General features: G+C 57.2%; 43 protein-coding genes and 2 pseudogenes. 18 read left to right on the forward strand and 27 right to left on the reverse strand.

Going from position 1 to position 43,055, the window contains the following annotated elements:
• Nucleotides 1–544 (forward strand): annotated as a pseudogene (locus ABLQ08_RS32125) (calcium-binding protein); the annotation flags it as partial.
• Between the two features lie 81 nt (nucleotides 545–625).
• On the opposite strand, the gene ABLQ08_RS32130 reads toward ABLQ08_RS32125, so the two are convergent.
• The gene (locus ABLQ08_RS32130; RefSeq protein ID WP_352950861.1) at nucleotides 626–973 is read right to left on the reverse strand and encodes a helix-turn-helix domain-containing protein; all 348 of its coding nucleotides are present in this window, start codon (nucleotides 971–973) and stop codon (nucleotides 626–628) included.
• Between the two features lie 247 nt (nucleotides 974–1,220).
• Here ABLQ08_RS32130 and ABLQ08_RS32135 point away from each other — a divergent pair, with 247 nt between their 5' ends.
• Complete coding sequence (locus tag ABLQ08_RS32135; RefSeq protein ID WP_352950862.1) at nucleotides 1,221–1,706, forward strand: hypothetical protein; 486 nt, start codon at nucleotides 1,221–1,223, stop codon at nucleotides 1,704–1,706.
• 20 nt (nucleotides 1,707–1,726) lie between these two features.
• Here the strand turns inward: ABLQ08_RS32135 and ABLQ08_RS32140 are convergent.
• Nucleotides 1,727–2,639 (reverse strand): annotated as a pseudogene (locus ABLQ08_RS32140) (IS30 family transposase).
• Between the two features lie 350 nt (nucleotides 2,640–2,989).
• Here ABLQ08_RS32140 and ABLQ08_RS32145 point away from each other — a divergent pair.
• From ABLQ08_RS32145 to ABLQ08_RS32165, 5 genes are all read left to right on the forward strand, one after another.
• A complete protein-coding gene (locus ABLQ08_RS32145; RefSeq protein WP_352950863.1) occupies nucleotides 2,990–3,586 on the forward strand; it encodes a HupE/UreJ family protein in 597 nt (198 codons plus the stop codon).
• Nucleotides 3,587–3,588: 2 nt separating this feature from the next.
• A complete protein-coding gene (locus tag ABLQ08_RS32150) occupies nucleotides 3,589–4,197 on the forward strand; it encodes a HupE/UreJ family protein (RefSeq protein WP_352950864.1) in 609 nt (202 codons plus the stop codon).
• Nucleotides 4,198–4,245: 48 nt separating this feature from the next.
• Nucleotides 4,246–4,650: an OsmC family protein gene (locus tag ABLQ08_RS32155; RefSeq protein WP_352950865.1), complete on the forward strand. Its 405-nt coding sequence runs from the start codon at nucleotides 4,246–4,248 to the stop codon at nucleotides 4,648–4,650.
• A 69-nt stretch (nucleotides 4,651–4,719) separates the two neighbouring features.
• Nucleotides 4,720–5,205, forward strand: coding sequence for a flavodoxin family protein (locus tag ABLQ08_RS32160; protein WP_352950866.1), 486 nt, complete (start codon nucleotides 4,720–4,722; stop codon nucleotides 5,203–5,205).
• Nucleotides 5,206–5,809: 604 nt separating this feature from the next.
• Nucleotides 5,810–6,739 (forward strand): hypothetical protein, encoded by a 930-nt coding sequence (locus ABLQ08_RS32165; protein WP_352950867.1) that lies wholly within the window; start codon nucleotides 5,810–5,812, stop codon nucleotides 6,737–6,739.
• 126 nt (nucleotides 6,740–6,865) lie between these two features.
• Here the strand turns inward: ABLQ08_RS32165 and ABLQ08_RS32170 are convergent, their stop codons facing one another.
• The gene (locus tag ABLQ08_RS32170) at nucleotides 6,866–7,876 is read right to left on the reverse strand and encodes a GlxA family transcriptional regulator (protein WP_352950868.1); all 1,011 of its coding nucleotides are present in this window, start codon (nucleotides 7,874–7,876) and stop codon (nucleotides 6,866–6,868) included.
• Nucleotides 7,877–7,967: 91 nt separating this feature from the next.
• On the opposite strand from ABLQ08_RS32170, the gene ABLQ08_RS32175 reads away from it, so the two are divergent.
• The 7 genes from ABLQ08_RS32175 to ABLQ08_RS32205 all read left to right on the forward strand — a co-directional run bounded on the left by ABLQ08_RS32175 (nucleotide 7,968) and on the right by ABLQ08_RS32205 (nucleotide 14,526).
• Complete coding sequence (locus ABLQ08_RS32175; RefSeq protein WP_352950869.1) at nucleotides 7,968–9,014, forward strand: proline racemase family protein; 1,047 nt, start codon at nucleotides 7,968–7,970, stop codon at nucleotides 9,012–9,014.
• Nucleotides 9,015–9,200: 186 nt separating this feature from the next.
• Nucleotides 9,201–10,220: a TRAP transporter substrate-binding protein DctP gene (dctP, locus tag ABLQ08_RS32180; protein WP_352950870.1), complete on the forward strand. Its 1,020-nt coding sequence runs from the start codon at nucleotides 9,201–9,203 to the stop codon at nucleotides 10,218–10,220.
• Nucleotides 10,221–10,274: 54 nt separating this feature from the next.
• A complete protein-coding gene (locus ABLQ08_RS32185) occupies nucleotides 10,275–10,808 on the forward strand; it encodes a TRAP transporter small permease (RefSeq protein ID WP_352950871.1) in 534 nt (177 codons plus the stop codon).
• Nucleotides 10,805–12,109 (forward strand): TRAP transporter large permease, encoded by a 1,305-nt coding sequence (locus ABLQ08_RS32190; protein WP_352950872.1) that lies wholly within the window; start codon nucleotides 10,805–10,807, stop codon nucleotides 12,107–12,109. Before ABLQ08_RS32185 ends, ABLQ08_RS32190 begins: the two co-directional genes overlap by 4 nt.
• A gap of 14 nt (nucleotides 12,110–12,123) precedes the next feature.
• A complete protein-coding gene (locus ABLQ08_RS32195; protein ID WP_352950873.1) occupies nucleotides 12,124–12,573 on the forward strand; it encodes a universal stress protein in 450 nt (149 codons plus the stop codon).
• Between the two features lie 12 nt (nucleotides 12,574–12,585).
• Nucleotides 12,586–13,131: an asparaginase gene (locus ABLQ08_RS32200; protein ID WP_352950874.1), complete on the forward strand. Its 546-nt coding sequence runs from the start codon at nucleotides 12,586–12,588 to the stop codon at nucleotides 13,129–13,131.
• 3 nt (nucleotides 13,132–13,134) lie between these two features.
• Nucleotides 13,135–14,526, forward strand: coding sequence for an aspartate ammonia-lyase (locus tag ABLQ08_RS32205; RefSeq protein ID WP_352950875.1), 1,392 nt, complete (start codon nucleotides 13,135–13,137; stop codon nucleotides 14,524–14,526).
• 98 nt (nucleotides 14,527–14,624) lie between these two features.
• Here ABLQ08_RS32205 and ABLQ08_RS32210 read toward each other — a convergent pair whose 3' ends face one another.
• The 9 genes from ABLQ08_RS32210 to ABLQ08_RS32250 form a co-directional block, all read right to left on the reverse strand.
• Nucleotides 14,625–15,371, reverse strand: coding sequence for an amino acid ABC transporter ATP-binding protein (locus ABLQ08_RS32210; protein WP_352950876.1), 747 nt, complete (start codon nucleotides 15,369–15,371; stop codon nucleotides 14,625–14,627).
• Nucleotides 15,372–15,398: 27 nt separating this feature from the next.
• Nucleotides 15,399–16,289 (reverse strand): amino acid ABC transporter permease, encoded by an 891-nt coding sequence (locus tag ABLQ08_RS32215; protein ID WP_352950877.1) that lies wholly within the window; start codon nucleotides 16,287–16,289, stop codon nucleotides 15,399–15,401.
• Between the two features lie 3 nt (nucleotides 16,290–16,292).
• Nucleotides 16,293–17,048: an amino acid ABC transporter permease gene (locus tag ABLQ08_RS32220; RefSeq protein WP_352950878.1), complete on the reverse strand. Its 756-nt coding sequence runs from the start codon at nucleotides 17,046–17,048 to the stop codon at nucleotides 16,293–16,295.
• Nucleotides 17,049–17,126: 78 nt separating this feature from the next.
• On the reverse strand, nucleotides 17,127–17,960 hold the full coding sequence (locus tag ABLQ08_RS32225; RefSeq protein ID WP_352950879.1) for a transporter substrate-binding domain-containing protein: 834 nt from the start codon (nucleotides 17,958–17,960) through the stop codon (nucleotides 17,127–17,129).
• 29 nt (nucleotides 17,961–17,989) lie between these two features.
• Nucleotides 17,990–19,321: an MmgE/PrpD family protein gene (locus tag ABLQ08_RS32230; protein WP_352950880.1), complete on the reverse strand. Its 1,332-nt coding sequence runs from the start codon at nucleotides 19,319–19,321 to the stop codon at nucleotides 17,990–17,992.
• The gene (locus ABLQ08_RS32235; protein ID WP_352950881.1) at nucleotides 19,318–19,890 is read right to left on the reverse strand and encodes a sarcosine oxidase subunit gamma; all 573 of its coding nucleotides are present in this window, start codon (nucleotides 19,888–19,890) and stop codon (nucleotides 19,318–19,320) included. Before ABLQ08_RS32235 ends, ABLQ08_RS32230 begins: the two co-directional genes overlap by 4 nt.
• Nucleotides 19,883–22,876, reverse strand: coding sequence for a sarcosine oxidase subunit alpha family protein (locus ABLQ08_RS32240; protein ID WP_352950882.1), 2,994 nt, complete (start codon nucleotides 22,874–22,876; stop codon nucleotides 19,883–19,885). Before ABLQ08_RS32240 ends, ABLQ08_RS32235 begins: the two co-directional genes overlap by 8 nt.
• Nucleotides 22,873–23,175, reverse strand: a complete 303-nt coding sequence (locus tag ABLQ08_RS32245) for a sarcosine oxidase subunit delta (protein ID WP_417714976.1) — start codon at nucleotides 23,173–23,175, stop codon at nucleotides 22,873–22,875. Before ABLQ08_RS32245 ends, ABLQ08_RS32240 begins: the two co-directional genes overlap by 4 nt.
• A gap of 9 nt (nucleotides 23,176–23,184) precedes the next feature.
• Nucleotides 23,185–24,441: a sarcosine oxidase subunit beta family protein gene (locus tag ABLQ08_RS32250; RefSeq protein ID WP_352950903.1), complete on the reverse strand. Its 1,257-nt coding sequence runs from the start codon at nucleotides 24,439–24,441 to the stop codon at nucleotides 23,185–23,187.
• A 153-nt stretch (nucleotides 24,442–24,594) separates the two neighbouring features.
• Here ABLQ08_RS32250 and ABLQ08_RS32255 point away from each other — a divergent pair, with 153 nt between their 5' ends.
• On the forward strand, nucleotides 24,595–25,449 hold the full coding sequence (locus ABLQ08_RS32255) for a MurR/RpiR family transcriptional regulator (protein ID WP_352950883.1): 855 nt from the start codon (nucleotides 24,595–24,597) through the stop codon (nucleotides 25,447–25,449).
• A gap of 54 nt (nucleotides 25,450–25,503) precedes the next feature.
• Here ABLQ08_RS32255 and ABLQ08_RS32260 read toward each other — a convergent pair whose 3' ends face one another.
• The 14 genes from ABLQ08_RS32260 to ABLQ08_RS32325 form a co-directional block, all read right to left on the reverse strand.
• Complete coding sequence (locus ABLQ08_RS32260; RefSeq protein ID WP_352950884.1) at nucleotides 25,504–26,199, reverse strand: RraA family protein; 696 nt, start codon at nucleotides 26,197–26,199, stop codon at nucleotides 25,504–25,506.
• Nucleotides 26,196–26,891 (reverse strand): alpha/beta fold hydrolase, encoded by a 696-nt coding sequence (locus ABLQ08_RS32265; RefSeq protein WP_352950885.1) that lies wholly within the window; start codon nucleotides 26,889–26,891, stop codon nucleotides 26,196–26,198. The genes ABLQ08_RS32260 and ABLQ08_RS32265 overlap by 4 nt, the downstream gene beginning before the upstream one ends.
• Nucleotides 26,888–28,021, reverse strand: a complete 1,134-nt coding sequence (locus ABLQ08_RS32270; protein ID WP_352950886.1) for a cobalamin-independent methionine synthase II family protein — start codon at nucleotides 28,019–28,021, stop codon at nucleotides 26,888–26,890. The genes ABLQ08_RS32265 and ABLQ08_RS32270 overlap by 4 nt, the downstream gene beginning before the upstream one ends.
• A 49-nt stretch (nucleotides 28,022–28,070) precedes the next feature.
• On the reverse strand, nucleotides 28,071–29,036 hold the full coding sequence (locus ABLQ08_RS32275; RefSeq protein ID WP_352950887.1) for a cupin domain-containing protein: 966 nt from the start codon (nucleotides 29,034–29,036) through the stop codon (nucleotides 28,071–28,073).
• A 26-nt stretch (nucleotides 29,037–29,062) separates the two neighbouring features.
• Entirely contained in the window at nucleotides 29,063–30,031 is a 969-nt protein-coding gene (locus tag ABLQ08_RS32280; RefSeq protein WP_352950888.1) for an ester cyclase, read from the reverse strand.
• Nucleotides 30,018–31,049, reverse strand: a complete 1,032-nt coding sequence (locus ABLQ08_RS32285; RefSeq protein WP_352950889.1) for a LacI family DNA-binding transcriptional regulator — start codon at nucleotides 31,047–31,049, stop codon at nucleotides 30,018–30,020. The genes ABLQ08_RS32280 and ABLQ08_RS32285 overlap by 14 nt, the downstream gene beginning before the upstream one ends.
• Nucleotides 31,049–31,816, reverse strand: a complete 768-nt coding sequence (locus ABLQ08_RS32290; RefSeq protein ID WP_352950890.1) for an SDR family NAD(P)-dependent oxidoreductase — start codon at nucleotides 31,814–31,816, stop codon at nucleotides 31,049–31,051. The genes ABLQ08_RS32285 and ABLQ08_RS32290 overlap by 1 nt, the downstream gene beginning before the upstream one ends.
• The gene (locus ABLQ08_RS32295; RefSeq protein WP_352950891.1) at nucleotides 31,813–32,862 is read right to left on the reverse strand and encodes an ester cyclase; all 1,050 of its coding nucleotides are present in this window, start codon (nucleotides 32,860–32,862) and stop codon (nucleotides 31,813–31,815) included. Before ABLQ08_RS32295 ends, ABLQ08_RS32290 begins: the two co-directional genes overlap by 4 nt.
• A 2-nt stretch (nucleotides 32,863–32,864) precedes the next feature.
• The gene (gene hisD / locus ABLQ08_RS32300; RefSeq protein WP_352950892.1) at nucleotides 32,865–34,175 is read right to left on the reverse strand and encodes a histidinol dehydrogenase; all 1,311 of its coding nucleotides are present in this window, start codon (nucleotides 34,173–34,175) and stop codon (nucleotides 32,865–32,867) included.
• Nucleotides 34,176–34,320: 145 nt separating this feature from the next.
• Complete coding sequence (locus ABLQ08_RS32305; protein WP_352950893.1) at nucleotides 34,321–34,857, reverse strand: ester cyclase; 537 nt, start codon at nucleotides 34,855–34,857, stop codon at nucleotides 34,321–34,323.
• A 38-nt stretch (nucleotides 34,858–34,895) separates the two neighbouring features.
• A complete protein-coding gene (locus tag ABLQ08_RS32310; RefSeq protein ID WP_352950894.1) occupies nucleotides 34,896–36,053 on the reverse strand; it encodes a carbohydrate ABC transporter permease in 1,158 nt (385 codons plus the stop codon).
• Nucleotides 36,050–37,075 carry a carbohydrate ABC transporter permease gene (locus ABLQ08_RS32315; protein WP_352950895.1) on the reverse strand — a complete coding sequence of 342 codons (1,026 nt, stop codon included), beginning with the start codon at nucleotides 37,073–37,075 and terminating at the stop codon, nucleotides 36,050–36,052. The genes ABLQ08_RS32310 and ABLQ08_RS32315 overlap by 4 nt, the downstream gene beginning before the upstream one ends.
• A 75-nt stretch (nucleotides 37,076–37,150) precedes the next feature.
• On the reverse strand, nucleotides 37,151–38,356 hold the full coding sequence (locus tag ABLQ08_RS32320; protein ID WP_352950896.1) for an ABC transporter substrate-binding protein: 1,206 nt from the start codon (nucleotides 38,354–38,356) through the stop codon (nucleotides 37,151–37,153).
• Nucleotides 38,357–38,435: 79 nt separating this feature from the next.
• Nucleotides 38,436–39,500: an ABC transporter ATP-binding protein gene (locus ABLQ08_RS32325; RefSeq protein ID WP_352950897.1), complete on the reverse strand. Its 1,065-nt coding sequence runs from the start codon at nucleotides 39,498–39,500 to the stop codon at nucleotides 38,436–38,438.
• 149 nt (nucleotides 39,501–39,649) lie between these two features.
• On the opposite strand from ABLQ08_RS32325, the gene ABLQ08_RS32330 reads away from it, so the two are divergent.
• The gene (locus tag ABLQ08_RS32330) at nucleotides 39,650–40,636 is read left to right on the forward strand and encodes an ester cyclase (RefSeq protein WP_352950898.1); all 987 of its coding nucleotides are present in this window, start codon (nucleotides 39,650–39,652) and stop codon (nucleotides 40,634–40,636) included.
• Between the two features lie 35 nt (nucleotides 40,637–40,671).
• Here ABLQ08_RS32330 and ABLQ08_RS32335 read toward each other — a convergent pair whose 3' ends face one another.
• Nucleotides 40,672–41,625 (reverse strand): GlxA family transcriptional regulator, encoded by a 954-nt coding sequence (locus ABLQ08_RS32335; protein WP_352950899.1) that lies wholly within the window; start codon nucleotides 41,623–41,625, stop codon nucleotides 40,672–40,674.
• Between the two features lie 303 nt (nucleotides 41,626–41,928).
• On the opposite strand from ABLQ08_RS32335, the gene ABLQ08_RS32340 reads away from it, so the two are divergent.
• Complete coding sequence (locus tag ABLQ08_RS32340; RefSeq protein WP_352950900.1) at nucleotides 41,929–42,840, forward strand: 3-keto-5-aminohexanoate cleavage protein; 912 nt, start codon at nucleotides 41,929–41,931, stop codon at nucleotides 42,838–42,840.
• The coding region (locus tag ABLQ08_RS32345) for a 3-hydroxyacyl-CoA dehydrogenase NAD-binding domain-containing protein (RefSeq protein WP_352950901.1) at nucleotides 42,837–43,055 on the forward strand (219 nt) is incomplete at its 3' end. The genes ABLQ08_RS32340 and ABLQ08_RS32345, both read left to right, overlap by 4 nt.

A 43,055-nucleotide genomic window follows, 5' to 3' on the forward strand; every position in this document is an offset into this window, starting at 1 on the left:
CGGTCTGTCGGTGAGCATTGACAACAACGACCGGATCACAGTCGGAGCACACCTGGACGACGACAACGGCTCCTCCTCCGGTTCGGTGTATGTATTCGAACAAAGACCTGATGGAACCTATGCCGGACCAGACGGAACCGTTTATGGAACAACTGTATCAGCAGCAGTAACGGTGGTTGGGTCCACCTATGACAATGTACTGTCCGGCGGCGGAGGTAGCGATCTTCTGTCAGGATACGGTGGAAACGACACCCTCATTGGAAATGCTGGTGACGATACACTTACCGGTGGCACCGGCAGCGACACCTTTGTCTTCAAGATCGCTGATACTGGTCATGATACGGTGACCGACTTTAATGCCGGTGCGGGCAGCGAAGATGTACTATCCTTCGAAACATCACTCTTCGCTGACTTTGCGAGCTTGCTTGCCGCAACAAATGATGTTGGTTCAAACACTGTAATCACGATCGATGTGAACACGTCGATCGAATTGCAGGGTGTGTCATCGTCGGATCTGCATCAGGATGACTTTCAATTCATTTGATTAAGGTAGAGAGGGGATTGAGCCCCTCTCTAACCCTCGTGATTTGAGTCGCTTCTCCAATTTATCTTCTGATCACAGAGGCTAAACAACAGAGCGTGTCGGTGGATGACCATGCAGCTTTGCAGAAACAAATGTCACCAGCTCAATCAACTTCTCTCGTGCCAGAGTCGAACCAAAGTCGTGATAGCGCTCACGCACCAAAGGCATCGCATACTCACGCTTGGCCGGATGGATGGCATTGTTCGGACGGCGGCCGCGAGCCCGGTGCCGGATCCCGCCAGGACCATCGGAGCGGAACCGGTCCAGCAGGCGGTAGACGTGCCGTCTGGACATGTTCATGAGATGGGCCGCCGCCGTGACGCCGATATCGACCTGGGTCAGCAGTTCAATCCGCTTCAAGTCACGTTCGCTCATCAAAACCCAGCCCATGCCGCATCTCCCGTATCAAACGTCAAAACGGCAAGTGTGACACTTTAGACTGGCCTGTAACTTCTAATGTAAATGCAACAATAGCTTAGAAGCTGCCACAGGGCAGGGAGGTCAGCCCCCGGTCAGGTGTGCTGGTCGGGGTTGCTAAGCCTGTCCGGGGGCGGTTAGCGATACGAGCAACATTTGTAGTTTAAAACTAGCGGGAGAGTGTGCCTAATTTTCCTAAATTGAAGCGTATGAGGTATCGATGTTTCACCTGGATGCTGCGATTGCAGTCCTGTCGATTTCTGCATTGATGTCGACCATTCCAGCTTCGGCTGAAGATTGGGCGGGGCTTTCACCTAGAGGGCCAATCGGGATTAAGATTGAGAACGCACACCGTGTTTTTGAACAGTGTTCCAGGTCCACCCCAAAACCATCTGGGTCGCTTTGGCTACCATCTGAACAAGAGATTACTCATATGGAACAAAGGCTTGTTGAGTTTTTTGCCTCGCTGGACAATCATACGTTCTCAGATCGCAGATGGTCTGCCCTCGCTTATCGAGGGCAGCACGTAGGATACGGCTTCGGTTCTGAGCGCTACATATATGGCGCATATGTCCGCGAAAGTTTTGCGGGCAACCAGTCGGCTGGTGATGCCATTCTGCTATGTGACGGTGGTCCTGCCGCGTGGGGAATTCTCTTTAATGTTGAGACAGGAGAATTTTCCGAATTCGTCTCAAATGGCAGGTAATACTTCTGGAGCTAATGCGATCACTCACTGACTTCACGTCTAAACACCCCGGAAGGGGTGTAAAAGCCAAGGCACTTTCGCGGCGTGTTGTTCAACTGATCGATCAGTGACCGGATCGATTTCTCGGGAACCGACAAGACAGCGGTATCCCGCGGCAGATAGCGTCGGATCCGCCTGTTCATGTTCTCAACCGAGCCTTTATGCCACGGCGCAGACGGATCACAGAGCCAGACTTCAGACCCCATTCCTTTCTTCAGCTTCCTCCATGAGACAAACTCAAAACTGCGGTCGAAAGTTAGACTTTGACGTGCGTGCCGGGGCAAAGGGCTGAGTACATTGATAAGCTGATCCATGATTGGCCTGGATTGCCGGTCATTGTTCTTGAACAGGACCGTGAACCGACTTTTCCTCTCAAAAACAGTCGCTACATTGGCTTCACCGTGAAGCTTTTGGAAGATCATCAGGTCAGCCTCCCAATGACCGAACTCATTGCGATCATTGACTGAACCTGGCCGGAATATGATCGATCGTTCTATGGGAAAGATCAGGTTCTGAGATTTGCGGGCGTATCTCGAACGCCGCTTCTTGCGCCGCTCGGGTAGAAACCGTGCCAGCCTTTGTTGCTGTCCTTCGGGAGAATAGACGTATCGATAGATCGTTTCGTGGCAGATCCCAATTTTGGCTCCAGGCTCAACCTTCAGGCGTCCGGCTATCTGCTCAGGCGACCAGCCATCAATGAGCTTGGTGATTACTGCGGTTCGCAGATCCATACGGCGATGGAGTTTGCCGATAGTTGCGCCGGATCTCGCGGGAGATCGTTGCACGGTCGCGGCCGAGACGTCTGGCAATCTCGGACTGACTGAACTTCTGATCCAACATCCTGGAAATCGTGCGGCGTTCGTCAAAACTCAAATGAGAAAAGGTTCGGCTCAAAACAGGGCTCCCGAAAAGCAGGCAGCTTAGCGCCTTTGTTGCAGTTCGGGATAGAATGTGCCCGCTTACACACCTAATACGCATAATCTATCTTATGGAATATTTTTTTGTTTGTCGTAGCTCGAACCGAGCTGACTTTTAACCGCCCGGCTAAGCTGAGGTTTCCAGCCGCAAGAAGGCATTGGGTCCAATCGCCGCCGACGTTCGAGTCGACGCCTGACGCTGGTCTGTGGTTAGAACCTCGAATACTACTTTACAAGTGGTCATGCAGGTGTTGACGCCACTTAGCTGATGGCAGACAGTCACCGCCCAAATTCACATGTCAAATCGCATTCCCTGAGAGTTATTGTATGCCGCTTCGCGCTCTGATCTTGTTCTTCGCTTTCGCGCTCATTGCCATCCAGTCGGCTTCACCCGCACTTGCCCACACAGGCTCGGGATACGGAGGTGGCTTGATAGCCGGGTTCGCACATCCGATCCTGGGTTGGGATCACGTTGCAGCGATGGTTGCAGTTGGTCTATGGGGGGCGTTTTTGGGTTCGCCCTCAGTTTGGATTTTGCCTGTTGTGTTTCCGCTGGTCATGGCGTTCGGTGCCGTGGCGGGGATCATCGGCTTGCCACTGCCCGCAGTTGAGACCGGCATAGCACTTTCGGCTGTCGTTCTCGGCCTGATGATCGCGTTTGCTGTAAAATCCCCAATCTGGGTGGCGGCCGTTATTGTCGGCGCGTTCGCGGTCTTTCACGGCTATGCTCATGGAACGGAACTGCCGGCGACTGTGAATGCCTTTGCCTATGCCGTCGGCTTCGTGATTGCAACAGGTCTGCTGCACATGCTTGGCATCGGTTTCGGACTGCTCGTGAAGTGGCCAGCTGGAAGGGTTGCGGTTCGCGGTGCCGGCGGCATCATTTCGTTGGCAGGGATCGCATTTCTCACCGGAATCGCCTGAACATGAACAAAGGGTGGTTGTGTGCCGGACTGGCCATGGCGGTCGGGCCCGGCCCTGCTCACGCGCATAGCTCCGTTCCGGGCATCGACGGGTTCTATGTCGGCTTGTTGCATCCTTTCTCGACACCCTCGCAGGCTCTCGTAATTCTTGGCCTTGGGCTTCTGGCTGGCGGATTTGCTCCCTTCCGGGCGCGTTGGTTACTGGGTGCGTTCCTTGCCGCCACACTGCTTGGCTTGATTCTGGGAAGTAGGTCGCTGCCACTTGAAGCGATGATGTTTGCCATTGCTTTTCTGGCGAGTACCTCGTTCGCTTTGAGACCGGGAAACCTGTTGCCTCTAGCGATCGGACTGGTTGCGGTCGGTGGTGTCCTCATCGGCACTGTGTCCGTTCCCGACCCCGGACCGATACGCGATCGCCTTGTTACCATGACCGGGTCGACCATCGGTGCAAACATCGGACTGTTGTACGTGTTCGGTTTCGTCCTGTTTGTGAAAGAGCGCTACACATGGGACTGGGTCGGCGTAGCTTTGCGGGTCCTTTCGGCCTGGCTGGGCGCAATCTCGCTGGTTATGCTTGCACTGCAGTTTGCAGTGAGCAACACAGCTCCATGATTTTGATATGGTGACAGCACATGGAATGCTGAGGATGGGTGCGGTCAAATGCAAGTTGATGTGAAATTGCGAAACTTGCCCGGAACCGAAGCAGCTGTTGGTTGGGCCGGCGGCCACACCGTGATTGCCGACCGCCCCGAAGGAAAAGCTGGCGGATGCGGGCTTGGTTTCAACGGAGCTCAGCTTCTTGCCCTCGCACTAGGTGGATGTTTTTGCAACGACCTGCGCTATGTGGCCGAGGAATTGGGTGTGGGACTCGGAGAAGTGTCGGTTGATGTCTCACTTGAGTTGGCCGGTGAACCATTGATTGCCGTCGCCGCGCAAATATCCGTTGACTGTTCTACCGACGACGGATCCGACCCGGAGGTTATTGTCAAACGCGCGAAATCAAGCTGCATGGTAAGCAATTCGCTCGCACGTGGTGTGAAAGTAGCCATTTCAATGGCGGGTTAGATTGCCTTGCTGTTCCTGAAATTCAAAAAATAGCGAAAACCGGCTGGTACGAAGACAAGCATCCCTCGCATGAAAACACTTCTTATTGTTTATCATTCCAGAACCGGCGGCAGTCGGCAGATGGCGGAGGCTGCCGCCGAAGCGGCCAGGCCGGAGATCGCAACAATTCTCAAACAGGCCGATCAGGCGGGACCACAAGATCTTCTGGGCGCCGACGGATATATCTTTTGTGCGCCGGAAAACCTCGCGGCCATTGCCGGAGTGATGAAGGACTTCTTCGACCGCAGCTATTATCCGGTGTTGGGAAAAATCGAGGGACGCCCCTATGCCCAGATGGTTTGCGCCGGCTCGGATGGTCAAAACGCTGTTCGCCAAACTGCCAGGATCGCGACAGGCTGGCGGTTGAAGGAAGCCCTTCCACCGCTGATCGTCTGCACCCACGCACAGACTCCCGAGGAAATTCTCGCGCCCAAAACCATTCCGGAGGATCAACTCGCCCTGTGCCGTGAGCTCGGAGCGACGCTTGCCGCCGGCATGAGCATGGGGATTTTCTGATCATCCGAGAAAACCTTGGACAATCCGGCAGAACGGTAACGCCACGCAACCCTCCCCCATTGCTCGGGTCTGCGGCTCCACCATCGGATTACATTGCCTTCGAACATCCGCCAGAAGTTTTATTGATCGTTCGATCTATTTCACCAAAACATCTTACGTAAAGTGAGGGAAATCCCCGTTTCTTCGCTATCGATCGATTTACCTCACACACCGAAACCTCCACAAGATACGATGGTTAATGTTTAGTAAACATTTCCAGCTTATTTCGTCGTCGCAAACCTGCCATTGTTCCTTTTGGCGGTTTAAGTTTAGATTCGAAATAATTTTGATGCTTAGATAGCACCTATATTTGATCTAACCTCTCCCGCCAGAAGTAAATGGCGCAGAAAACGACGTTTGTCGCTTGCTGTGAACGGGAGGTCTTTGACTTTCCTCCATTTGAGGCCGGAACGGAAACGTTCCATCCAGAGGCAGACAGCTCAATGCAACTCGATAGAAGACGTTTTGCCGAGCTGTCCTGAATCAGCACCTTAGAATGCGGCATTGGGCCTGGAGATGCGGCGCCCGATGACAGGAAAGGTGCGTCCAAATTTAGGAGAGTACTATGTCACATCGTGGCGGTAGACAGGGACAAGCACAGGGCCAGCTGCAAGGCGAAGCTCAAGGTCAATTGCAGGGCCAGGCACAGGCTGAACTTCAGAAGCAGCTTCAGGGTCAAGGCCAGGGCCAGGGACAAGGCCAGGGTCAGGGACAAGGCCAGGGTCAGCACCAGTCTCAGGGCATGCATTCAACGTCGTTTAACGCAAACGGTAACCTGAATGGCAATGGCAACCTGAACGGTAATGGCAATGCCAACGGTAATGGTAACGCCAACGGTAACGGCAACCTGAACGGTAACGCCAATGGCAACGCCAACGGCAACCTGAATGCCAACGGCAACATCAACTACATCGACAACGATGTTGATAACAAGGTTGAAAACAAGGTTGAGACTGAAGTCGATACCAAAGTTGAAACCGAAATCGAAGTTGACATCAAAATCGATCTCGATCTTTCCACTCTTCCTGATGATGAAGACGTCATCGACGTTGAAGAAATGGGTATCTGGGGTGTTTCCGACTCCGTTGCTCAGGTCGACGCCGTTGTGCAGGAAGTTGGCGATCGCGGTAACAACTTCAACCTCGACCAGATCAACAACATGGCCGACAACGACCTCCAGGGCATCGCCAAGGTAGAGTTCAATGGCGGTCCTGCTGGCGTTGGCGTTGTGGGCGACATTGGCTGGAGCAACGACGATCTCGGCGGTGGCTTCATTCAAGCTGCATACGCTGAAGGCGGCGAAGCTAAAGCCAATAACGCTACAGCTCGTATCGGTGATGATGGCGACAACAGCAACGTCGGCAACGCTTCTGCAGACGGCGCGATCGATCAGTCCGCCTTCTCACAAGAAATCGTTCAGGGTGCGAACCTGCAGTACAACAGCGCAAGCATTGTTGGCGGCGATTCCTCCGTATCTGACGATGGCGACGCATAAGTCATAACATCAATGACCAAGCCGGCCCGCGCGGGTAACCGTGCGGGCCGGAATTCGTTTGAACGATTGCAATTGCAATATTCAAAACACGGTGCCGGGGCGCTCCGGAAGGTTTTGCAGGCATACCTAGCGCTGTTTCGCCAGACGTTTTTCTCTGTACGTTCGTGGCGTTTCACCGAACTTGGCCTTGAACCAGCGCGAAAAATGGCTGCTGTCGGAAAATCCGCATTCGTAGGAGATCTGCGTGATCGTACGTTTCGAGTTCATCAGCCGCCATCTTGCATGCTGAAGGCGCATGTCTCGCCAGACCTCCTGTGGTGTCGAATTGGCGTGCTGAAGAAAGACACGGTTCAGTTGGCGGACGGTTGAACCCAGTTTCTCAGCCAGGTGTTCCGTAGTGTCGGGTTCCCGAAGTTTCTGACGCATGATCTTGACCGCCTGCTCGACGCGCCAGTTGCCGCATTCTTCAAGATCCTGATAGGGCAACCGCCCGACTTCATGCGCTGAGCGATGTTCATCGACAACAAGTGCCGTCAAGCCCTTCATTCCGCGGGACCGCCCGCAGTGTTCGATCAAGATCTCCACGGCAAGATCGATCGCCGCTGTGCCGCCCGGGCAGGTCAGGATATCCCCTTCCGAGACATAAAGCTCATTTTCCACCGGGATGACCTTGGGAAACATCTCAACGAATTCCGGTCGATGGTGGGCATGAATGGCGGCCCTGCGTCCATCAAGTAATCCGGCGCGCGCCAACGCGAAGCTTCCGGTGCATAGGCCGACCAGCTTTGCTCCCCTGGCGTGGTGTTGGCGCAGGAATTCATAGGTGTCGGGGGAAATGTCGTTCAGATGGTCCAGCAAGCCTCCAACAACCACCACATAGTCATAATCGCCTGCTTCTGCGAAGGTTTTCCAGGGCGTGACTGAAAATCCCGCGCTTGAGGTAACCGGTGACAGATCGTGCCCGAGCACTTCCCAGTGGCAGAAAATCTGGCGACTCCTGTCCGCTTCGTCAGAGGAATGGCGCACAGCGTCCGCAAAGCCTGCAAGCGGCAGGAGCGTGAACGCCGGTGTCAGAACAAACGCAAATCGTACGTCCGGTTCGAAATCGTCAGGGCGTTGGGGCGCCTTGAATTCCATCTTGACCCTCAATTCGTCCGGTAAATGTCCGTAGTGTTCTATTATTAGTCTGCTTTGTTTTCCAAATTCATGGAAAACGCAAGGAGAAACGATGCGCTGGAGCAAAACCGTTACCGTGATCGGCGCCCATGCCGAGGGAGAGGTCGGCCGGGTTCTGACAGGTGGTGTGCTGGATGTTCCCGGCCACACGATGCTCGAAAAGCTGCAACACCTGCAGACCCATGACGAGCTGCGCCGGTTCGTGAACAACGAACCGCGAGGTTGTGCGCAAATGACAACCAATCTCCTGCTGCCACCGGTCACGGAGGAAGCGGATGCTGCGTTTATTCCGATGCAAGCAGACGGCAGCCACGCCATGTCCGGATCAAACGCGATGTGCGTGACCACCGTCCTTCTGGAAACCGGCATGATACCCATGCAGGAGCCCATCACGACAGTTGTGCTCGACACTGCGGCCGGACTTGTGAAAGCCGTGGCGACCTGTAAGCACGGCCGGGTTGAACTGGTGACTTTGGATTTCTTTCCGGCCTATGCGGAATATCTTGACGCCAAGCTTGAGGTGGAAGGCATCGGCACGCTCACCGTGGACGTCGCATTTGGCGGCGTTTTTTATGTACTTCCAAAGGCTCGGGATCTCGGGTTCCGGATTGGCCCGGACGTGGCACAGGATATGGTCAGTCTTGGTGCACAGATAAAAACAGCTGCAAAAGAGCAGCTGCCCGTGAGCCATCCGGAAGTTCCCGCGTTCAACAGCATTGAATTTCTCATGTTCACCGACGAAGTGGATCCTTCTGCCGGCATCTACAAAAACGCGACCATTATGCCACCCGGGCGTGTCGACCGCTCGCCATGCGGAACCGGAAGCGCGGCGCGGCTGGCTACAATGCACGCCAAGGGGCAAGCCAAGGTCGGTGAAAAGCTGCAAATGCTGTCGACGATCAACTCCAGGTTCGACGTATCGATCCTGTCTAAAACACGTGTTGGCGACAAAAACGCCATCGTTCCGCAGCTTTCGGGCCGCGCCTGGATCTACGCAATGATGCAATTGGGAGTAGACCCAAGCGACCCTTATCAGCTCGGCTACACGATGGCAGATACCTGGGGCACTGAAATCGAGCACAAGATCCCTGGAACCTAAGCGTGCTCACATCTTCCCTCAGCAACCTGAATGGCGGCCTGGCCGCCTTTTTTTTCGAAACACGAATAAAATTTACGTCTGATATGTACTGAACAAAGGCCATTTTGTTCAATTTTAGAGGTTCTTTCTCCTCCTATCCTTTTTTCATCACCGCCCTCTTAGGCGGTTCTGAATGGGAGGAAATCCATGCTTTCGAAGATCAATCGCCGCGCTATTCTGGGCACCGCCGCCGCCCTCGCAATCAGCCTTTCTGCCGTTTCCGCATTCGCTGAAACAACCTTGCGCCTGTCTCATCTTTCGCCTCCGGATAGCGACATGGACAAGTGGGCGCATCAGTTCGCTGACCGTGTCGCAAAAGAAACCGATGGGCGTGTCAACGTCCGGATATTTCCCGCAAGCCAGCTCGGTGACTGGGAAGAGGTGTACGAGCAACTCAGCCAGGGCGCCGTCGACCTCGCGATCCAGTCCATCTCGACAAAGTTCGATTCCCGTCTTGCGATCACCTGGTTCCCATACACCGCCGTCGACTATGACAGCGCGAAGGAAGCCTGGAACACAGACGGTTTCCTTTTCAACATCGTGGATGAGCTGGTCACGCCGCAGCAAATCAACGTGCTCGCCCCTTACGCGTTCGGTTTGGGAGGTATGGCGGTCGGCAAGCCAGTTTCAGATCCGAAGAACCCCGATGCCGATCACAGCGATCTCAAGATCCGGGTATGGCCTTCAGGCGTTCCGACACACAAACCGACACTCGAACGCCTTGGTTACTCAACAACGACCATGCCCTGGGCCGAGCTCTACACCGGCGTGCAGACGGGTGTGATCGATGGAATGGTCGGCGGCGTTCCGGAAAACGCAGTTCGGGACTGGAACGGTGTTGTCGATACCTGGCTGCAGATAAACGACCATTTTGAGATCAATTGGCTGCTCGGGTCGGCGATGTCTCTGTCCCGCCTTTCCACTGAAGACAAGGCAATTGTCTCACAGATCGCCAAGGAGCTGGCAACCGAGCGTTTCAACGCTGTCGAGGCAGCAGACAACGCCTATCTGAAGCAACTGGAAGACAGCGGTGTCACGGTCGTTACCTATAGCCGTGAAGAGATCAACGAGTTGGCCGATGCCGTGCGCGCCGATGCCTGGCCGCAAATGAAGGGCGAGATCGGCGACCAGCTCTACGAACTGATCCAGAACTATTACGCAAATTGAGATTGAGCGGAGCCGGTATTCCCGGCTCCCACTCTTTTTCGGGGAGGAATGTCGATGCTTGAAGAGCGTCAGACTCAAATCCAGCACCCGCTCTGGAAGCTCAAATTGAACATCCTGAAGTTCGTGATGTTCATCAGCTCCATAGCGTTCACCCTGGCCGTTTTTCTGCAGGTCGTTGCGAGATATGTCTTCAACTATTCACTGTTCGGGATCGAGGAATTTGCAAGTTTTGCCGGTGTGATCATGTATTTTGTCGGCGCGGCCTATGCCACGCACGAACGAAGCCACATCTCGGCCAGCCTGATCGATACGATCTTCGGAGAAGGAAGAATTACAGCGGGCGTGCATGCATTCACCCGACTGCTGGCCTTTCTTCTCACATTCTACATCTTGAACTCGCTATGGGACCTGCTGGTGTTCACTGACCGCATGGGGACAAGGTCGACCGAACTTCGCGTGCCGATGATCTGGATTTACGGAACCATGTTTGTCGGTCTGGCCCTCACCGCTTTCTATTTCCTGCTTGAGTTTCTGGACAGTCTGCGCGCCACCATCTGGCACGTGCCGAGCGAGGAGATCGTCAAATGAGCCCCTTAATCCTCATGGACGTTGCGCTCCTCGTCACTCTGATGATCCTCGGTGTTCCGGTCGCGCTGACCTTTGTTGCCGCTGCCGCGTTTCTCGTCATTTTCGGAAACTACGGCTCGACAACGTTCCTGATCACCGCCGGTTATTCGAAGGTGTCCTCGGTGGTTCTGCTGGCGATTCCGCTTTACATCCTGGCGGGCGGTATCATGACCCAAGGCGGGATCGCAAAGCGGTTGCTTGAACTGGCCGACAGCATTCTCGGACGTTACCGCTCCGGGCTCGGTGTTGTCACGGTGATAACGACAGCCATTTTCGGTGCAATCTCGGGCATGGCCTCCTCGGCGGTTGCCGCAATCGGTTCCATCGCCATCCCGCGCATGGTCGAACAGGGCTACGACCGGGGTTATGCGACTTCACTGGTCAGTTGCTCTGCGGTTCTCGCCCTTCTGATACCTCCGAGCGCAACAATGATCCTCTATGGCTGGGTGACGGGAACGTCCATTGCCGCGTGCTTCCTGGCTCCCCTCGTCCCAGCCCTGATCCTGATTGCCCTGTTTTCATTCTGGAACATGGTCCTCACCAGGAAGATGGACATAGAAGTCGCGGATCCTCAGCCGCTCCAGATGCAAGTCAAGAACGTGTTCCAGCGCACTCGCGAGGCGGGGTTTGGCCTGGCGATGCCGCTCATCATTCTGGGATTTATCTACGGAGGCATAACAACACCGACCGAAGCGGCAGCGGTTGCCGTCGTTTACGCGCTGCCGGTCGCATTCCTGATCTACCGCGAGCTGACCTTCAGATCCTTCTACGACGTGGTCTGGAAATCGGCTCAGGTCACGTCTGTCCTGATGCTGGTGATCTTTACCGCAAACATGCTGGCACGCGTTCTGACGCTCGAAGAAGTACCTCAGCAGATCCTGCAGTCGATGCTCATGATTTCCGAAAACCCGATCATTCTCCTGCTGCTGGTCAATGCGTTCCTGTTGCTGATCGGTATGTTCATGGAAGACGTATCAGGAATTCTTCTGGCCGCGCCCCTTCTGTTGCCAGTCGTTACCGAAGCTGGTGTTCACCCTGTCCATTTCGCCGCAATCATCGGCGTCAACCTGGGTATGGGACTGATTACACCGCCGACTGCTCCAATTCTCTATTTCGGAACTCTGATCGGGCAGACGTCCCTTGCCAAAGTGGTCAAACCGACGCTGGTTTTCGTGTTCCTTGCCTATTTTCCGGTGGTGCTGCTGACGACTTTCATTCCGTCCCTGTCCCTCTGGCTGCCCTCACTGATTACTGGTCTTTGAGAAAAGGGAACACCATGAAACTGAAAATTCTTGTTCCCGTAGATGTTGAAGAGCCACGGTCCTGGACAGAGATCCTGCCCGAACTGCGACAACACGCCAAGGGAAACGAAATCGAACTGACGGTCTCAACGGTCGTGCCCGAACTTGGTACGGTCATCGCACAGGCCGCGCAGGCAGCTCCCCTGGTTTCGACCCTTCCGGCAGACCTGAAAGAAAAGGCACTGTCGGTGGCGCGCTCCCGCCTGACCGAACTGGCGAGTACTACCGAGTTCGGCCCGATACATTTCGTCGTTCGCTCCGGAACAATCTATTCCGAAATCCTGCAAACCGCTGAAGAGATGTCGGTGGACCTGATCGTGCTGAAATCTCACATGCCCGGCATTGGCGACTATCTGCTCGGGCCAAACGCCGCCAAGATTGTCCGACACTCCAGATGCTCTGTTTTGGTGGTGCGCCCCAGATAGCGAGATCCATAAATGAATGCACCTCTTCACGCCCGATGCGGTTTCCGCACGGGCCCGCTTTCCGTCGCGGTCGTGATGACCGGCGGAACCATCGCAAAGAGCTATGATCCTGCCAAGGCGAAGCTTGTGAACGCCGAACCGAAGGTTACGGAAATCATTGCAGACCTGCGTGCCGATGATCTCAGGTTCGACTTCTTCGATCTGATGCATCTGGATTCCCTTGAGATTAGGGATGCCGAACGCGTGCAGATCGCTGACGCCGTCGCTGCCGCCTGCAAAACCCACGATGCTGTTCTGGTAACCCATGGCACCGACAGCATGGCTGAAAGCGGAGCCTTTCTGTGTGAACGGATGCAGGACATTCCGGTGCCGGTCGTTTTCACCGGAGCCATGGTTCCCTTTGCGCTCAAGAGCTCGGACGCGTCACAGAACATCGCCGAAGCGCTCCTGGCCATTCGCTTCCTACCCCCCGGAGCTTATGTCGTTCTGCACAATCGCGTCTTGAGACTGCCCGGCGTCCATAAGGACCACAAAAAACTGACCTTTGAGGAGGCATGATCCATGACCCGGATCGAAACAGACAGCATTGGCGCCCGCGAACTGCCTGAAGCTTCGCTCTTTGGCGTCAACACCCTGAGGGCAACTGAAAATTTCGATATTTCGCCGCTGAAGATCGGCAATGAACCGGCTTTCGTACGCGCGCTTGCAGCGATCAAGAAAGCGGCAGCGAAAGCAAACGGTGAAACTGGCGTGATCCCGCACACGATCCGCAATGCGATTGTCACCGCGTGTGACGAGATTCTGGCGGGACAGCATCACGGGCAATTTGTGGTCGACCTTCTGGAAGGGTCCGGCGGCACGTCGATCAACATGAACACCAATGAAGTGATCGCCAACCGGGCACTTCAAATCATCGGACACCGGGCCGGGCAGTACGATCTGCTCAATCCGAACGACCACGTCAATTCAGGCCAATCAACCAATGATGTGGTTCCAGCTGCGGTCAAGCTCGCCGTGCTGGAAAAGGCGCCTCTTCTCCTGAGTTCCCTCGCCCATCTGGCTGAAGTGATGCAGCAAAGGGCCGAGGCGTTTGGCAACGTCCTCAAGATTGGGCGCACCTGCATGCAGGCAGCGCAGCCCATGACGCTTGGACAGGAGTTCGAGGGATACTCTTCGGCTCTTTTCAGAGCACGAGACAAGATCAGGGCCGCCGTTGAAGATCTGGCGGTCCTGCCGCTTGGCGGCACCGCAATCGGAACCGGTCTGGGTGCACACCCAGGTTACAAGGAGGCCGTCTACCGGCATCTTTCCAGCGATATCGGGCTGGCGCTACGTCCGGCCGACAACATGTTCGACGGAATGCAGAATTCCGACAGCTTTGCTCGCGTTTCATCGGAAATCCGCATCGCGGCCGAAGTCATCGGCAAGATCAGCCTCGACCTGATTATCCTTTCATCCGGAACCAAATCGGGGATCGGCGAAATCAAGCTTCCTGCTGTCCAGCCGGGATCATCAATCATGCCCGGGAAAGTGAACCCGGTTCTGCCGATGATGATGCAACAAGTGGCTTATGCGGTTGTTGGAAACGATGCCGCCGTGTCACTGGCCTCGATGAGTGGTCAGCTGGAAATCAATCACTTTGAACCTGTGATCGCATCGCGCATGTTCGACAGCATGGATCTGCTGACCCGGGGATGCCGGATTTTTGCCGACAAGTGCATTTCAGGCATTCAGGCGCTTGAAGAACAGGCTCTTGAAAACCTGATGGGCTCATCCGCGCTCGCCACAGTGTTTGTGCCCAAATTCGGCTATGCCAAAGTCTCCAAACTCGTAAAACAGGCGGAAGCGGAGGGGAAACTCTTCATCGACTTGCTTGTTGAGATGGGTCTTCTGACAAAAGAAGAAGTCATTGATGCTCTGCGCGATGCGGCAAATCCGCAGCGCACGGCCTAAGGACAGGAAGACAGCGGGCTGAACCGGTTGTTCTAAGCACGGTACTTGCTCGGAGGAGCTCTTCTCCGAGCAAAATTTTGTGCCGCCGGATACTTCCTCTACAGGACCTTGCCAAGAAATTCCTTCGTCCGCGGGTCCTGTGCGTTGTCAAAGAACGTCGCCGGCGGACCATGTTCCACGATCACGCCTTTGTCGGTGAAGTAGATATGATCGGCAACCTCGCGGGCAAAACCCATTTCATGGGTTACAAGAATGCAGGTCATGCCTTCAGCAGCCAGTTCCTTGATCGTCAGGAGGACCTCCTTGACCGTTTCCGGATCAAGCGCAGCCGTCACTTCATCGAACAGCATCACATCAGGATTCATCGCAAGAGAGCGCGCAATGGCGACGCGCTGCTGCTGACCGCCAGAAAGCTCGCCCGGATAACTGTCTTCCTTGCCTTCCAGCCGCACTTTCTTCATCAGTGCCCGCGCTCTTTGTTCCACCTCTGACTTGTTCTGCTTCAAGACCTTCAGCGGTGCCATCATGACGTTCTGCAGCGCGGTCTTGTGCGGAAACAGATTGTACTGCTGAAAGACCATGCCGACCTTCTTGCGCAAGGCGAGCTTGTCCAGATTGTCGTCATGCACCTCCTGTCCCTCGACGCTGATCGATCCCGCCTGGATATCGTTGAGCGCGTTGATGCAGCGGATCAAGGTCGACTTTCCCGACCCGGAAGGGCCGATGATGCAGACCACCTCCCCTTTCATGATGTCCATGGAAATGCCCTTGATGACCTCGAATGCACCGAAGGACTTGTGGACGTTGGTGAGGGAAACGATGGGTTGGTCAGGTGTCCAATTCATGTTGCGCGTTCCTTGGGTCATGACCGGTTAGAGTTTTACTGCATACTTGCGTTCCAGCCACAGCGTCAGACGCGCGATCGGATAGCAGTAAGCAAAGAAGATGAGCAGCACGAAGCCGTAAAACGGGACCAGAAGCTCCGGCCTGTTGTTCTCGGCCTCAATGGCCTGGCGGGTGAGATTGAGAACCTCCTCCACGCCGAGGATCGAGACAATCGGCGTTGCCATGGTCAGGATCGCGTACCAGTTCATCCAGGGTGGGATCATCCGCTTGATGCATTGCGGAAGGATGATTTCAAACAACGTCTGCCGCCGGGTGAACGCAAGGCTTTCCGCCGCTTCCCACTGTGCGGATGGAACGGAAGCGATTGCGCCGCGAACGATTTCGGAAATGTTCGCCATCACCGGAAGGCTGAGACCGATTACGGCCTTCGTCCAGTCCGGGACGGGAATGTTCAGGCCGAAGAGATCGATCTGAAACGGAAAACTCAGCATCACGATGAACAGGAGCACCAGCCAGGGAGAGTTCCGGAAGATCTGGGTAATCCAGTAAGAACACCAACGGATCAGCCTGCTTCGCGAGATTTGCCCGAGCCCGAGAAACACCCCGAGTATCGTGCCGAGAAACATGGTCAGCACGGAAATGATCACGGTGAAGACAAAGCCGTGAAACAGCAAAAACGGGATCCAGCGCCAAAGCACCTCAAACGCCTGCCCCATGGTGAACCCGTTCGACTGGGCAATCGCATGCGCCGGCCAGAAAGCCGCGGCAAAGATCAAAAATGGCAAGGCGAAGGGAATGCCGGCAAGCCACTCGGAAAATCCGAGTCCCGAAGTTGAAACCGGTGACGGTTTGAAGGGCAATAGGACCGGCATGTCGGAGTTGGATGGGGCCGTGAGGCCGGGAATTGTTCGGCTCATGGCTTACGCTCCATACCCGGGAATGCGCATGACACGCTCCCATTTGTTCATGCCCAGGACCAGAATCCCGACCAAGGCCAGATAGGAAACGAACAGCACCAGCATCATCGGGTTCTGCGCCGACGGAAAGTCGTTCCAGATGGTGATCGACTGATAGAGCAGTTCGGGCACAGCGATCACGAAGGCCTGTGTCGTGGTCTTGACCAGGTTCACAAGGTTGTTGTTGAGCGCCGGAATGGAGACGCGCAATGCCAGAGGCAGCACCACGTAGACAAACGTCTGCAACCGCGTGAAGCCGAGCGCTTCGCTGGCTTCCTGCGTCGATTTCGGCACGGCTTCCACGCCTGCGCGGAAGATTTCAACGTTGAACGCGCCGGCGAAGAACGAGAGTGAAATGATCGCCCAGCCGACATTGGAGATGATCGGAACCTCCAGCCAGCCATCCGGGCTGTAGGTCGGCGTGAATGCGCCAAGCGCAAAATAGAAAAACAGCAACTGAACGAATGGCGGCGTATTGCGGAAAAACTGAATGTAGGCCTGCACGATGCCCCGCACGAAGCGGCTTCGCGCTCTTTGCATGCCGGCGCCAACGACACCGATGATCACACTGAAGATGATGCAGACAACCGACAGTCTGATTGTCATCCACAGCCCGGAGACAACCTTGTCCCACTGGCGTCCTTCATAGAAGAACACGAAATTCCAGGTTGGAAAATCGGCTGCCATCTGCCGGAAAAATTCTTGGACCGTGTCCAGCATCGCGCCCCCTCTCGACGAATTGCGTACCCCGTGCCCCCTGAAGGGCACGGAACACGATGCGTGTCTAGCCTGATGCGGTTATTCGGACAGCCAGTCCTTGAAGCGCTCGTTCTGGTCCGCGAGGTAGGTCGTCGGCTGAATGCCCCACTTTTCTTCCAGCGCGACCAGCCTGCCGTCCTTGTGCCAGTTGTATTGCATGCCGGACATGAAACGGCCGAAGACACAGTTGCGTTCCGCCTTCGGAACGGCGAGCCCCCAGGGATTGTCATCTTCGGTCTTCATAGGCATTTCAAACTCGTCCCAGTCTCCCGACGCCAGGTCCGCCATGATCGAGCTGTCGTCATAAACGAAGCCGATGCACTTCTTGTCCCGAAGGGCCTGCTTGGCCTCCGCATTGCCCGCAAAGGCAATGATCTTGGCGCCGTAACGCTCTTCCACGATCTGGTTGTAGAACGCACCCTGCTTGCCACAGACCGGCTTGTCACGCAGCTGTTCCCAGTCGGTCAGCTTGAGCGCCTTTGGAGCAAGCAGATTGGTGCCGGAGGTGTAGTAGTTCGGCCCGACGATACCGACGATTTCACGGCGGTCCGCCCGGTCGGACATGGTAGCGATCATCAGGTCGATCTTGCCCTGCTCCAGAAACTGCATCCGGTTCGAGGATTGAACCGGGACCAGTTCCAGTTCCACGCCCATTGCGTCGGCGACGTCCTGGGCCATATCGATTTCCATGCCGACGAGTTCACCATCGGTGTTGCGGAAGCCCCAGGGCTTATAGTCGGCTTTCACGCCGACAATGACTTTTCCACGCTCCATAACCCGGTTCCAGGCTTCGTTGGAACACTCGGCTGCCGTTGCTGAAACAGCGGAAAAGCAGGTCATCAAAGCGGTAGTTGCTGCAAGTACGGTTTTCATTCTTCCCTCCAGAAGTTTGGCTGATTTATTCAGCGCATAATTTGAGCAAACAGCTCGGCAGGGTTTTCCCCCAGACGTGACCGGTTCGCGCCTTCACGTCCGGCAAAGGCGACAGCGGTCTCGAATTTCGACAAAAGATCCTCCTCCGATAATGGGTTGTCCGGCATTCCATAGGCAGTTCCGCAGAAACCCGAGGCAGTGCGCCCGTCCCTCAGTGTGAGCGTCAGGCGCGCACTTTCCGGAAATTTCTCGCGCATGGTGTCGGTTGAAAGGTCCGCGGCACGGACTGTGCGGACCCGCGCCATGAGCGCGATCTTCTCTGGCTTGTGAACAGCATGTGGCAGCAGGTCCTCAAAGCGGACACGGCCGTAAAGCGCCGCACATGCAAGCGCGTATGGAAGGCTGAACTGGGCCTGTTGCGGCGTCTGCGGGGTCGGATAGACAAGACTGATATCGACCAGTTCCGGCACTTCGGCCCTGACGTCTTCGATCTCGTCCGGCTTCGCGCTCAACTCATTCATCAACGCGGTCATCTGGTCGATGGCAGCGTGGGCTGCCGAACACACCGGATTTGTCTTGAAAAGCAGGCCGGGCTGCAGGAGACGCCAGCGCCCTCCGAGGCTGTCGAGCACGCTCATGTCGGCGGAACCATTATTGAGCAACTGCAGATAACCGCGATTATCTTCAAACGCTTCTTCCGGTCCGCTCAGCCCCGCCTGCGCCATCTTCGCAAAGGTAATGGCCCTGCGGGCAGCATCACCGACAAGGAACGGCTTTCCATCCGTCCCGAACACGGCCTTGCCACCTCCGGACGATGCTGCGGCCAGCCCGATCGCGGCCGTCATCTGGTCTTCGTCCAAACCAAGAAGAACGCCGGCCGCTGCCGTTGCTCCGGCAAGACTGAACGTCACCGTGCTCCACCAGCCCCGGAAGTAGTGATCATGCGTGCACAGATCGGCCAGGACGTAAGTGATCTCCGATCCGGCAACGAGGGCACGCCGCTGAAGATCAGTATCCGCACCGATGTCTTGAGCGATCGCCAGTACGACGGGAACGATCACCGCAGACCCATGCATGATCCCCGTGTAGGACGTATCATCGATGTCCCAGACATGCGCCGCGGTCCCGTTAATCAGCGCCGCGGTTTCCACGTCACGGCTTCCACCGGTCGCACATGTCGCCGGACCGCCATGCAAGACCATCGCCTTTGCAACGCATTGTGTTGCCTCGTGCGCCCCGCCAGCCACCATTGCGCCGATTGTGTCCAGCAACGCACGATCTGCGACCTGCGTCACGTCATCCGGACATGAAGCCTCGGAGACCGCGAATTGAGCAAACCGGCGGGCTATCGATGTGGTCATGGGGCCTCCCGCACTTCGACGCCATGCGGCAGCGCATTGTCGAACAGCACTTCCCAAACACTTTCCGCCCAGGTGCCCGGAACCAGGATGTCGAAACGATCAGCTTCGAGACAATGGATCAGAACACCTATGTGGTGAATGCCGGTCTGAATGAACTCACCGGGTCTGAAAGCTGCTGTTGAAACGTCGATTGCAATCAGCTGTGACAGCAAGTCTCTGGCGGCCGGGCCGTTCAACGTGATCGCTGCACGGGCATGACCGAGATCGAGAACCGCAAGGTCGGCGGACTGTTGATCGCCAAGTCCCCTGGCTGTCTCAAGAAGGATCTTGTCGGGTGCAATGCGCCAGGCGGTCGCGTGATCTGTTCGGCGAGCCTCGCGAAACGTACCTGCGTCCTCAAGGCCAAGGCGCTTCAGGATCGGTTCGGCGGCGGTTTCGAACCCGGACCAACCTGCAAGCTGCCACAGCCCCTCAATGGACCGTATTCCAAGTGTGACGCCAGTATCACCCGCAGCACCGTGACGGCCCGCTTTCGTTTTGGTTTTCAAGGGAGACAGGACGTCAACCATTCTGACGTGCTCCTTCCGGGTCGAAGAAATGATGGGAAACGACCTTGGCATTCAGGATTTCATTGCCAACGAAGTTGACCACACGGATGGTCTCGCCAGTTCGGGTCTTGCCGTTTTTCAACAGGCCCAGAGCGATGTTCTTGCCGAGCGCAGGCGAATAGGTCGTCGAGGAGACCCAGCCGTCGCCGTGCCCTCTTGTTTCACCCGCTGCAGGGAAAAGGATCGACCCGGCCTTGGCCCCGGTTTCACCTTCAATCTCAAGACCGACAAGTGTGGGGCGGGTCGGATCTTCAAGAACCGGGCGCCTGCGCAGGATGGAACCGACAAATGGTTTCTTGCTCGAAGCAAACCCTTCCAGCCCGAGATCCTTGAGCGTGGTACGTCCCTCTATTTCCGGTCCGGCGATATGGCCTTTTTCAATGCGCAATGCACCCATGGCTTCGGTTCCGTATGACCTCAGGTTGTGCTCCCTGCCTGCGGCCTGCAACACTTCCCAGACATGGCGGCCATAACCGGCAGGTATGTAGATCTCGTAGGCCAGTTCTCCGGAATAGGACATCCGGTGGATGCGCACGTCCACTCCGCCAATGATCGCATGCGTGAAATGGTTGTTCGGCAGAGCCTCGCGGCTGAGATCGGCATCCGCAACCGCGCTCAGCAACGCCCTTGACTTGGGACCGGCGACCGCGATCGCGGCCCATTGATCGGTCACTGTGGTGACGTGAACCTTCAGATCCTTCCAGGCGGTTTGCAAAAGATGTTCGGCAAATGCCAGCACCTTGGCCGCATTGGCGGTCGTGGTGGACATGAAGTAGTCATGTTCGCCAAGCCGCGCGGTAGCACCGTCATCCATGACAAATCCGTCTTCGCGAAGCATGGCACCATAGCGCAGCCGACCGACGGCCAGCGTTTTCCAACCGTTGACGTACATCCGGTTGAGGAATTCGGCCGCATCCGGCCCCTGAACCGCAATCTTGCCCAGTGTCGAAACATCGATCATGCCGACATGCTCACGCACATGAGCAGCTTCGCGAATATAGGCCGAGCGCAGATCTTCATCGGACTGCGGGTAATACCAGGGGCGCATCCACGCCCCTGCTTCCGTCATCACCGCGCCATTTTCCGTATGCCAATGGTGGATCGGCGAAAGGCGCACCGGACGGAAGTGGCGACCCGTTTCGTGACCAACCAGAACACCCATGGAAATCGGCGTGAATGGTGGGCGGAAAGTCGTCGTTCCCACTTCCGGAATGCTGAGACCGCGAAGCTCGGCCATCCGGGCAAGCGCGTTGACATTCGAGAGCTTGCCCTGGTCCGTTGCCATCCCGATCGTGGTGTAGCGCTTGAGGTGCTCGACAGAGACATAACCTTCAAGATGCGCCTGATCGACATCGCTGATTTTCACATCATGCTGAAAGTCGACAAAGGCCTTGCCCCGAGGTGTTCCATCCGCATCGAGAACCGCCCAGACCGGAGACATTTCATGTCGCCAGAACGGACCGGTTTCAAATCCGGTTGGCCTGGTTCCACTGTCGCCGGATGCACCGGCGCTTCTTGCAGCTTCAGCACCTCTTGCAAAGCCCTGTTCAATTACCTCATCAAGAGACGCGGCGGCCATCGCCGTTCCTGCCGATTGCAATTGATGCCCGGCCTCTGGCTGCGGCACGAAACACGCACCTTCTTCATGGTAGACCGGCTTTCGATAGAGCTGGGACCACAGATGGACAGCCGGAGCCCAGCCCCCCGATACGGCGATCAGATCCGCCGACACGGACTTCCCTGCTCCGCTGGCCTTGCCTTCCGTATCGACCGGCGCAACAATCGCTGTGGCAACTTTCCGGCCGCCTTTGGCTTCCAACACGCCGTGACCGAGCAGCAGCGTAACGCCTGCATCACTCGCAGCGCTTTCCAGTTCTTCGGAGATGGCCGGTCGCAGGTCGGCAAGGGTGACGGTGGCACCTGCCAGGGCCAGATCGGTTGCAACCGCATAGGCGCTGTCATTGTTGGTGGTCACCACAACGTTCCGGCCTGCAAGCACGGCAAAACGGTTGAGGTAAGTTCTTGCAGCGCCTGCCAGCATCACGCCCGGTTTGTCGTTTCCACCGAAAACCAGCGGCCGTTCGATAGCGCCTGTCGCCATGACCGCGCGCTTGGCATGGACCAGCCAGTAGCGTTGCCTGACCTGGTGGTTTTCAGGTGCCTTGAGATGATCGGAAACGCGCTCGACCAACCCATAGGTTTCACCATCATATGCCCCGAACACCGTCGTACGAGTCAGAAGGTGGACATTGCTCATGCCGTCCAGCTCTGCCTTCACGGAGGCAACCCAGTTATCGCCCTCGCTGCCGGCAGGGTCCGACAAAACGGCACCACCGAGATCGAAATCCTGCTCGACCAGAAGAACCTCGGCACCGGCACGGCCCGCGGCAAGGGCTGCTGATAGCCCGGCAGCACCACTGCCGATCACCAGAACGTCGCAAAAGGCATTCCGCTTTTCGTAGTGGTCCGGATCGTTCAGATAGGTTCCTCGCCCCATACCGGCGGCCTTGCGGATAAAGGCCTCGCACGTCATCCAGAACCTGGTGGAATGCTTGAACGGGCCGATGAAGGTCTTGTAGTAGAAGCCCGCGCTCAGGAAGGGACTGACCCAATTGTTCACCGCTCCGATATCGAAGCTCAGGTTCGGCCAGGCATTCTGTGCGGTCGAGACGAGACCGTTGAAAGCTTCAGTCGTCGTTGCACGTGCATTCGGTTCGTGCCGGTCACCTTCTCGCAAATGCACCAGTGCTCCGGGCTCTTCCACACCGGCCGAATAAATGCCTCGGGGGCGGTGATACTTGAAGCTTCGCCCGGCAAGCGAGACGCCGCCCGCCAACATGGCGGACGCGAGCGTGTCCCCCTGATAGGCCGGGAGTTCCCGCCCCTCGAAACGGACGGAGAGCGGCCTACCGCGATCGATGCGGCCACCAGTTTCAAGGCGCTTCATTCGCCAGCCTCCCGTGCCAATTCGATTCCGTCGATTTCCCCAGCCTCGCGCGCAAGCTCACAAGTGCCGATCTCATGGGTCAGCGTGTTGCGCTCAAGAACGAGCCATTGACGGCATCCCTGAACATGATGCCAATACTCCCTGTGCCAGCCGCGTGGATTGTCGCGGTTGAAGACATAGTCCACCCAGGGCTTCATCTCTTTCTCATCCAACTGCGGGCGCCTGACCGTTGCGTCAGCTCCGTAGGTGAATTCCGTTTCGTTGCGCAGCCCGCAAACCGGGCAGTTGATCCTGATCATCTCGTTGGCTCAATGTGCGTTGGGTTGCGGGCCCATGCCCTTTTCATCGATCTGGTAGCCGCGATCGAACCGGTTGAGCGTGAACTCGCAATTGTCCTGATGGGGTTCGTCCTTTGCGATGGTCCAGGCAAAGCACCACCCGGAAGCAGGTGTCGCCTTGAAGCCGCCGTAGTTCCAGCCACCGTTGAGATAAAGGCCGTCGACCGGAGTTTTCGTGATGAACGGGGACCCATCCATGGACATATCCATCACGCCGGCCCAGTGACGCAGCAGCTTCAGCCGGGAGATGCAGGGCATCAGCGACTTGGCACTGGCAAGCGTGTGCTCCACCACCGGCAATCCACCGCGCTGTGCATAGGAATTGTACATGTCCAGGTCTCCGCCCAGCACCAGACCGCCCTTGTCCGACTGGCTGATATAGAAATGGGCTGCACCGTAGGCGATCACGGTATCGACCAGCGGTTTGTAAGGCTCTGTGACGAAGGCCTGCAGGCAATGCGTTTCGATCGGCAGGCGAAGGCCAGCCATTTTCGCCAGATGGCCGCTGTGACCGGCAACACAAAGAGCAACCTTGCCCGCGCGGATGTCACCCCGGTTGGTCTGGACCCCAACGATCTTGCCGCCGTCCCACAGGTAACCGGTGACTTCGCGTTGCTGCAGAATGTCGACGCCATGCTGATCGGCACCCCGCGCGAACCCCCAGGCAACAGCATCGTGGCGGGCCGTCCCTGCCCGGCTCTGAAAGATCGCGCCATGAATGGGGAAACGTGCGTTCTCGGAATAGTCGAGATAGGGAAGACGCCGTTTGACTTCCTCACGGTCGAACAGCTCAGCATCGATACCATTTGCCCGCATGATGTTGCCACGCCGGCGTGCAGCATCCATCTGGCCCGGTGAATGACACAGATTGTACTGGCCGCGCTGCGAGATCATCACATTGTAGTTGAGATCCTGGCTCAGATTCTCCCAGAGCTGCATGGAGCGCTCATAGAACATCGTGTTGCCCGGCATCATGTAGTTCGAACGCACGATGGTGGTATTGCGGCCGGTGTTGCCGCCGCCCAGCCACCCTTTCTCGACAACCGCGACATTGGTGATGCCATGTTCCTTGGCCAGGTAATAGGCGGTTGCCAGGCCGTGCCCGCCGCCGCCGACAACAAGAACATCATAGTAGGGCTTGGGGTCCGGATCGCGCCAGGCCCGGCTCCAGGTCTTGTTGCCTGATAGCGCATGCCGGAATACGGATAGGGCGGAATAGCGGGTCATCATCTGCCGTGCTGTTGCGTGAGTTTCGGATAGAATGCTCCAAATGATACTTTTTGCAACAAAAAATATCATTTGGTCTATTTTTTCTTTTCATCAGGCTTGTTCCGGCGCGAAAAATATCGTTTGCTGCAAAAAAGTACCGGAGACCCATCTGTGAATCTCACGCAAACATTGCGCAAGGCGTTGCCCGACCTGCCCAAGAAACTGGCCGTTGCGGCGCGTTATGCGCTGGATCACCCGGACCGCATGGCGCTCGATTCCATGCGCAGCACGGCAACCGCGGTCGGCGTTACATCGACGACCATGTTGCGGCTGGCCCGTCACCTGGGTTTCGACAGCTACGAGGATTTCAAGGCCGGTTTTCAGAACGAGTTGATACGCGGCGGATTCGGCGCACGCGCCGGCGCGTTGCAGCAAGGGACCTCCGATGACGGCAAGGACTCAAATGCAGGACAGATCCTGCTGGCCGCTGAAGAAAACATCCGTCAGCTAAGAATTTCCCTCAAAAGAGAAGAGCTGGACAGGCTAGCGGATCTGATGCGTCGCGCACCGAACGTCTATCTCGTCGGCTCGGGGTCTCTTTTCTGGCTTGCTTCGATGATGAAGAACACCGGCAGCCTCATCCTGTCCAATCTGAGGCTTGTGGGAGCGGAATATTCCGTCGCCGCCGAACCGATGGGCGTTCTGCAGCAGGAGGATATCGTTATCTGCTTTGGCATGAACCCGATCGCGCAACGTACCGTGGATGCGATGAAATATGCTCAGCGATACGGTGCATATACGGTCGCAGTCACGGACCGGCCCAGCTCACCGCTCGCATCAGATGCCGACTTTGCCTTCTGCGCCGACGCCAACAGTCCCCACTATTACCCGTCGGTGGTAGCGATGGCAGCACTGGTGGAAGTGATTCTGGCCTCCATCGTGATGGACGGAGACGGCAGCGAGATTGCGCGGGTCGAGGAGTTCGAGCGGCTTCGAAAGAGAAGCAGCGCCTATGTCGAATATTAGCGCCATGCCATCTTCCAAGACGCGTTTCTCACGCCGTTAAGCTGCAGAGAACATTCATGTTCTCGCCTTCTCGAAGGCAGACCAGGCAGCTTCGAACTTTTCGAAGTTGAAACCGGGTTCGCGCGCAGGTCCGAGCACCAGTTGTTCGGTGTCGAGCAGTTTCCGGATTGCGTCTGCTAGCTGGTCAATCAGGTATTCCGGAATGACCAGAGCGCCATGCCTGTCCGCATGCACCAGTTCGCCTGGATGGATATCCAGGCCGAAGATTTTCACCGGTGTGCCGATTTCCTTCACATGCACGAAACCGTGGCTCGGGCCGATCGAGCCGGCAACGACCGGAAACCCTTCCGGCAGATCTCCGAGGTCTCTCATGACGCCGTTGGTCAGAGCTCCGGACAAACCAAGGCCCTTGTGAACCGTCGTGTTGATTTCGCCCCAATAGGCGCCAATGGCATTCGGATAGTCGACATCTTCAACAACTGCCAGCCCTGGCCGTTCGCCCTCGGACATATACCGGTAGTAATCCATCCGCCGCGCCTTGATGACATCCGCCGGTTCGGTGGGTGGCGCCAGCGCGGAGATTTTGGCCGTACGCGCGTAGCCAACCATCGCACCACCATCCGGGTCGGACGACAGCATCGTGCCATGGGTGAAACGGTTGAAGCCGCGTTTGCCTTCAGCAACTTCGATAGCGTTGCAGACGGTCGGCGTGTCAACGGATTTCAAGAGGTCGAGCAAATCGCTGTTCATGTCAGTTCCAACCAGGTCTTGAGCACACTGTTGACGGCGTCGGGCTGCTCCAGCGTCGGCAGGTGCCCCGCGCCGTCAATGATTTCCAAAGTGGAGTTCTCAACGAGCTGGTGCATCAGATCATGCCGGTCGCGTGGACACAGGCGATCTTCTGCTCCCATGAGAACGAGTGTCGGCCCCTTGAAGGATATGAGTGTTTCCTGCTGGTCGGGCCGGGATTGCAGTGCACGCGACTGCCGCTCGAAGACTTCCGGGCCAAGATCCAGCGCCATGTCCATGCAAAGATTGAGAACGTCCTGGCGCCTGGGCCCGTCGGCGAGGTAGTTCGGCTTGAGTTCGTCCCGCATGACCTCCCGCAGGCCACCTGCCCTCACCCTCGCGATCTGAGGCTCGCGCCGCTGCTGAACTTCTTCCAGTTCCGCGCGCGGATTTGTGTCAAGAAGCGCAAGTCTTTCAACACGCTCGGGGCCCTGTCTCAAGACCTCCATTGCAATAATTCCACCCATTGAGAGCCCAGCAAGCGCAAACCGGGGCGGTGTCTGAGCCAGAATGTCCGCCGCCAGAGCTTCAACCGTTTCATGTTCCGTGATCGGAGAAAGGTGAAGGGGCACGCTCCCGGAAAAGGCGGCAATTTGCGGCCCGTAAAGGCGGGCGTCGCACATCATTCCGGGCAAAAGAACCAGTGGGCTCACACGCGATCTCCCGCAAGTTTTGCCCCCTCCGCCAAGGCTCCGAGTTTGGCAAAGGCGATTTCGGGGTCAACTGCACCGAACCCGGCAAAGGTCCCGAAACCGCAGTCAGACCCGGCGATCACCCGATCCGCACCGACGATATCGACAAATCTCTCCAGGCGCTGTGCAACAACCTCAGGGTGCTCAACGAAATTCGTGGTCGTATCGACAACACCCGGCACCAGGATCTTGTCATCGGGGATTTCAGCTTTCCGGTCACGGAACACGGTCCACTCATGCGCATGACGCGGGTTGGAGGTTTCGAAAAGGATGTAGCGGGCACGAGCAGACATCAGGGTCGAGAACACCTTGTCCATGGAAATGTCACACACATGGGGGCCTTCGTAGTTACCCCAGCAGATGTGGATGCGAACCTTTTTCGGGTCGATATTCTGCAGCGCGTGATTGAGTGCATCAACGTGACCGGCGGCGATCCTGACGAATTCCTCATCAGAAAGATCGGTAAAGAGCATGTGACGGGAAAGGGCGAGGTCCGGACAATCGAGCTGCAGATCGAGACCGGAGGCGACGATGGTCTCGTATTCGTCCTTCATGACATCGGCCAGCGCCTGCAGATACGCTTCCCGTGTCGGATAATGGTCGTTCTGCAGAAACAGCGAGATCACGCCGGGCGACGCCGCATTCATGAAACCGCGTTCGGCACCGTGTTCAGCCATCGCGGCTTTCAGATGGGCAATGTCCTTTTCAAGTTCCCCCTGCCCCTTTGAACGCACTTCGCCCGTGCACATCGGCCGTGCGTATTGCGGTGTTCCACCGCTTTCCGCGATCCGCTTGAGGAAACTCGGGTAAAGCTTCAGATCTTCAGGCGCATTGCGCGGACTGTCTCCGGAAAAGCCGGTGTAGCGGTCCTTCACATAGGTGGCATAAGAGATCTTGGAGGTTTCACCATCGCTGACGATCGTCACGCCGGCTTCAACCTGCTTGCGGACGGTCTCGGACACCGCTTCGGCCATGGCGGCATCAAATGCCGCCTCGTCATAAGGCTTGCCTTTTTCCCGGGCGAATATGAAATCGACGACCTTTTGCGTTCGTGGCAAAGAGCCGACATGGGTGACTTCTATCTTGCTCATAAGCTCCTCCCGCAAAGAGGCAGGAACGCCCTGCCCTCGCACTATCTTCTCAGCCAACCCAGGTCGGGCCAGCGGCATCCTTGGTATTCATCACCCTGAAAAGACTTGCTTCGCCACTCATGGACGGTTTGAGACTGTGTTCCAGCCCTGGAGGGACGGCACAGGTGTCGCCTGGTGCCAGAACCTTTTCTCCATCCGCCCAGCTCAGTTTCCAGTGACCACGCATCACCATCAGGATCTCGTGGCGCTCCAGCGTGTAACTTGTTTCGGGAAGCGAACCACGGGTCAGGAATTCGACTTCAAATCCCGGTTTGTCCCTGAGCAGAGCCGTCTCGCCGATCACCTTGCACGGTTTGTTGGCAGCCAGCGCCATCATGTCCCAATAGCGGGCCACATAGTCGCGTACGACCGCTTCATTCCCGGGCTCCGGATAGGCCTTCAGCTCTTCGTCCGTGAGAAGCGGCATCGGCTTGACGCCTTCCGGCAGGCTCTGCCCCAGCTTTGTGTCGTAAAGAACACCGTTTTCACCGAGCACCAGGCCATGATCCTTTGCGTCCTCGATCACCTGAGGAGCCCAGATCACACCGCCGCCGGCATCGTCCCCGCCAAGGATCGCCATGATCATCCCGTAGTCGGTGCCGATATTCTCAAATCCCCGGAAGATGCCGGTTGGAATATTGAAGATATCGCCTTCTTCCAGGACCACCTCGCCCGCGGTGCCCCAACGGCCCCAGAAGAACCGCCAGCGGCCCTTCAACACATAAAAGACTTCTGCCGTCCGATGCGAATGAAGAGAGTTCCTGCATTTTGGCGGTTGGCCTGCCGCGCCGATATTGAAGCCCGGCGTCTCCTTGATGTGGACATGCTGGTCCGGGCTTTCCGAAACACCGCCGCCGATAACCGTGAAGTTCTCCTTCTGGTCGGATCCGGGGGTGTGAGCATCGATGAAAGCCGTGCGGCAGGGCTGCAAGTCACCATACCGGACGATCCGGGTTTCCATTTCTTCAGGGGTCATAACGGGCCTTCAGGATTCTGGCTTTATCAGCCGGTCTTCAATGCGATCTGTTTCCAGATCGACGTTTCATCAAAAAGAACGAATTCGCGGCGCAGGCCCCAGGGCCCGAACTCGGCATGGGCCGCCCCCATGACGTAGACGTCTGCCCCCGTCGGTTTGCCGAAGACACCCCAGCCGTCATGCCTGCCATGAAGCGACCAGCGGAGGGCCGCTCGTGGCGGCATCATCGGATCATCCCGGCCGATCTGGTGCTCGATCTTGAAATCCGCCGAGGGGAAACTGGCGCGCAGGCCCATCCAGAACCGGTCTGCATCTGCCCACGAAACGCCTTCAACACCACCCGGATAGGCAAGCTGGCAGGCCCTGTCATATTCGGCCTCGACCGCCGCCATGTCCGCACCCATGATCCGCGTCAGGATGCTGGCGTATCTGGCGCCCCATTCATTATCGTTACCTTTGCCTTTGTACGGGCCCGGCTTGTCGATGGCGGGAGTGAACGGCCGCACGCAGTCTTCCGGCCCACCTTCGCGCTCGATCAGGTTCAGGGCATATTCCTTTGGATCCCACCCCATCTGCCGCACGATCGCACCCTGGTCACGGATCAGCCATTCATCATTGATCTGGTTGTCGATCGCATGGCAGTCGGCAATGATCCGGTAGCGCAGTTTCCTGCCGCTCGCCTTGCCGTAGACCCCATCGCCGGAATGCGTCGCCGTTGAAATGATCCGGTGGGAGGACAGCATGCCGTCTTCCGGCGACCCGGACCAGATGACGTCTTCCCCCAGCAGGGTGCGGTCGGGAAACTCGGCAAGCGTTGCCATGGTCGCACCGATCACCCCCTGATTGCCGACGACAACCGAGGCCGGAGAGCGCACGACAATGTCATCGGAATAGTAGTGATGCAGGGTTGCGATCTTGCGCTCTTCCCAGATTTCCCTGGTAATCCCGATAATGTAGTCGGGGAAATCCTTCCAGCGCGGGTCAAAGCCTTTCATCGGGCCATCCTTCGGGTATGCGAGCAGATCCGCGGATCATCAACGATCCGTCGATCTCGATTTTCTGAACATCCTTGCTGCCCTCTTCGATCCAGCCGAGCAGGGTGGAAACCGTTGCTTCCACCATGCGGTTGGAGGGTTGGCGCAGGGTCGTCAGGTCATAGGCAGGCCAGGAAGCGAGCGGCACGTCATCGTAACCGACGACCGAAACGTCGCCCGGCAAGTCAAGTTTCAGCTCGAAACGCAGGACATCCATGACGGCAAAGGCCATGTGGTCGTTACCGACGAACACCGCATCGGGCCGGTCCTTGCCGGAGAACAGTTCGCGAGTGGCTGCCGCCGCGGTCTCGCGATTGTACATGCCGTCGATGCAGGCAACGAGTTCGGCGCCGGCCTGTTCCAGCCCCGACCTGAAACCGGCTTCACGGTCACGGCCGGTGGACGATCCGGACCAGCCGGCAATATGCGCAATCTTCTTGTGGTCACCGGCAACCAGGAAGTCTGCAATCTGGCGTCCACCATCAAGGTTGTTGGATGTCACCTGGTTGAGCCTGTCATCGTCCTGGCCGCGGTTGAAAAGAACAACAGGAACACCGGCTGCCGAACAACGGGCCGCAAGCGCATTCGACATGCCGACCGAGGCGGTGATGATGCCGTCAACCTGATAGTCGAGCAGTTCTCCCATCACCTTGTCGACACTGGCATCATCGTTCGAAACCATGAAAACGAGGATGTGGTACCCGTGCTGCTGAAGCGCGTTGGAGAGTTTTTCCAATGCGTCCGGGTAGAACTGGTTCTCCAGATAGGCAACGACGAGGCCGATGATGCGGGAGCGTCCCGTGATCAGCGACCGGGCCAGAACATTCGGCCGGTAACCCAGCTCTTCGGCTGCCTTCAAGACCTTTTCCGCCATTTTGGGAGAAACGGAAGCCCCCGGCGTGAACACGCGGCTGACAGCAGACTGGCTGACCCCTGCCCGTTTCGCGACTTCTATGGAGGTGACCTTTTCGCTGACCATCAATCCGCCGTCCAACCTCCTTCGACCAGAAGCGCCGTTCCTGTCACCAGCGATGAGGCATCGCTGGCCAGGTAGAGAACGGCACCCATGATGTCCTCGACTTCTCCCGTGCGGCCGAGCTTGATCTTTTCCTTGATCCACTCGACCCTTTCCGGGTTATCAAATGTCTGCTCGGTCAGAGGTGTTCGAATGAAGGTCGGGCAGACCGTGTTGACCCTGATCTTCTTTGGGCCGAACTCCAGGGCCATCGCCTTGGTGAAGCCCTCAACGGCGAATTTGGATGCACAGTAGACCGCCCTGTCGATGCCGCCGACATGAGCCATCTGGGACGAAATATTGATCAATGATCCCGGCTTGCCTGCCTCAAGCAGGCCTTTGGCAACCGACTGCGTGAGAAAATAGGCGCCACGCAGATTGATGTTCATCACCGCGTCGAAGTCTTCCGGCGTCGTTTCGGTTGCTGGTGAATGACGCGCGAGGCCTGCGCTGTTGACCAGAATGTCGAACGGTCCGTGTTTTTCAACGCTGACCTGAACTTCCAGAACGTCGGCAACATCCAGCTGCAACGCAGAAACCTTCCATCCCCTGGCGATCATCGCCTCAACCGCCTCACGGAGCTTGTCTTGCCGCCGAGCGGCCAGCACCACTTGCGCGCCGGCTTCCGCCAGAGCGGTGGCACAGGCCAGGCCGATGCCGGAAGAAGCACCTGTCACAAGCGCTTTCTTTCCGGTCAGGGAAAAGCTCGGGGTGGTAGGAAGGTCGATCATGTCAGGGATACTCCGGTTTCAGGATCAAAGCCCGGACGGGCCTTGTTGAAATCCCGAAGTCGGTTGAAAACGTCAACGCCCAATTGCGAATAGGCGTCCAAAAGATCGACCAACACCCAGTTTTCGCGGATCAATCCGTTTTCAAGACGCCAGAAATCCAGGCTGCGCATGGTGATCTTCTTGCCGGTCGGGGCAATTCCCATCCAGCCGTCATGGGTGACGGACTGGATCATGTTGGGCCACCCTGTGACAGCCGCATAATTTCTGTCACCGAAGAAGTGGTAGGTCACTTCATCGACATATTGCCCGCGATCCGGCATGCCGTTCAGAAACGGGATCTGGTGCCAGTTGCGAAAACCTTTGATGCCACGCCCGGTACCAATGCCGGACGGACCGTACCAGTTCATGCGCGGATGCCAGAACCGAGGCATTTCCATGACTTCAGGCCCACCCTGCGAAGGGTGCCGCTTCATGTATTGAAGCATCTCGATGATGTGCCGGCATGTGCTGCGACCTGCCTCTTCATCGTACGGTCCCGGTACAAGTCCATCCTGCGTTGCCGGTCCCGGCACATGCCATTCCCGGCCAAGCGTCGGTGCCATGGGCCAAGCGCCCGCCTGCACCATCATTTCCGGAATGTCCCAGAGCGCTTGAAACTCAACGACCTTATCGTCGACAAAACGGTAGAACTCGTGAAAGCGCATGGCGACCTGGTGGCCGGTTGCCGGAATGTCGAGCCACGGTTTTTCGAACGTGCCCGTATAGTATCCGCCGCAACCAAGCCAGTCGTCCCCTTCCGGGGTCGGTCCAGCCATCACGATTGTGTCGCGACGCTCAAGATCGGGCAGCGACCTGAAGAGCGGTGCATAGGCCTTGTCGTAGAAGGCCTCGGCACCGGCTGTGTCACCGAACGGATGACAAAGCCGAAACAGGACGTCCGGTGCACAAAGCTCCGCCATGGCCGCGCGGACGGGCATCTCCTCAAAATCGTACATGGCAGCCCGAAGCGGGGCGATCAGGGCCTTATGCCTTGTGTGCTTGTCCATGATTATTCGGCAGCCTCTCCATAAGGCACATTGCCACCGCCATAGCGCCGGACGCGAACATTGGCCTGCTCGGCATGACCGACAAAGCCCTCCAGCATGCAGAGGCGGGAACAATAGGCACCGATTTCAGCAGCCGCCTCGTCGGTCAGAACCTTCTGATAGGAATGGGTTTTCAGGAACTTTCCGACCCACAGACCACCGGTGTAGCGGCCGGCTTTCTTGGTGGGCAGCGTATGGTTGGTACCAATCACCTTATCGCCATTGGCAACGTTGGTGCGTGGCCCCAGGAACAGCGCGCCATAGCAGGTCATGTTTTCCAGGAACCAGTCATCCCGATCGGTCATCACCTGCACATGCTCGGAGGCAATATCGTCGGCAACGGCGAGCATTTCATCGTAAGTGTCGCACAGGATCACCTCGCCATAGTCCTCCCAGGACCTGGCAGCGGTGTCCGCTGTCGGCAGGATCTTCAGGAGCCGGTCGATTTCGGCAAGGGTGTCTGTTGCAAGCTTGCGGGAATTGGTGACCAGAAACGCCGGTGAATTGTAGCCGTGCTCGGCCTGCCCGAGCAGGTCGGTCGCGCACATTTCCGCATCGACTGTATCGTCAGCGATCACCATTGTCTCCGTGGGACCCGCAAAGAGATCAATTCCCACTCGGCCGAACAGCTGGCGCTTCGCCTCGGCAACAAAGGCGTTGCCCGGACCAACCAGCATATGCACCGGATCAATGGTTTCCGTGCCGAGGGCCATCGCACCAACAGCCTGAATACCGCCAAGTACGTAAATCTCATGAGCACCGCCCAGATGCATGGCTGCAATAACGGCCGGACTGGGAGCACCTTTGAAGGGCGGTGTCGCTGCGATGATGCGCGGCACCTCGGCAACAGAAGCCGTAGCCACGGACATGTGGGCCGAAGCAACCATTGGAAATTTGCCGCCCGGCACGTAACAGCCGACCGACTGCACGGGGATGTTCTTGTGACCCAGGATGACACCCGGAAGAGTCTCGATTTCGATGTCCAGCATCGACGCGCGCTGCGCCTCGGCAAACTTGCGCACCTGTTCCTGAGCAAACTTGATATCTTCCATGTCCCGAGACGAGACCTGGTTCATCAGGGCTTCGATTTCCGAGGCACTCAGGCGGAACGAGGCCGGTGAATAGCTATCGAATTTCTCCGACAGGTCTCTGACGGCCGCATCACCACGGGTTCCGATCTCCCTGAGCGTCGTCTCGACAATGGCGCGAACCTTGGCGTCGTCTTCAGACCGTTCCGCTTCCGGCTTGCCGCGCTTCAGAAATTCAATGGCCATGTTTCATCCCTTTCAAAGCACTGGTTGGCGATCTTCTTGCCCGGATCATCAGCCTTTCGTGCCTCTTTCACTCTTCAATTTGCATACGTATGCAGAAACTTCAAGCCGCTTTCCACCCATCTCGGCAATCTGCTTGACTAACCAGTTAGGCGGTCCTTTCCGGCGAAGGCGGTGTTTTCTCACCACGATCATAGGCTTCCCATCCATCGCCGTTGAAAACGTCCTTTCCAAGCTGCGCCAGCACATGTGGAAAATCGACCATGACCCAGTTGTCGACGATCTTGCCGTCGACCACTTTCCAGAAATCCATATAGCGGATCTCGATCCGCTTGCCGGTCGGAGCAATACCCATGAATTCGCCGGAATGTGTCGCTTCCTGGCGGCCGAAGGCCGCCGCCCACTCGCCCATGTAAAGGCGGGCTTCGTCGACGCAGACCTTGTCGGAGAAAGCGGCCTGGAAGGGCTTTTGCCAGTTGTCCTGGAATTCCTTCAAGCCGATTTTCTTGCCGCAGCCGAAATTGCCCATCCAACGGAAGCCTTCGGAAAAGAACTCCCCTATGTCGGCAATCCGGTGATCGTTGAGGCCGTCGACCATGCCTTCAATGACACTGCGGGTCTCTTCGGTCTTGGACATATCCGTATCGCGGCTCAACACCGCCTGTTCGGGACGCGAACCCTTCATGATCCACCTCTGATCGTTGTGTGTGAAAAACGCATGACCTATCCCTTCACCGCACCTGCAGTCAGACCGGAAACGATCTGGCGTTGGAAGATCATGACGAGCAGGAACAGCGGCGCGGTGATTGAAACCGCCGCGGCAACTGCCTCGACCTGATCCGTCGTCGTCGTCTCGCGGTTGAAGTAGCCGGCGATTGCCGGAACCATAGTCTGGTTCTGTGCATCCAGCAGAAGCGAGCACACCAGATAGTCGTTATAGGCCAGCAGGAAACTGAACAGGCCGGTGGTGATGACGCCCGGCCACATCACCGGCATGATCACCCATCGGAATGCCTGGAAGTGGGTGCAACCGTCGACGCGGGCCGCTTCGTCCAGTTCAGTCGGGATGTTCTGGAAAAACGACCGCAACATCCAGATCGTGAATGGCTGGTTGATGGAGACGAGCACGGCAATAACCGCCCAGGGCTTGCCGTAAAGCGTCGGCGCTGCATCACCAAGGATCGGCCTCAGGATTTCCGCCGAGTTGATGAAGGGTGGCAGGTAACCGGCAACCAGCACGGAATGAGGCAGCGCACGGAACACGAGCGCGATGATCAGAATCCAGAAGGCCAGGCTGGAGCCGGAGCGGGCCAGACCGAACCCGGCGAGAGTTCCCACCGTCAGAGACACGGTCACGACACCCGCCGTGACGATCAGCGAGTTGATGAAGTTCTCGTAAAAGGCGTTGTCGATCCAGACAGCCTTGTAATGCTCGGTCGTCAACCCGAGGATCGGTTTTCCGAACGGGCCAAGGACCGAGTTAACCGCATTGAGAACCGGCGGCAGGATGCCGAAGAAGACAATCAGGAACCCGAGTGCAAACACCAGGGCACCGACAATCCATCCGGCGACCAGCAGATGTGGCGGCGAATATTTGCCGACCAGCCTTGGGAGCGCGCCGAAGGCCAAGTGCACCGTGTACCAGAGAACGGCAATACCGGCGATTATGCTGACAATCGACAGTCCGCGTCCCGTTGCAACCGTTTCCGGCCCGAAAATCACGTCGAACGGATTGGAAGCGAAGGCGTCTATCGGGTCCTTGAAGCTCATGACTGCGATCCAGAAGATCGGAAAGGCAGCTATCAGGCACCAGAAGCTTAGAAAGCCGGCGGAAGACAGACGCAAGGCCACCGGCTGCTGCATGGATTTCGGCAGGCTCATACCCGTCCTCCTTTGTGATCGCGCCAGGTTTTGCGCAACAGTGGGACAAGCAGGATGACAATCCCGATCATGGTCAGCATCGCACTCGCGGAAGCCCGGGAGATGGAGCGGTTGCCGCTGTCATCAGGAACCAACAGGTCGTAGGTCAGCCATTGCAGCGAAATGCGATAGGCCTGGCTTGAGAAGCCGACGATTTCCTCAAACACCCTGTAGGAATCCATCAAATGGATCAGCGAGATGAAAACGATCAGCGGCATCAGATGCGGAATGACGACGTAACGCAGACGTTCCCAACGGCTTGCGCCATCAATTACGGCTGACTCCAGCGTGTCCTGATTGACCGTCTGCAGACCGGCGTAGAAAACGACGAAGGCGAAGGGAGCGACGTGCCAGACGCGGTAGAACATCATCAGAAGCTCGATGGTCCAGCCTTGCGCGAACATTGATATGTCCCGGCTAAGCCACCATTCCAGGAACGCGGTCATGATGCCGTCGCCGATGAACAACCAGCGGATCGACAGCGCTCCGATCACCGGTGTGATGATGAAGGGCAGCAGAGACAGGAATATGATCGGCCCGCGGATCATCCGGGTGGCGTTGTTGACGGCAATCGCAATAGCCAGGCCGACCCCGATCACCAACGGGAGCGTCACCAGCGTGAAAGTCAGGGTGAAGCGGAGCGCCTTCCAGAAATCAATTGTCAGCAGCCTGTTGAAATCAAGAGCACTCAAGGCTGCCCAGGCACGGTCCGGCTCCAGAACATTCCTGTAGCTCTCCCAGCCGACATACTTTTCCGCAGTGACAACCTTGCCGTCTTCGCCAATCTTGGGCTGGGTCTTGATCTCGGTCACGCAAGTCTGGGTGGGAAAGCCGGGAGTGCAGGTTTCGACTTCAACCGTCTCGAAGACGGGTTGCGTGACATAGAAACTCTGCATGAAAACGCTGACGAGCGGTGCAGCAATAAACAGCAGCATCAGAAAAATGGACGGGCCGACAAAAGCGGCAAACGTTTTGAATTTCATGCTGCCCTCCCCTGTTGCACGTGTCAGATGTTCGGGGCAGAGGGCGGGATCGCCCTCTGCGGTTTCGGTTGCCGATTACTGGATCAGTCCGGCTTCCTTGGCCGACGTGGTGTAGGCCGCCGCAATGTCCCGCAACGTCGTTTGCGCGTCTTTCGCACCGGTCAGATAGTCGGAGACACCGTTGCCGAGCGCGGTATGCATCAGGCCCATCTGGGAGCTTGCCGGGTAAGGCAGTGCACCTTCTGCAGCCGTCTCGACAACACCCTGCGCGAGCGGACCGGGCTCATATCCTTCGATCAGCCAAACGGCAACGTCGTTGTTTTCCTTCACCATTTCAGGGGTCATGCCGTTCATGGCTATCCGGAATGCGGCTTCGGCTTCTTCGTCGGATGCGTTTTTCGCGATGACGATACCGTCCCACCACAATGTCGACGCTGCGCGGGCATTGGCGGTCGGCGCACCGGCCATCTTCACCTTGCCGGCCACCTGGGACTCGTTCGGATCATCCATGGCGCCCGCACGGCTGGCCCACAGGTTGGCCATGGCGATCTTGCCCTGCTGGAACTGCTGCTGAACATAGGTGGAATCGGACACCAGATACTCCGGATCCATAAACTCCGTCAGCTTTTTCATCATTTCGAGCGAGGCAACACCCTGCTCGTTTTCAATGGTCGCCGAGTTGTCTGCACCAAAGAATTCGCCACCCATGCCCAGATACATGTTCACGAATTCCTGGCCCAGGTTCCAACCGGTCTTGTAGGTGCCGCCGAGCGGGTAATCGACGACACCTGCTTCCTTGATCTTGGCGGCAGCGGAGAGCACTTCGTCATAGGTCTTCGGCACGGGAAGCCCGAGATCCGTCAGGATGTCTTCGCGATACATCAGGTGCTGGGCGTTGACCATCATGGCGACGGCCATGACTTCACCATTGACCTTGATGAGCTGGTTCGGGGTCAGGTTCTGGCCGTATTTTTCGATCAACCCGTCGAGCGGCCGGACGGTGCCTTCGTTCAGCAACGGAACAAGCGTGCCGTTGGCGACCCCGCCGATCTGATAAAGCGCAGGGTTGGCAGCAAAGGCAGCCGGCTGTTTCTTCCTGAATTCCTGATCCAGCTCCGCTTGGAAATCGCCGCATTTGGCCATGAAGGACGTAACGGCCTTCCAGGCTTCAAAGCCTGCCGAAAGAGATTTCACCGGAACGGTGTTTTCAAAGTCACAAGCACCTGCGGCGCCGGTAACGGCCAGCGACATAGCGCCGGCAAGAAGCAGTTTCTTCAACATCTGTCAGGTCTCCCTGCTGTTCCGCGCGCCCGATTGGCGCAACTCTGGTTGGATTGGCATGCTGCCGTGGCGGACAGGCTTACGCGTCAACGCGCGCGCCGGTCTCATGATTGAAAAGGTGACAAATCTCTGCCGGAATGCTCAGATCCACGGTTTCGTCGATCTCGATCCGGTAATCCTTGTTGGCTTTGACCGATACGAGGGCTCCGCCTGCCTTGACCGTGATCATGGTCGCATCGCCGAGCAGTTCCATGGTGTAGACAGCTGCGTTGATCTCCGCGCCGCCGCCACCGTTTTCGGGCCGGGCGACAGCCGCGTCTTCAGCCCGGAAACCTAGAACCACCGGACCATCGGGACCGCCAAGTCCGCTGATGGAAACGTTTTCGCCGGTAAAGACGCCGCCTTGCAGCGTTCCTTCCATCAGGTTCATTGCAGGCGACCCGATGAAGCTTGCCACGAACGTATTCGCGGGACGGTCGTAGATGTCGGTCGGCGTACCAACCTGCTGGATGATGCCGCGCTTCATGACCACCACCCGGTCCGCCAGGGTCATCGCCTCGATCTGGTCATGGGTAACGTAAATCGTCGTGACCTTGAGCTCGTGCTGCAGGTTCTTGATCTGGGCACGGGTCGACACACGAAGCTTGGCATCGAGGTTGGACAGCGGCTCGTCCATCAGAAAGACGTTCGGTTCGCGCACGATCGCCCTTGCAAGCGCCACACGCTGACGCTGTCCGCCCGACAGTTCGGCCGGCTTCCGGTGCAGGAAGTCGGTGAGTTCAACCATTTCGGCAGCGCGCATTACCCGCTCTTCGTGGCTTGCCGGATCGACCTTGCGCACCTTCAGCGGAAAGCGAATGTTCTCATAGACATTCATGTTCGGATAAAGGCCGTAGGACTGGAACACCATGGCGATATCGCGATCCTTCGGATCGAGATCATTCACCACCCGGCCGCCGATGACGATGTCACCGTCCGAGGCATCTTCCAGGCCGGCAATCATCCGCATGGTCGTGGTCTTGCCACAGCCTGACGGTCCAAGCAGAACCAGAAATTCACGATCGGCAATCGTCAGGTCGAAATTGTCCACTCCGACAAAAGCACCCCAACGCTTTGACACGTTTTTCAGCTGTATTTCAGCCACAACGTCCCCTCCAAAACCGTTCGCTGATACATTTTTGCATTCCTATGCAAAATAAGTAGACACACTTATCTTTCTTTGGCAATGATTTTTTGCATACGAATGCAAAATGACTAAAATCAGATCTCTTCAAACCCTCAGCAGGCCACAAAATGTCCGACTTCCGGCGCTCTCCCCACACTTTCCTGAACACCGTTCTGAACGCCTCTACTGAAGAGACAAGGGTGTTACTTTCCAGTCACTTGACCAAAGACGTCACTTTTGACATCGTACATCCGGTCAATCGGTTGGAGGGACGCTCCGCAGTTCTGGAAAACTTTCTTGAGCCGCTGAAAAAAGCACTCTCCCATGTGCGTCGGCGTGATGAAATTTTCATCGGCGGGCCGAACAGAAGAGCTCCTGGAGGTCACTGGGTTGCGAGCGTCTGCCACTATGTCGGCAATTTTGAAGCACCCCTGTTCGGTGTCAGGCCATCAGATCACCTGGTCTTTCTTCGCTCCGGCGAGTTCTACCGGATCGAACCCGATGGACGGATCTCCGAAGCCAAGATCATCATCGACCTCTTAGACTTGATGCGACAGGCGAACCGGTTCCCGCTCCCCGGCATGCTGGGAACGGAGATGCTGTTTCCCAGCCCGGCGACACATGACGGTGTTCTGCCGATCGGACTGGCAGACGGCGAAAGAACGCTCGACCTGTGTGAAGCAATGCTCGGCGATCTCAAGGCCTTTGATCCTGAAACCTTCACCTCAAAGGGACAGACCGGCGACGACGGCTACTGGCATGATGACATGCTGTGGTACGGTCCGGGAGGCATTGGCTCCAACTACCGCTGGAGCGGCTTTGAAAAGGATCACCGCGCATCCTTCCTGACCGCTTTTCCCGACCGGATCGGCGGCAATCACTATTGCCGCATCGGTGATGGTAACTTCGCCGCTGTCAGTGGATGGCCTTCCATGACTATGACCCATCAGGGCGACTATCTCGGTGTGCCGGCGACCGGCAAGCCCCTCACCCTGCGCGTGATGGACTTCTATCGCTGCGCCAACAACAAGATCATGGAGAATTGGGTGCTGCTCGACTATCTGGATCTATTCCGGCAAATGGGTCGTGATCTAATCAGTGAACAAGCTGAGTAAAACCAGACAAGACGAGAGCCGGCTGACTGTCGGCTTCACTCCCGTTTCTGCTTGGCCCGCACTTCGTTGAAAGACATGGAGTAAGTGCTCGAGAAGGCCCGGCTCAAGGTCGAGGCCGACGAAAACCCGGTCCTCAACGCAATCTCGGCCAGCGGAAAATCGGTTTCACGCGCCAGCTCTCGTGCTCGTCCCAGGCGGATAAGCTGATAGTACTTGCCAGGCGTCAGGCCGAGTTCACGTGCAAAGAGGCGATTGAGGCTCCGCATGGAAACCGGAATGCTGTCTGCAATTTCGGGAAGTGACATGGGAAACTCGACGTGTCTGATCATCAGATCAACTGCCGCCTTCAGTTTCGGTGAACCGGCGGCCTTCAGCCTGTCCGGCCCACGTCCGAGATGATGCTGCCGTTCAACATCGAAGATGAACATGTTGGACACATCGAACGCCACTGACGGACCGAAGTGTTCACCCAACAGGTGAAGTATCAACTCCATCACCGTCGAAGCGCCGCCACAGGTAATCGTGGCCGGTTCCACGACATAGCGGCGTTGGGAGACCGAAATGCGATGAAAGGTTTCTTCGAATGCAGCCATCTCCTGCCAATGAATTGTTGCTGCCGTCCCATCGAGGATGCCTGACGCTGCCATGAGCCAGGACCCGGTGTCGGCGCCGACAACCTTGCCGGACCGGCGCGCTGCCCGGCGCAGCTGCGAACAGGCCTCTTTTGTCGTGTGTTCACGTATCCCGTAACCGCTGACCACAACAAGATAGTCCGTCCTGGTCATCGATTGCAGGCTGCCTTGTGCTGCGATTTCGATGCCGCTGGAGCTAAGCGAAGGCGAGCCGTCGAGGGTCAGGATGTCCCAGGTCAATTCGGCCGAATTCGGCAATTGCTGCGCGACCCGCAAGGGTTCAAGCGCACTTGCCAGAACCATGTTCGAAAATCCATCGAACAGAAGAAAGCAGAAGTGAAGCGGCTCTTTTTGCATAACTTGCCAACCATATGGCAATTTTTGCACCCTTCAAGTCAAAAACTTCTGCTTAACCTATTGCCAGTTTCGAAGTCGAAGCCATCGTCTTCAAGTCTTGAGCGGCGCAGAAACGACCGCACAATAATAAGGACCTGAAGCGACAGAGGGAGGCGGTTTCTTCGTATTGCTTGCGATGACTGGTGTTTTCACCTGGACGGGCTTTTTGTGCCCGCAGGCTGGCTTTGAATGCGCTGAAATCACCTTGCGAATGCTGCTGCCGCACTGGACTTCACTTACGACATCTAGAAGGAAAAGCGCTGAATGCCTTTGCAGATGAACCGGGAAGTATTTGTGACATGTGCGGTGACGGGGTCTGGCGGGACGCAGGACAAGTCGCCGCATGTTCCGCGCAGTCCGCGCGAGATTGCAGACAGTGCCATTGATGCGGCCAGGGCCGGAGCCGCCGTCGTGCACTGTCACGTGCGCGACCCGGAGACCGGCGCCCCGTCACGCAGGCTGGATCTTTACCGGGAAGTGACGGAGCTGATCCGCGCCGCCGATGTCGACGTGGTGCTGAACCTGACCGCCGGAATGGGCGGCGACATTGTCTTCGGCTCCACCGAAGCGCCGTTTCCGGTGAATGCGGCCGGGACCGACATGATCGGTGCGTCCGAGCGCATGGCCCATATTGCCGAATGCCGGCCGGAAATCTGCACGCTCGATTGCGGCACCATGAACTTTGCCGAAGCCGACTATGTCATGACCAACACGCCGGGCATGCTGCGGGCCATGGGCGCCATGATGACCGAGCTCGGGGTCAAGCCGGAGATCGAAGCCTTCGACACCGGTCACCTGTGGTTCGCCAAGCAGCTGGTCAAGGAAGGCACGCTGGCCTCGCCGGCGCTGGTACAGCTGTGCATGGGCGTGCCCTGGGGCGCACCGAACGATCTGAACACGTTCATGGCCATGGTCAACGCCATTCCGGACGACTGGACCTGGTCCGCCTTCAGCCTTGGCCGCGATCAGATGCCCTATGCGGCCGCAGCGGTGCTGGCCGGCGGCAATGTGCGGGTTGGACTGGAAGACAACCTGTTTCTGGAAAAGGGTGTCCTGGCGACCAACGCCCAGCTGGTGGAAAAGGCGGTCAAGGTGATCGAGGGACTGGGCGCCCGGATCATCGGTCCGCAGGATGTGCGTGACCGGCTCGGACTGACAAAGAGGGCACCGGCATGAAGGCAACGATTGTCGGCGGCGGTGTCATCGGCGGAGGCTGGGCAGCGCGTTTTCTCCTGAACGGCTGGGATGTGGCGGTCTTCGACACCGATCCGGAGGCGGAACGCAAGATCGGCGAGGTGATCGCCAATGCCCGCCGCAGCCTGCCTGCACTCTATGACCGGCTGTTGCCGGCGGAAGGCGCACTGACCTTCCATGACGATCTGGCGGCAGCG

Origin of the sequence: Roseibium sp. SCP14, assembly GCF_040329475.1 — a bacterium.
Lineage (GTDB): Bacteria > Pseudomonadota > Alphaproteobacteria > Rhizobiales > Stappiaceae > Roseibium.

Excerpts from the sequence above, each read along its gene's own strand:
- ABLQ08_RS32130 (WP_352950861.1), bottom strand. The coding sequence starts at position 973 with ATGGGCTGGGTTTTGATGAGCGAACGTGACTTGAAGCGGATTGAACTG.
- ABLQ08_RS32135 (WP_352950862.1), top strand. The coding sequence starts at position 1,221 with ATGTTTCACCTGGATGCTGCGATTGCAGTCCTGTCGATTTCTGCATTG.
- ABLQ08_RS32145 (WP_352950863.1), top strand. The coding sequence starts at position 2,990 with ATGCCGCTTCGCGCTCTGATCTTGTTCTTCGCTTTCGCGCTCATTGCC.
- ABLQ08_RS32150 (WP_352950864.1), top strand. The coding sequence starts at position 3,589 with ATGAACAAAGGGTGGTTGTGTGCCGGACTGGCCATGGCGGTCGGGCCC.
- ABLQ08_RS32155 (WP_352950865.1), top strand. The coding sequence starts at position 4,246 with ATGCAAGTTGATGTGAAATTGCGAAACTTGCCCGGAACCGAAGCAGCT.
- ABLQ08_RS32160 (WP_352950866.1), top strand. The coding sequence starts at position 4,720 with ATGAAAACACTTCTTATTGTTTATCATTCCAGAACCGGCGGCAGTCGG.
- ABLQ08_RS32165 (WP_352950867.1), top strand. The coding sequence starts at position 5,810 with ATGTCACATCGTGGCGGTAGACAGGGACAAGCACAGGGCCAGCTGCAA.
- ABLQ08_RS32170 (WP_352950868.1), bottom strand. The coding sequence starts at position 7,876 with ATGGAATTCAAGGCGCCCCAACGCCCTGACGATTTCGAACCGGACGTA.
- ABLQ08_RS32175 (WP_352950869.1), top strand. The coding sequence starts at position 7,968 with ATGCGCTGGAGCAAAACCGTTACCGTGATCGGCGCCCATGCCGAGGGA.
- dctP (WP_352950870.1), top strand. The coding sequence starts at position 9,201 with ATGCTTTCGAAGATCAATCGCCGCGCTATTCTGGGCACCGCCGCCGCC.
- ABLQ08_RS32185 (WP_352950871.1), top strand. The coding sequence starts at position 10,275 with ATGCTTGAAGAGCGTCAGACTCAAATCCAGCACCCGCTCTGGAAGCTC.
- ABLQ08_RS32190 (WP_352950872.1), top strand. The coding sequence starts at position 10,805 with ATGAGCCCCTTAATCCTCATGGACGTTGCGCTCCTCGTCACTCTGATG.
- ABLQ08_RS32195 (WP_352950873.1), top strand. The coding sequence starts at position 12,124 with ATGAAACTGAAAATTCTTGTTCCCGTAGATGTTGAAGAGCCACGGTCC.
- ABLQ08_RS32200 (WP_352950874.1), top strand. The coding sequence starts at position 12,586 with ATGAATGCACCTCTTCACGCCCGATGCGGTTTCCGCACGGGCCCGCTT.
- ABLQ08_RS32205 (WP_352950875.1), top strand. The coding sequence starts at position 13,135 with ATGACCCGGATCGAAACAGACAGCATTGGCGCCCGCGAACTGCCTGAA.
- ABLQ08_RS32210 (WP_352950876.1), bottom strand. The coding sequence starts at position 15,371 with ATGAATTGGACACCTGACCAACCCATCGTTTCCCTCACCAACGTCCAC.
- ABLQ08_RS32215 (WP_352950877.1), bottom strand. The coding sequence starts at position 16,289 with ATGAGCCGAACAATTCCCGGCCTCACGGCCCCATCCAACTCCGACATG.
- ABLQ08_RS32220 (WP_352950878.1), bottom strand. The coding sequence starts at position 17,048 with ATGCTGGACACGGTCCAAGAATTTTTCCGGCAGATGGCAGCCGATTTT.
- ABLQ08_RS32225 (WP_352950879.1), bottom strand. The coding sequence starts at position 17,960 with ATGAAAACCGTACTTGCAGCAACTACCGCTTTGATGACCTGCTTTTCC.
- ABLQ08_RS32230 (WP_352950880.1), bottom strand. The coding sequence starts at position 19,321 with ATGACCACATCGATAGCCCGCCGGTTTGCTCAATTCGCGGTCTCCGAG.
- ABLQ08_RS32235 (WP_352950881.1), bottom strand. The coding sequence starts at position 19,890 with ATGGTTGACGTCCTGTCTCCCTTGAAAACCAAAACGAAAGCGGGCCGT.
- ABLQ08_RS32240 (WP_352950882.1), bottom strand. The coding sequence starts at position 22,876 with ATGAAGCGCCTTGAAACTGGTGGCCGCATCGATCGCGGTAGGCCGCTC.
- ABLQ08_RS32245 (WP_417714976.1), bottom strand. The coding sequence starts at position 23,175 with ATGATCAGGATCAACTGCCCGGTTTGCGGGCTGCGCAACGAAACGGAA.
- ABLQ08_RS32250 (WP_352950903.1), bottom strand. The coding sequence starts at position 24,441 with ATGACCCGCTATTCCGCCCTATCCGTATTCCGGCATGCGCTATCAGGC.
- ABLQ08_RS32260 (WP_352950884.1), bottom strand. The coding sequence starts at position 26,199 with ATGAACAGCGATTTGCTCGACCTCTTGAAATCCGTTGACACGCCGACC.
- ABLQ08_RS32270 (WP_352950886.1), bottom strand. The coding sequence starts at position 28,021 with ATGAGCAAGATAGAAGTCACCCATGTCGGCTCTTTGCCACGAACGCAA.
- ABLQ08_RS32275 (WP_352950887.1), bottom strand. The coding sequence starts at position 29,036 with ATGACCCCTGAAGAAATGGAAACCCGGATCGTCCGGTATGGTGACTTG.
- ABLQ08_RS32280 (WP_352950888.1), bottom strand. The coding sequence starts at position 30,031 with ATGAAAGGCTTTGACCCGCGCTGGAAGGATTTCCCCGACTACATTATC.
- ABLQ08_RS32285 (WP_352950889.1), bottom strand. The coding sequence starts at position 31,049 with ATGGTCAGCGAAAAGGTCACCTCCATAGAAGTCGCGAAACGGGCAGGG.
- ABLQ08_RS32290 (WP_352950890.1), bottom strand. The coding sequence starts at position 31,816 with ATGATCGACCTTCCTACCACCCCGAGCTTTTCCCTGACCGGAAAGAAA.
- ABLQ08_RS32295 (WP_352950891.1), bottom strand. The coding sequence starts at position 32,862 with ATGGACAAGCACACAAGGCATAAGGCCCTGATCGCCCCGCTTCGGGCT.
- hisD (WP_352950892.1), bottom strand. The coding sequence starts at position 34,175 with ATGGCCATTGAATTTCTGAAGCGCGGCAAGCCGGAAGCGGAACGGTCT.
- ABLQ08_RS32305 (WP_352950893.1), bottom strand. The coding sequence starts at position 34,857 with ATGAAGGGTTCGCGTCCCGAACAGGCGGTGTTGAGCCGCGATACGGAT.
- ABLQ08_RS32310 (WP_352950894.1), bottom strand. The coding sequence starts at position 36,053 with ATGAGCCTGCCGAAATCCATGCAGCAGCCGGTGGCCTTGCGTCTGTCT.
- ABLQ08_RS32315 (WP_352950895.1), bottom strand. The coding sequence starts at position 37,075 with ATGAAATTCAAAACGTTTGCCGCTTTTGTCGGCCCGTCCATTTTTCTG.
- ABLQ08_RS32320 (WP_352950896.1), bottom strand. The coding sequence starts at position 38,356 with ATGTTGAAGAAACTGCTTCTTGCCGGCGCTATGTCGCTGGCCGTTACC.
- ABLQ08_RS32330 (WP_352950898.1), top strand. The coding sequence starts at position 39,650 with ATGTCCGACTTCCGGCGCTCTCCCCACACTTTCCTGAACACCGTTCTG.
- ABLQ08_RS32335 (WP_352950899.1), bottom strand. The coding sequence starts at position 41,625 with ATGCAAAAAGAGCCGCTTCACTTCTGCTTTCTTCTGTTCGATGGATTT.
- ABLQ08_RS32340 (WP_352950900.1), top strand. The coding sequence starts at position 41,929 with ATGCCTTTGCAGATGAACCGGGAAGTATTTGTGACATGTGCGGTGACG.